Below are 56,110 nucleotides of genomic sequence, written 5' to 3'. Positions count from 1 at the left end.
GTTGATGGCGCGGCGGGCCAGCAGGTGCTCGGCGCCGATGAACTCAGTGGTCTCAGACAGGATGGAGGTGCCGCCCTCCTTGACAATCAGGTCGCTGAGCTGGCCGATCAGGGGGTTGGCCGCCAGGCCGCTGGTGGGGTCAGAGCCGCCGCACTCCGTGCCGATAATCAGCTCGGACATGGGGAACTCCTCCTTCTGCAGCAGGGAGGCCTCCTCCACCATCTCCTTGGCGTAGCGGACGGCCATGTCGATGGCCTTCAGGGTGCCGCCGGCCTCCTGGATGATGACCTGCTTCAGGGGCTTGTTGGTGCGCTCCTGGATGGCCTTCACCACCAGGTCCATCTGGCAGTTCTCGCAGCCCAGGGACACCACCACGGTGCCGTAGACATTGGGGTTGGCGGCATAGCCGGCCATAACGTCCATGGTGAACTGCTGGTCGGGAGCCACCTGGGAGCAGCCCAACTGGTTGTTGAAGGTGACGGAGCCCACCACCTGCTGGGAGATGATACGGGTGGTATCAGAGGCGCAGACACTGGCAGGCAGGATCAGGACCTTGTTGCGGACGCCCACGCGGCCGTCCGGACGCTTGTAACCGTAGAAATTCATACTCGTATCCTCCTTCTCAGCCCTTGCTGTCCAGGTTTTCCCGGTGCTCTTCCAGGTTGTGGCAGTGCACGTGCTCGCCGGCCTTGATGTCCCGGGCCGCCAGGCCGATGTGCTCGCCGTACTTGACGATGGGCTGGCCTTTGGCGATGTCGCAGGCAGCCAGCTTGTGATAGATGGTGATGTCCTCCGCCGCAGTCAGGCGCTTCTCCTCGCCCGCGCACATGTAGGTGACGGTCTCGCCCTTCTTCACGGGCTCGATGGCGACCACCACGTTGTCCACGGGCTCAACGATCATGCCGTTCAACATAATGTAATACTCCTTTCGTTCCTCAACGAATATGTGTAATGGGGATCAGTGCTTCTCAAACAGGGCTTTCTGTGCCTCGTCTTTCGGGAACTTGGGGCAGCCGAACTTCTTGGCCCACCAAGAGGTAATGATGGGGACCAGAATGGCGGTCAGGATGGCAGACGCCGCCACCTGAGAGGTGGCCACATCCGCCCACTGCGCCCAAGAGGGATCCGCCTCGGCGATAACGGCGGGCACTGCCACAGCGTTGCCTGCGGTGGTTGCCACAGCCCAGCCGGCATAGCCGGGACGGCGGCTGATGAAGCGGTCGCACAGCACAATGAAGGCGCCGCCGATGAGGCAGGTGACAAGGCCCAGCAGAATGCCCTGCGCGCCGCCCTTGGCGATGTTGGTCAGGTTCATGCCAGCGCCCAGGCAGAAGCCCACAAAGGGCAGCAGGATGGTGCCGGCGGGGGCCAGGAAGTCAGACAGGTCCTTGTCGATGTTGCCCAGGATCATACCCACCAGGATGGGGCCGATAGCAGCCACAAGGGCCATGAAGGGGATATCGGCCAGGCCGCCGATGCCCATAGCGATCATGGTCAGCATGGGGCCGTCGTTGATGGCCAGCAGAGGCATGGCCGCCTGGTCCACGGTGTCACCGTAGGAGTTCATCAGGGCCAGATAGATGGAGCCGTTGGAGTTCGTGACGGCGGAGATGATGGCCAGAGAGCTCAGGCCCAGCACACCGGTGGGGCCGAACACCTTGCCCACCACAATGCCGATGGCGGCGCCGATGACGAACTTGGAGATCAGCAGCACACCGCCCCGCTTGACAACGCCGCCCATGTCCCGGACCCGCAGCGTGGTGCCCAGGCAGAACAGCTGGATACCGATGGCGGTGTTGGCGCCGGCACTGGTGAAGACGGCGGTGGTGAAGGAGCCGATGTTGGTGACCTCCGGAAGGAAGGTATTGATAATCGCGCCGAGCAGCATCGGGACGACCATCATACCTGCGGGGATCTTTTTCAGGAATCGCATGATCATGGTCTTTCTTCCTCCTCAATTTGTTTGCTGGGGGGGCAGAGGGCCTCTCCCCTGGCCATTTGCGAGCATTCCCCGCATGAGCGGCCGATCATGCGGGCCGTCACACCAAAGGGATTTATCTTAAAAAAGCCCCGTTGTCAGGGACTCTGGCCACGGATCCTGTCCCAGCCGCCGGACGGCTCTGGGACCGCACACAGATCTCCGTGCAAGAGGGACACCAAGACAGACTCTTGTCAGCGCGGCGCCCTTTTCTGTTCCTTATGTCGAACTCAGTTCTTATTTTGGAATTTTCGGTCGCATTATATCATGCCGTTCCCAGTTTGTCAATTCTCAGACAAGCCAAAGTTTCGCGTTTCGGCCAGCTTTTCGATCTCCGCCTGGGCAGTCAGGAGACTGCGGCGGACCAGCTCGATCTTCTCTTCCCGGCAGCGGAAGAGCGGTACGGAGATGCTGAGAGCCGCGAACACCGTTCCCTTCCGCCGCAGCGGCGCGGCCCAGCAGGCCAGCTGGTCCGTGGATTCCTCCCGCTCCATAGCCAGTTCCCCGCGCCGGACCGCCTCCAACTGGGCCAGCAGGGTCTCTACATCCGTGATGGTCTGCTCTGTCAGCCGGGGCAGGCCCCCGGCATACAGCGCCCGCACCTCCTCGTTCGTCAGGCCGCTGAGCAGAGCCTTGCCGACGGCAGTGGCGTTGGCTGGCAGGCGGGTCCCCACCCAGGAAATCAGCCGGATGGGCTGGGGAGAATCCTCCCGCGCCACATACAGCACCCTGTCTTGGTCCAGAATGCCCATCTGGCATGTCTCCTGGCATTTGGAAGCCACCTCCTTCATCACCTGGGTAATGGGTGCCAGCCCCCGGTCCGCCGAGAAGGCCGCTCCCAGCACCAGCGCCCGGGGACCCATAGTATACCGGCCCGTCCCATCGTCCTGCCGGAGGTAGCGCCGCTCCTCCAGCGTATGTACGATGGGAAACAGGCTGCTCTTTGGGGCATCCAGGGCCTGTGACAATTCCGTTAGCGTCAAGCCCTCCTCTGAGCCGGACAGGCTCTCCAGAATATCCAAAACCCGGGCTGTGGCCCGATGCTGTCCCTGTGTCATATCGTGCTCCTTCCACGCCGGCACTCTCCGCCGCCGATTGATTCCTCCAGGCCGATCATATCAGATGCCGCTTCGTTTGACAAGCGGGCATGCGCCGCCGCCCTGTTTTCCAACCGGCGGGATTTTACCAGATCTCCTCTTGACATTCAGCGCCGTTTTGTTATACTAAAGCCTGTTTTTCGCGCCCCGCCCGTGCGTTTTCAAAATCTCACCCCGCGGGTTTGGAGCCGGCGGTCCCGGGGCCGTATGAAGGAGGACTTTTCTATGAACGCAGCATATCTGACGCCGGCCATCACACTCTTCAACGAGGATGGCACGCTGGACCTGGCCAGCCAGGAGCGTCTGTTCAACAATCTCATCGACCAGGGCGTAGACGGCATCCTGGTGGAGGGCAGCAGCAGCGAGTTTTTCGCCATGCCCATGAACCAGCGCCGGGAGATGGCCAAATTCGCCATCGAGAAGATCGACCACCGGGTGAAGCTGATCATCGGCACCAGCCACATGGTAGCGGACGAGATCATCAGCTTTTCCAACTTCTGCCTGGACGCAGGAGCCGACGCCGTTATGATCCTGCCGCCCTACTACTTCCACTTCGGCCCCTCCGCTCTGCTGCAATACTATGACCGCCTGGCCGAGCAGATTCACGGCGATATCTACATCTACAACTTCCCTGACAACACCGGCTACACGATCCCGCCTGAGACGGTGCTGGCTTTGTCCAAGATGCACCCCAACATCGTGGGCATGAAAGACACCGTTCCCGGCATGGACCACACCCGGGAGCTCATCAAGGTCGTCAAGTCCCAGATCCCCCAGTTCGAGATCTACTCCGGCTTTGACGACAACTTCGCCCACAATGTACTCTCCGGCGGCAACGGCTGCATCGGCGCCCTCAGCAACGTGGTGCCGGAGATCTGCGCCGCCTGGGTCCGCGCCTTCCGGGAGAACGACCTGGCCGGCATCGCCAGAGGCCAGCAGACCATCGACCGTCTGATGGACCTGTATGCCATCCGCAGCCCCTTCCTGCCCGTCATCAAGGAGGCCTGCCGCCTGCGGGGCATCGCCGCCACCAGTGCGGGCACCTTCCCCATGCCCAGCGCCACGGTGGAAGATGACGCCAGAATCCTGGAGCTGCTGAACCGGGAGGGCGTGCAGTAATCTGCTCCCCCCCTGAAGCCGCACCGCCCCAGCCGCCGTTTTCAAAACGGCGGCTGGGGCGGTCTCTTTTTTATCAGAGAACTCCTCATGGCAGCTCTATATGGACGGACGTGTGGAACACCGGCTCCACCAGGCCGGGGATCTCCACCGCATCGGTGAAATGGACATCTTCCGTGAATTCCTTCAGCAGGGAGACGATATAAGGATGGGGCCGCTCGTCCGGACGTCCGGCGGCCACGCAGACCACGGCGGCTTTCGGCTGGAGCAGCCGCAGCAGCTTCCGGGTGGTGGAGGACAGGGAGGCATGGTGGGGCACCTTCAGGATGTCGCAGGGGGTGGCGGTCTGCGTCTCCCACATGTGGGCGTAGGCGTCGCCCCCCAGAACGATCTCCTTCCCATGGTAGTACAGCCGCTGGCGCAGGCTGGAGACGTTCATGGACTTTCCCCAGTGAATCAGGTCATAGCCGTTCCGCTCCCCCCGGAAGGCGGCGTCGTACACCGCTCTCTGCCGGGGGTACAGGGCGGGCTCGCCGAACAGGATGTCCATGGTGAGGTCGTCCGTCAGCCGGAGACACTCCATCCGGTCCCCCGGCAGCTCCTTGATCCGGCCGATCCGGTCTCCGTACCGCCGCAGGGGGCCGGCGTACAGGTCCATACACCGCAGCACGTTCCGCGCTGCCTTGGGCAGGCCGTTGTCTCCGTCCGGGTCCAGAGGGCCGGAATCGGCGGGGGGCGCATAGGGGGTCAGCAGCTCGCCCACAGTGACGGTCTCCAGCACCCGGCCCAGACCACCGATGTGGTCCCGGTGGAAGTGGGTGACCAGCAGGATATCCAGATGCGCCACACCTTGACTTCGCAGGAAATCCCCGGCAAAGATCCGGCAGGAGCGGGGGTCCTCCACCGGCGGGTGGTCGTCCCGCTCCAGGCTGTCGTGGCCGCAGTCCACCAGCATGGAAAAACGCAGCCGTTCCCCCTCCATCTCCCGGACCAGGATGGAGTCGCCGTTGCCCACGTTGATGAAGTCCAATACCAGCATGTCCAGCCCCCCTGTTCGATTGTTGCTATTACAATATCACAAGGCGCCGCCCCAGGCAATCGAAACCGCAAACGATTGCCGCCAAATTTTTGTCTTAAATTTTGACGTTCTGATAAAAGGGACCCTGCGGCACAACGCCGCAGGGCCGCTTCTTCTCCAGTTCACAGGCTCCGCAAGGCGTCCACCAGGGCGGTCTTTCCCTCCGTCCGGGCGTCCTTCATCTTGATGATCCTGGCGGGGGTTCCGGCCACCACCGCGTTGGGAGGGACGTTCTCCGTCACAACAGCGCCCGCGGCCACCACAGCCCCGGCGCCGATCCGCACCCCCTCGATCACCACGGCGTTGGCGCCCACCAGGACGCCGTCCTCCACCACTACCGGGGTGGCGGAGGCGGGCTCCACCACCCCGGCCAGCACGGCTCCGGCGCCGATGTGGCAGTCGTCTCCCACCGTGGCCCGTCCGCCCAGGACAGCCCCCATGTCGATCATGGTGCGTTTGCCCACCACAGCACCGATATTGAGGATGGCCCCCATCATGATGACGGCACCCTCGCCGATCTCCACCTTCTCCCGAATGATGGCCCCGGGTTCGATCCGGGCCTTGAGATCTTTCAGGTCCAGCAGGGGCACGCCGGAGTTCCGGCGGTCGTTCTCCACCACGCAGTCGGTGATCTTCTCCCGGTTGTCCTCCAGGATGGGCGCCAGCTCGGCCCAGTCCCCAAAGACGATGCGGCTCTTTCCCTCACCGAACACTTCAGCGGATCCGAAGTCCACCGGAGCCGACAGGTTGACGTAAATCTTTACTGGGGTCTTCTTGGGGGAATCTGCGATATAGTTGATGATTTCCTGTGCATTCAAAGCCATCACGCTCCAAACAAGATTTTTTGCAGGTCATAGACCCCTTTGGGCCGCCCAGGCAGCAGCCGGGCGATGTGCAGGGCCCCGTTCACAAAGATCTGGCGGCTGGCAGCCCGGTGGGTCAGCTCCAGTTCCTCATCCGGCCCAAAGAAATGGACCGTGTGGGTCCCGGCCACGGTGCCGCCCCGGAGTGCGTGGATGCCTACCTCATCCTTCTCCCGGCGGCCGCAGTTCCCCTCCCGGCCATACACCGGCCGCAGGCGGTGCTGGGGATCGACAGCTTCCAGCAGCAGCTTTGCGGTGCCGCTGGGGGCGTCCGCCTTCTGGCTGTGGTGGGTCTCGGTGATCTCGATGTCAAAATCCGGCCCCAGCACCGGGGCGATGACCTGCAGGGCCCGGGCCAGCACCGCCACCCCCAGGGAGTAGTTGGCGCTCCACAGCACCGGGGCCGCAGAGCCCAGGGCAAAGAGACTCCCCTTCTCCGCCTCCGTATACCCGGTGGTTCCAGAGAGGAGTGGCGTCCCCGTCCGGCGGACATAGGAGGCGACCTCCGGCAGAGCCTCCGGGCGGGAAAAATCCATCACCACGTCCGCTACACGCCCCAGTCTGCCCAGCTGGCCCAGATCGTCCCGGCCGAAGACGGCCTCAATCTCATCCCCGGCGGCCGCAGCGGTCTCCCGGATCAGCGTCCCCATTTTGCCCCGGCCGATCAAAATGATCCTCACAGCAGTCCCGCCTCCTCCAGCGTCCGGCGGAGTGTGGCGGCGTTGGCCTCCCCCATCTCGCACAGGGGCAGCCGCATGGGACCCACGTCCAGCCCCATCATATTCATGGCGGCCTTCACCGGGATGGGGTTCACCTCCAGGAACAGGTCGTTCATCAACTGCAGGTACCGCAGGTGGTTCTCCAGGGCCCGGGCATGGTTCCCGTCCAGCCAGTCCGCCACGATCTGGCGGCACATGGCGGGCATCACGTTGGCGTAGACGGAGATGACGCCGCTGCCGCCGATGCTGAGGATGGGCACAGTGATGTCGTCGTTGCCGGAGTACAGGGCGAAATCCGGTCCCACGCAGCGAGCGATCTTCATGGCGTAGGACATATCGCCGCTGGCTTCTTTGATGCCGGCGATGTTGGGGTGCCGGGCCAGCCGTTCCACCACGGAAACCGGGATGGAGCAGCCTGTACGGCCCGGCACATTATAGAGGATGCAGGGAATGTCCACCGCGTCCGCCGTCTCGGCGAAGTGGCGGTACATCCCCTCCGCGTTAGCCTTGTTGTAGTAGGGGGAGATCAGCAGCAGGGCATCCGCCCCCATGGACTGGTACAGCCGGCTCTTCTCGATCTGGGTGACAGTGCAGTTGGAGCCGCTGCCCACCATCACCGGCACCCGGCCGTCCACCACCCGGATGGTGTGCTCCACCACAGCGGCATCCTCCTCATGGCTCATCGTGGAGTATTCGCCGGTGGTGCCCAGGGTCAGGATGCCGTCGGTACCGGCGGCGATCTGCCGCTCCAGCAGCTCTGTCAGCATATCGAAGTTGACGCTGCCGTCCTGGCGGAACGGGGTGACCATGGCGACAATGGAACCTTGCAGATGTTCAAATTTCATGTGAGTGTCCTCCGTCTTTCTTTTTGTCCGTTGGTTGAAGCAACAAAAAAGTCGGTAGAGACACGCCCCTACCGACAGCTCTTTCACACCTCTGCACCCATGCAAAAAGCGGAGTTCCCTGTAAGCGGATAGCGCCCCCGCGGAAAATTCCGCGGACAGTCCCGTGGGTATTCCCCACGGACCCACCCCCTGCCCATACCTGACCAGGGAGTTCGGCGGACTTGCCTCCCCCACGATCCTCGCCCGTCGGCTCCCATGGTCTCGTCGCATCCGCGCCTCTATCTCATTTTCTGGTATCATACCATTACATTCTCCCTTTTGGCAAGGGAAAAAACGGAAAAAAGCGCGTCTGGCAGTCCCGTTTCCTTGTCAAAAGGGACGAAAAATCCCGGTTCCTCTGGTCACCCGACCGTGTCTGTGGTATGATATGATTATTAATGTCATCTCAGAAGGGGAGGTCCTGTCCATGTCCGCCGTCGATTACCGCCGTGCCCTGCACCGCATCCCGGAGCTGGATAACCAGCTGCCGGAGACGGTTCAGCTGGTCCAGCGCATTTTGGCCCCGCTGCCCTGCCGGGTGTTCTCTCCCATCACCGGCAGCGTCTGCGCCTGGTTCGACGCAGGGAAGAGCGATGCCGTGGCATTTCGGGCGGAGCTGGACGCGCTTCCGGTGACGGAGGCCACGGACCTGCCCTACGCCTCTGTCCATCCCGGGCGGATGCATGCCTGCGGCCACGATGCCCACACCGCCATGGTCCTGACCCTGGCGGAGTATGCGGCGGAGCATCTGGCCGAGCTGCCCCGGAACGTGCTCTTCCTCTTCCAGCCGTCGGAGGAGACCACCGGCGGCGCCGGAAAGCTGTGTGAGAGCGGCGTGCTGGAGCGCTACCGGGTCCGCCGGATCTTCGGCCTGCACCTGTGGCCCGGCCTGGAGGCCGGGACCATCGCCTCCCGCCCCGGCCCGCTGATGGCACGGTCCAACGAGGTCACCGTCACCGTAGAAGGCCGCAGCGTCCACATGTCCCGGGCGGACGAGGGGCTGGACGCCCTGACGGCGGGCATCTCCTACCTCCAGCGGGCCTATGACATGATGGAACAGCTGCCCCCGGACCAGCCCCGGGTGCTGCGGTTCGGCAAGATGGTCTCCGGCACAGTCCGGAACGCCATCAGCGGCCGCACCGTGCTGGAGGGGAGCCTGCGCACCTACCGGGAGGACACCTTCCGTTTCTGCCGTCAGCAGCTGAAGGACATCGGCCGGTCCGTGGCAGCGGAGACCGGCTGCAGCCTGGACGTCCACCTCAGCGAGGGTTACCCCGCCGTGTGGAACCACGAAGAGCTCTATCAGAAGATCGCCGCCCAGCTGGGCGATAACGCGCCGACCCTCATGGAAAAGCCGGTGCTGGCGGCGGAGGACTTCTCCTTCTACCAGCAGTATGTGCCGGGGCTGTTCTTCTTCCTGGGCACCGGGGATACCCCCCAGCTTCACGCCCCGGACTTCACCTTTGATGACGAGGCCGTTCTGCCCAGGGGCGTGGAATTTTTGAAAAAGCTGCTGATGCTGCCGTGAGGACAGGCTCATACGCAAAAGGCCGCCGGAGGGGATCCCCTCCGGCGGCCCTGCTTTCTCTTTCCGCCCGCGGTCAGTTTGTTGTCTCCGCCTCGTAGCGGACATAGGCCATATAGGTGGTTCCGGTCCCCTCATCCCAGCAGCTCTGATAGACATAGATCTGCCCCGGCCGCTCCGGGTCGGCATAGTAGGGACAAAGCTCCCCGGTGTCCGGCAGCTCCGCCTCTCCAGCGTAGGAGAATCCCTCCGGGCACGCCTCTGGATGGCGGCCCACGCCGCCTGCCTGCACATACACCGTGCCATCCACCGTGACAGTGATCGCCGCTGTCTCCGGCTCAGAATCGTCTGTGCCGTCTGCTGCACCGTTCACCGTTCCGCCGGACTCACCGACCTCCGCCGTGTCCTCCGTGACGGCAGAGGCGCCGCCGCTTCCAGTGGCTCCGTCCCCCATGTTCATCTGTGACAGGAAGAATGTGGAGCCCACGATCATCAGCGCCAGGCAGGCCGCCACCGCGCCGGTCCAGGGGAATTCCCGCTGCTTGCGGTACGAGGCGGGCGGCGGCGCGGCCTCCCGGATGAACGCATCCCGGATATCTCCCACAGCATCCAGCAGCTGTTCCCTTGTCATAGGGTGAATCCCTCCCTCTCCAAGTGTTCCTGCAGGTCCTGCCGCAGGCGGAACAGCGCCGCGGAGACCGTCCCCCGCCGCCTGCCGCTCCAGGCGGCCAGCTCCTCCACGGAGCAGAGATACCAGTACCGACGGACAAACAGCACCCGTTTCTCCTGGGGCAGGGATTCCAAAAAGCGGTTCAGGCTCTCCGCCAGGGCGGCGGCCTCCACCTCCTGTTCCACGCCGCCGGAGGCGGGCAGGCAGTCCCCCAGCTCCGTCAGCGCCAGTTCCGCCTGTCCCTGCCACCGCTTCTGGGCCCGCAGGGCCCGCCAGCGGTCCAGGGACAGGTTCCGGGTGATCTTCCCCAGGAACGTATCCAGCCTGCCGGGGCGGCTGGGCGGCATGGCCTCCCAGGCCCGCAGCCAGGTGTCTCCCACGCACTCCTCCGCGTCCTCCCGCAGGGCCAGGATGCGGAAGGCGATCTGGTAGCAGTAGCCGCCGTACTTGGCGCTGCTCTCCGCAATGGCCGCCTCGTCCCGCTCCCAGTACAGCTCCACGATCCGGGCATCCTCCAATGCCGTCCCTCCTCTCCACTTCTCTACACGCAGTTTCCGCACAGAGCTTACATGTTGTTTTGATTTTACCATAATCTTTTCGGAATCGGAATGGTGTTCTGACGGGAAACCTTGATTTGTTCACACTTTTCCTGTATCATGGGTTTCAATTCGGCCCATCTGAAAAAGGAGGAATTGGGTTTTTATGCCATTTTCATTTGACTTCGGAGGCTTTGACCCCAGTGCTTTCGGCGGTTTCAGCGGCGGGGACGCCTCCCAGCCCCAGCGTCCCAAGCGGGAGCGGAAGCCCCGCAAGGCCATTGGCAACGCCTTCACGCGGACGCTCATCAATCTGGGCGTGACGCTGCTGTTCGGCCTGGGGTACTTTTACTTCGAGCTGCCCGCCCTGAACTTCCACGCGGAGGAGTTCTATGTCTTCGTGTTCCTGCTGTGCGCGGTGTACTGCGTGTGCGCCGTGCTCACCTCCGGCTTTCAGGGGGAGGGCGTGAAGGGGTACTTCGGCTTTGTGAAAAAGCAGTGCACCATCCCCTTCCTGGTCCTGGTGGCTCTGATCGCCGCCATCATCATCGGCGGCCTTACCTCTTGGGTGGTAATCCGGGCCGGAAGCTACAGCAAGCTGCTTTCCATCAAAGATGGTGATTTTGCTTCCGAGGTGGAGGAGATCTCCTACAATCAGATCCCCATGCTGGACGAAGACTCCGCCGCGCGCCTGGGCAGCCGCAAACTGGGCGAACTGGCGGATATGGTCTCCCAGTTTGAGATCCTGCCCTCCTACACCCAGATCAACTACCAGGGTCGCCCGGTGCGCGTGACTTCCCTGGCCTATGGAGATCTGGTCAAGTGGTTCACCAACCGCTCCGCGGGCCTGCCCGCTTATCTGATTATCGACATGGTGACCCAGGAGGCGGAAGTGGTCCGCCTGGACGAGGGGATGAAATATACCACCGCCGAGCATTTCGGGCGGTATCTGCCCCGCCACCTGCGGTTCCACTATCCCACATATATGTTTGCCGATCCGGTGTTTGAGATCAATGAAGAGGGCGAGCCCTACTGGGTCTGCCCCCGCATGGTGAAGACCATCGGCCTCTTCGGCGGCACGGACATCCAGGGGGCCGTTCTGGTGAACGCCGTTACCGGGGAGAGCCAGTATTATGAGGAGGTCCCCAACTGGGTGGACCACGTCTATGACGCGAATCTGATTATGGAGCAGTACGATTATTACGGAATGTACCACAACGGCTTTATCAACTCCATTTTCGGCCAGCGGGATGTGACGCACACCACAGAAGGCTACAATTATATTGCCATCGGGGATGACGTGTATATGTATACCGGTGTCACCTCTGTGACATCCGACCAGTCCAACATCGGATTCATCCTCTCCAACCAGCGGACCAAGGAGACGCACTTCTATTCTGTCGCCGGCGCCACAGAGGCGTCCGCGCAGGCCAGCGCCATGAGTCAGGTCCAGCAGATGCGTTACGTGGCCACCTTCCCGTTGCTGCTGAACATCGCCGACCAGCCCACCTACTTCATGTCCCTCAAGGGTGAAGACGGTCTGGTGAAGATGTACGCCATGGTGAACGTCCAGCAGTACAACATTGTAGAGACCGGCAGCACCGTAGCGGAGTGCGAGGCCAATTACCGCCGGGCACTGGCCGACAGCGGCCTCATCTCCGACGGGGATGCGGAGGCTGTTCCCTCTGACCAGGAGGAGATCAGCGGCGCCATCGCTGAGATCCGCACCGCTGTGCTGGACGGCAATTCCTACTACTTCCTGCGGCTGGAGGGACAGGACACCTTCTACGCCGTCAACGCCGCGGAGAACCCCCTGGCGGTGATCCTGAATGCCGGGGATCAGGTGACTATCGCCTACACCGCAGGGGAGGGCGGCGGCATTCTCTCCGGCACCTCCGTCGCCCGGGCCGGAGAGACCCCCGTGACCTTCACCCCGGAGGAGGCGCCAGCTGATGCCCCCGCCGAAACGGGCCAGCCGGCAGAAGATGCTGCCTCTTCCAATCAGCCCACCTGAAAATGCAGTCTCCCAGCAGGCCCCGCCGCAGATTGCGGCGGGGCCGCTTTCTTTTCGGTGCCTCCCTTTTTGTGGAAACTGCCGTTGACATCCCTTTTTTATCCGGATATACTGAATTTCATGAACAAAAAGGAGCGTGAAAATCCATGGACCTGACTCTGAACAATGCCGTTATGGGCGTGGAGCTGTCCGGCATCCGGCAGTTCACCTATCTGGTGCGGGATACCCCCGGCGCCTGCGCCCTGACCATCGGCGAGCCGGATCTGAACACCCCCGACGTCATCAAGGAGGCCGCCAAGGCCGCTCTGGACGCCAACGATACCCACTATCCCCCCGGCAACGGCTATCCCTACGCGCTGGAGGCCATCTCCAAATTCGAGGCCGAGGCCCATGGCCTCCACTACGCCCCCAGTGAGATCATCCTGACGGTGGGCGCCACGGAGGCGCTGTTCGCCTCCTTCTCCACCATCCTGAACCCAGGGGACGAGGTCATCATCCCCACCCCTGCCTTCGGCCTGTATGAGGCGCTGGTCCAGCTGCAGGGCGGTGTGCCCGTCTCCCTGCCCACAGAGCACAACCACTTCCAGATCGTGCCGGAGGAGCTGAAGGCCGCCATCACCGACAGGACCAAGGCCATCATCCTGACCTCCCCCAACAATCCCACCGGCTGCGTCTACACCAAGGAGACCCTGGACGCCGTCCACGCCATCCTCCGGGACAAGCCCATCTTTGTCCTGTGCGACGATGTGTACCGCACTCTGACCTACTGTGAGGACTACCACAGCTTTGCTGAGTACCAGGACATGCGGGACCGGATCATTGTGGTCCAGAGCTTCTCCAAGCCTTATGCCATGACCGGCTGGCGCCTGGGCTACTGCATGGCGGACGCCAAGCTGATGGACCGGATCCAGGTGTTCCACCAGTACTGTGTCACCTCCGTGCCCTCCTTTGTCCAGCGGGCCTGCGTCACGGCCCTGGAGACGGACACCAGCGATGTGGTGGAGATCTTCCGCAGGCGCCGGGACTACGTCTACCAGCGCCTGGTGGACATGGGCCTGGACGCGGAGAAGCCGGAGGGCGCCTTCTACATGTTTGTGGACATCCGGAAGTTCGGCATGGACTCCAACACCTTCTGCACCCGGATGCTGAAGGAGGGCCTGGTGGGCGTCATCCCCGGCATCCACTTCGGCACCGAGGGGTTCATGCGCCTGAGCTACTGCTACTCCGACGCGGACCTGAAAGAGGGATTGGACCGGATCGAGAAGTTCATCAAGAGCCTGTAAACGCGCAAGAAGAGCCGCGGGATCAAACTCCCGCGGCTCTTTTGATTGGTCAGAGCATCCAAGCCTCTCAGCCGGACTGAGCGCAAATCGCTCACTTCCGTTTCTTTTTCGCGTGGTGCATATTGTACAGGGACACGCAGATGGCGATGACACCGGCCATCAGTCCAACCCATACATTTTGCAGGCCGTGGCCCACAAGCCAGTTATACAGGAACGACAGAGGCGGAAAAGCCCCCAGGATCGTCATAATCACTCCGGCCGCACAGGCCAGTGCCACCACTTTGATTATATACAGAACATTCTTCATCTGAGCCTGCCCCCCAGTCTGTATCCGTCAGTTCCCTCCTGATTTCTGTATGGTATTATGCGCAGCGGATGTTGGCAAACGTTCCGCGGATTTTCCCTCCGGCCGCATTTCGCCTCCCCCATACACCCGGAGCACACACAGGATGGGAGATCACGATCCCCCGCCCCTTTCGCCGCCGCACATCACTTCTGCCGATTCGCCAGCTCTTTCCGGATGGCCTTGGTCAGGAGCTCCTGGCCCTCCGGCGTGCGGAGAGTATCCAGCACCGCGGTGCGCAGTGCCTCCTGGAATTTCTTGCTGGTGAGGAACGCGTCGAACATGGTGCCGCCCTCCCCGCCGGAGGACGCCGCCACCGCCGGCTTCACTGCCGCCCGCCTGGGGGCCGGAACCGGGGCGGGCTCGTCCAGAAACGCCCCGTCCATCCAGTCGGACATCTGGGTGGTGTCGTTGGTCTCTCCCCGGAGATAGAAGAGGGACACGCCGAAGTAGGACGCCAGCTTGTTCTGCTGGTCCTGGGTGGGGGTCTGGCGGCCCGTCTCAAACTTTTCAATCGCCGTGCGGGGGAAGCCCAGGGCGGCGGCAAGAGCCGGACGGCTCAGGCCCCTGGCGGTCCGCAGCTCCTCAATGCGCTGTGCCAAAGTTACCATAAAAATCTGCCTCCTTGCTGAATGTCTATTGTATCCGGTCCCCGCCGCTCTGTCAATGCGGCGGGACTTTTCTTTTGGCTGCGGCTGTGATATGATAGCGGTTCAGAGAAGGAGTTGATCCCATGGAGCAGGAGCACAAGCGCCGCCCCCGGTACAAGGGCACCCACCCCCGCACCTTTCAGGAGAAGTACAAAGAGCATGACCCGGAGAACTACCGCTCTGATGTAGAAAAGATCATCGAGAGCGGCAAGACCCCGGCAGGGATGCACATCCCCATTCTGGTAGACGAGATCCTGGAGGTCCTTCAGATCCAGCCGGGCCAGACCGGCTACGACGCCACGCTGGGCTACGGCGGCCACACCCGCCGGATGCTGGCACAGCTCCAGGGGCAAGGACACCTATATGCCACGGACGTGGACCCCATCGAGATGGAAAAGACCCGCGCCCGGCTGGCATCTGCGGGCTTCGGGCCGGAGCTCCTCACCATCCAGCATCGGAATTTCGCCGACGTGGACCAGGTGGCCCCCGGCGTGCTCTTCGACTTCGTGCTGGCGGATTTAGGCGTCTCCTCCATGCAGATCGACGACCCGGCCCGGGGCTTTACCTTCAAGCAGGACGGTCCCCTGGACCTGCGGCTGGACCCCTCCTCCGGCGTCACCGCGGCGGAGCGGCTGCGGCAGCTGGACCAGGAGGAGCTGGAGAACCTGCTGGCGGAAAATTCCGACGAGCCCTACGCGGACCGCATCGCAAAGGCCGTCATTCAGGTGTTCCGCCGGGGCGGCACTGTGGATACCACCCGCCAGCTGTACGCCCTCATTGAGGGGGCGCTGTCTTTCCTCCCCGCCGGGGAGCGGAAGGAGGCGGTGAAGAAGTCCTGTCAGCGGACCTTCCAGGCGCTGCGGATCGACGTGAACAGTGAGTTCGAGGTGCTGTACGCCTTTCTGGAAAAGCTCCCCCATGTGCTGAAGCCCGGCGGGCGGGCGGCCATCCTCACCTTTCACTCCGGGGAGGACCGGCTGGTGAAGCAGGCCTTCCGCCAGCAGTACCGGGAGGGGCTTTACAGCGACATCGCCCAGGAGGTCACCCGTCCCTCCCCTCAGGAGTGCCGCCGGAACCCCCGGGCCCACTCCACCAAGCTGCGCTGGGCTGTCCGGGCGGAGTGAATCCTGATTTTATGGAAAAGGAGTTGACATCCATGCTGCGGGATGAGACGATCCGTCGGGTGATCCAGTTCCGGGACGACCGGGAGTGGCGGCAGTTCCACACCCCCAAGGACCTGGCCATCTCCCTGTCCCTGGAGGCGGCGGAGCTGCTGGAGATATTCCAGTGGAGCGGCGCGGACCTGGAATGCCGGGACAAGCTGGGCCGCATCCGGGAGGAGCTGGCGGATGTGCTGAGCTACTGCGTCCTGATGGCCGATGTGTGCGGCCTGGATCTGGATGAGATCCTGAACGCCAAGGTGGATCAGAACGCCGCCAAGTACCCGGTGGAAAAGGCCCGGGGCAGCGCCGCCAAATACACAGAGCTGACCTGACTGTTCTCCGGATCCCGACCGCTCCGCGCCCTGCCGCACGGGGCGGTTTTTCCGCATCGACAGCTTTTCTCCGGAACGCACAAATTTCCTCGCCGAATTTTGGAAGACACTATGGTAAATGCAACTTTTCATCCCATATCTAGTGTGGTATGATAACAATGCTTACTAGATATATTACAATTGAGATTGATTCTACAAGAGAGGCGGAGAGTCCCATGAAAGTCATGAAGCGGAACGGCACGGAGGTCATCTTCGACATCACGAAGATCATCGCCGCCATCACCAAGGCCAACAACACTATCGAGGAGGACGCCCGGATGACCCCGGTCCAGATCCAGCGGATCGCGGAGTCCGTGGAACTCAGCTGTCAGAAGATGAACCGCTCCCCCTCTGTGGAGGAGATTCAGGACCTGGTGGAGTCCCAGATCATGGCTCACGGGGCCTATGAGGTGGCCAAGAACTACATCACCTACCGCTATGTCCGCTCTCTGGTCCGCAAGAGCAATACCACCGACGAGAAGATCCTCAGCCTCATCGAGTGCTGCAACGAGGAGGCCAAGCAGGAGAACTCCAACAAGAACCCGGTGGTGAACTCCACCCAGCGGGACTACATGGCCGGCGAGGTCTCCCGGGACCTGAGCGAGCGGCTGCTGCTGCCCGCCGACATCGTGGAGGCCCATCGGGAGGGCATCATCCACTTCCATGACTCGGACTACTACGCCCAGCACATGCACAACTGTGACCTGGTGAATCTGGAGGATATGCTTCAGAACGGCACCGTCATCACGGACACCCTGATCGAGCGGCCCCACAGCTTCTCCACCGCCTGCAACATTGCCACTCAGATCATCGCTCAGGTGGCTTCCAACCAGTACGGCGGGCAGTCTATCTCCCTGGCCCACCTGGCCCCCTTCGTGGATGTGAGCCGGAAGAAGATCCGCCGGCTGGTGGAGCAGGAGATGGAGGCCCTGGGCATCCGGCCCACCCGGGAGAAGATCGAGGAGCTGGTGGAGACCCGTCTGCGGGATGAGGTCCGCCGCGGCGTCCAGACCATCCAGTACCAAGTGCTGACCCTGCTGACCACCAATGGCCAGGCCCCCTTCGTGACGGTGTTCATGTACCTGGGTGAGGCCAAGAATGAGCAGGAGAAAAAGGATCTGGCCCTCATCATTGAGGAAACCCTGGAGCAGCGCTACCAGGGCGTGAAGAACGAAAAGGGCGTGTGGATCACTCCCGCCTTCCCCAAGCTGATCTATGTGCTGGAGGAGGATAACGTCCACGAGGATTCCCCCTATTATTACCTGACCAAGCTGGCGGCCAAGTGCACCGCCCGCCGGATGGTGCCCGACTACATCTCTGCCAAGAAAATGCTGGAGCTGAAGGGCGATGTGTATACCTGCATGGGCTGCCGCTCCTTCCTGACGCCGGACCGCTTCACAGATGCCGGCATCGGCAACATCGCAAACGCCGGCAATTATGAGCCTGGCAAGCACAAGTACTACGGCCGCTTCAATCAGGGCGTGGTGACCATCAATCTGCCCGATGTGGCCCTGTCCTCCGGCGGCGACCTGGACAAGTTCTGGAAGATCTTTGACGAACGCCTGGAGCTGTGCCACCGTGCCCTGATGTGCCGGCACAATCGGCTGAAGGGCACTCTCTCCGACGTGGCCCCGATTCTGTGGCAGTACGGCGCCTGCGCCCGGCTGAAGAAGGGCGAGACCATCGACAAGCTGCTCTACCACGGCTACTCCACCATCTCCCTGGGCTACGCCGGCCTCTACGAGTGCGTGAAGTACATGACCGGCAAGAGCCATACGGACCCCTCCGCCACCCCCTTCGCCCTGCAGGTGATGCAGTACATGAACGACGCCTGCAGGAAGTGGAAGGAGGAGAGCGATATCGATTTCTCCCTCTACGGTACGCCTCTGGAGTCCACCACCTATAAATTTGCCAAGAGCCTGCAGCGCCGCTTCGGCATCATCGAGGGCGTCACTGACAAGAGCTACATCACCAACAGCTACCACGTCCATGTGACAGAAGATATCAACGCTTTCGACAAGCTGAAGTTTGAGGCCCAGTTCCAGGCCCTGTCTCCCGGCGGCGCCATCAGCTACGTGGAGGTGCCGGACATGCAGAACAACCTGGAGGCGGTGCTCCAGGTGATGAAGTTCATCTATGAAAACATCATCTACGCCGAACTGAACACCAAGTCCGACTATTGCCAGGTGTGCGGCTGGGACGGCGAGATCCAGATCGCGGAGGAGAACGGCAAGCTGATCTGGAAGTGCCCCCAGTGCGGCAACACAGACCAGGACAAGATGAATGTGGCCCGCCGGACCTGCGGCTACATCGGAACCCAGTTCTGGAACCAGGGCCGGACTCAGGAGATCCGGGACCGGGTGCTGCACCTGTAAAATATTTCGTTCAAAAGGCAAAGCCTTTTGAACGAAGAGATTGCAGTTTGTGCGCGCACTCGCTTCGCTCGCACACTTACAAACTGAGCGGTGTTTTTCCCGAGGCGCATGTCCCCGGGAAAAACGATCAAACTCAAATGGGCGCCTGCGGGCGCCCATTTTGAGGAATAGCAGGAGGGCTGTCATGTACTACGGTGAGATCAAAAACTGCGACATTGCCAATGGCGAGGGAGTGCGGGTCACCCTGTTCGTCTCCGGCTGCACCAATCACTGCAAGAACTGCTTTCAGCCCCAAACCTGGGACTTCTGCTACGGCCAGCCCTTTACCACCGAGACGGAGGATTATTTGCTCTCCCTGCTCTCCCCTGTCTACATCAACGGCCTGACACTGCTGGGGGGCGAGCCCTTTGAACCGGAGAACCAGCGGGCCCTGGTGCCCTTTCTCCGGCGGGTCCGGCAGATGTATCCGGACAAGACCATCTGGGGCTTCTCCGGCTTCACCTATGAGGAGCTTACCTCGGACGGCACTCATCCCCGCTGCGAGGTGACAGACGAGATGCTCTCCCTGTTGGATGTGCTGGTGGACGGCCGCTTCGTAGAGGAGCTGAAGGACCTGACCCTCCGGTTCCGGGGCAGCTCCAACCAGCGGCTCATCGACCTGAACGCCAGCCGTCAGGCCGGTTGCCTCTGTTTCCTGCCGGACCGCCCCCGGGGCGGCCGCTGAACAGCAGCCTCCAACCCGTTTTTTCAGAGGCGCCCCGCCCTTCGGTGTGGGGCGCCTCCTTCTCTTTCGGTGCCTGCCGAATTTTAAAGGAAGACCCGTAGAAATTTTGGCAGATTGCTTCTTGACATTTGCTAGTTTGCTAACTAAAATATAATCCTGTTCAGTTGGAGGAGGTGTTTCCATGCAGCATGAGCGGTACGTCGGGTATGAGATCAAGGCACTGTCCAATCTCCTGCGCAGACGGCTTTGGGGGCCTGCCGACCATCCCCAGAGCATGCTGACGGAGATCGAGGGCGTTTTGATCGGTTATCTCTGCCACAGCCAGGGCCGGGAAATCTATCAAAAGGATCTGGAGCGCGCCCTCTGCATCCGCAGCTCCACCGCCTCCCGGCTGCTGAAGCGGCTGGAGGACGAGGGCCTCGTCCAGCGCTCTATGGGGGTCAGGGACGCCCGGATGAAGCGGATCACGCCCACACTCCGGGCGCAGGCGCTGAATCAGGAGGCAGAGCGGCGGATCGCCGCCACAGAGGCGACGCTGACCAGAGGCATCTCTCAGGAGGAGATTGACCAGTTCCTGGCCATCGCGGAAAAGCTGAAGCAAAATCTCATTTGACCAACCGGGCCCCGCCGGGAAGCGGCTCAATCGCTTCCCCCCGGCACAGCAAAGACACAAGGAGGTATTCTATGAAGAAAAAAAGGAGCCTGGCCAGCTGTATTCAGGAGTTCTGGCCAGCCACCATCCTGACGCCCATCTTCGTCATCGGCGAAGTGGCGTTTGACGTGTTGATCCCCCTGATGACCGGCAAGCTGCTGGACGAGGGGGTCAAGGCCGGCAGCATGCACCATATTGCCGCCTACGGCCTCACCGTGGTGGGAATGGCTGTTCTGGCGCTGATCTGCGGCGGACTGTCCGGCCGTTTCGGCGCCAAGGCCTCTACGGGCTTCGCGCGGAATCTGCGGCGGGAGATGTATCGGAATGTCCAGAAGTTCTCCTTTGCCAACATTGACAAGTTCTCCACCAGCGGCATCATCACCCGCCTGACCACAGACGTGACCAACGTCCAGATGGCTTTTATGATGGTCATCCGTATCGCGGTCCGGTCCCCCATCATGTTGATCTGCGCCTGGGTACTCACCCTGCGCATCAACCCCAAGCTGGCACTGATCTTCCTGGTGGTCATCCCGATCCTGGGCATCGGCCTGGCGCTCATCATGACCAGGGCCCACCCCATTTTTGAACGGGTCTTCAAGCGCTATGACCACCTGAACAACGTGGTGCAGGAGAACCTGCTGGGCATCCGGGTGGTGAAGTCCTTTGTTCGGGAGGACCATGAAGTAGAGAAGTTCGGCAAGGTCTCCCAGGAGATCTACATGGACTTCTCCAAGGCGGAGCGCATCCTGGCCTTCAATATGCCTCTGATGCAGATCTGTGTGTATGCCTGCATGATCTCCGTGTCCTGGATCGGCGCCAACCTGATCGTGGGCGGCAGCATGACCACCGGCCAGCTGACCAGTATGTTCAGCTACATCATGATGATGCTGATGAGCCTGATGATGCTCTCCATGGTACTGACTATGATCATCATGGCCCGGGCCTCCGCAGAGCGGATCACAGAGATCCTGAACGAGGAGAGCGATCTGAAGAACGGCTCCCAGCCCATCGAAGAGGTCAAGGACGGCTCCGTGGTGTTTGAGAACGTCAGCTTCTCCTACGCCAAGGACCCCAGCAAGGAGTGCCTGAAGAACGTGAACCTCACGGTGAAGTCCGGTGAGACCGTAGGTATCCTGGGCGGCACCGGCACCTCCAAGACCACCCTGGTCCAGCTGATCCCCCGTCTGTACGACGCCACTGAGGGCCGCGTCCTGGTGGGCGGCGCGGACGTCCGGGACTACGATATGGACGCCCTGCGGGACCAGGTGGCCATGGTGCTGCAGAAGAACGTGCTGTTCTCCGGCACCATCAAGGATAATCTCCGCTGGGGCAAAAAGGACGCCACTGACGAGGAGATGGTCCGGATGTGCCAGCTGGCCCAGGCGGACTCCTTTATCCAGGAGTTCCCCGACAAGTACGACACCTATATCGAGCAGGGCGGCTCCAACGTCTCCGGCGGGCAGAAGCAGCGGCTTTGCATCGCCCGGGCCCTGCTGAAGCACCCCAAGATCCTGATCCTGGACGACTCCACCTCCGCCGTGGACACCAAGACCGACGCCCTGATCCGCAAAGCGTTTCTGGAGGAGATCCCGGATACCACCAAGTTCATCATCGCCCAGCGGGTCTCCTCCATCGAGGACGCCGACAAGATCCTGGTGATGGACGGCGGACAGATCGTGGCCATGGGTACCCACGACGAATTGCTGAAAACCTGTGATATCTACCGCGAGACCTATGAGTCCCAAATGAAAGGAGGCAGTGACAATGAGCAGTAAGCAGATCCGCAGCGGCGCCAAGGCGCCCGGCCATCGCCGGCACATTGTCGGCCGCCTGATGGGCTATATCAAACGGGGGTACAAGGCCCGCTTCATCATTGTTCTGGTGTGCATTCTGGTCAGTGCCATCGCCAACGTGGCGGGCTCTCTGTTTCTGGGCAGTCTGATCGACGACTATATCACCCCCCTGCTGGGTGCGGCGGATCCAGACTTTTCCGGCCTGGTGCGGGCCCTGGTGATGATGGGTTGCCTGTTCCTGGTGGGTGCCCTGTGCGCTTACGCCTATAACCGGAACATGATCGTGGTGTCCCAGGGCGTACAGAAAACCATTCGGGACGACCTGTTCGGCCACATGCAGACCCTGCCTATCAAGTATTTTGACACCCACGCCCACGGCGACGTGATGAGCGTCTACACCAACGATGTGGACACCCTGCGGCAGATGTTCGCCCAGAGCATCCCCCAGGTCATCAACTCCTCTATGACCATCCTGGTCACCTTCCTGGGTATGCTGTTCACCAACGCCCTGCTCACGGTTGTGGTCCTGGTGTGCGTCTGCTTCGCCCTGGTGGTGACACGGTTCCTGGCCGGCCGCAGCGGCCGCTATTTCCTCCGCCAGCAGAGCACCCTGGGCGCCCTCAACGGTTATATCGAGGAGATGATCAACGGTCAGAAAGTGGTCAAGGTCTTCTGCCATGAGCAGGAGGCCCAGGACGGCTTTGACCGGGTCAACGACGAAATGTTCCACAGCGCGGACAAAGCCCACACCTACGCCAGCATCCTGATGCCTATCATGGTGAACATCGGCAATGTCCAGTACGTGATCGTGGCTATGGTGGGCGGCGCTCTGGCCCTCAGCGGGGTGGACACCACCATCACCCTGGGCGTTATTGCCAGCTTCCTGCAGCTGTCCAAGAGCTTTTCCAACCCCATCAACCAGATCTCCCAGCAGTTCAACTCCATCATCATGGCCCTGGCCGGCGCGGAGCGGATCTTCGCCCTGATGGACGAGGAGCCGGAGGAGGACCACGGCACTGTGACGCTGGTAAACGTGTCCTATGACAAAGAGGGCCACCAACTGGAGGAGTCCGAGAAGCGCACCAACCTCTGGGCCTGGAGGGTCCCCCACAGCACTGACATGGTGATGGTCCCTGTGCGGGAAGAGGCGGACGGCTCCTTCACGGAGCTGAAGGCCCCCGAGGCTGGAAAAGACGAGGCCTGGGCCTGGAAATACCAGGAGCACGGCAAGGCCTTCTACCGCCCCATCCTGGGCCCGGTCCGGAATGTCGAGAGCGAGGACTACTACCTCATCAAGCTCTCCGGCGACGTGCGGTTCGACCATGTGGACTTCGCCTATGAGGAGGGCAAGACCATCCTCCACGACATCAGCCTCTTTGCCAAGCCTGGCCAGAAGCTGGCCTTCGTGGGTGCCACCGGCGCCGGCAAGACCACCATCACCAACCTGATCAACCGGTTCTACGACATTGCCGACGGCAAGATCCGTTACGACGGCATCTCCATCAACAACATCCGCAAGCCGGACCTGCGGCGCAGCCTGGGCATCGTGCTGCAGGACACCAACCTCTTCACCGGCACCGTCCGGGAGAACATCCGCTACGGCAATCTGGATGCCACGGATGAAGAGGTGGAGGCGGCCGCCGCCCTGGCCAATGCCGACGACTTCATCCGCCGCCTGCCCCAGGGGTACGACACCATGCTCACCGGCAACGGCGCCAATCTGTCCCAAGGCCAGCGGCAGCTGCTGGCCATTGCCCGGGCAGCCGTGGCAGACCCGCCGGTGATGATCCTGGATGAGGCCACCAGCTCTATCGACACCCGGACGGAGGCCATCGTTCAGCAGGGCATGGACTCCCTGATGTATGGCCGGACGGTGTTCGTCATCGCCCACCGGCTCTCCACCGTCCGCAACTCCAACGCCATCATGGTGCTGGACCACGGCCGGATCGTGGAGCGGGGCGACCACGACGATCTGATCCGCCAGCACGGACTGTACTATCAGCTGTACACTGGTGCCTTCGAGCTGGAATAAGCGAACATCAAAGCCACCGGAGCATTTGCTCCGGTGGCTTTTTTTCTGTTCAGCGCCCCGCTCACGATTCCAGCATCTCCCCCACCAGCGCCTGGAAGGCCCGGCCCAGCTCCTTGGAATCCGCTCCTTCCAATGCCTCCGCCCGGGCCATGATCCGCCGCAGGGTGTCCAGGTCCTGCTGCAGGAACAGCTCGCAGAGATACCGCTTCATCCTGCCGTTGTTGTACCGCTCCAGCGCCACCGTCAGCAGGTCCGCCTTTTCCTCATACTCCGCCAGCCAGGCGGGCAGGCCCTCCGCCGCCACGGCCCGGCAGGTCCGCTCCTTCACGCGGCCCGTATCCAGGTCCCGGAAATCCCCCATCTTCCCCAGCTTCGGGCAGGGGAAGTCCCCGCACTGTCCGCAGTGGTCCAGTCCCTTTTCCCGGACGCAGCGGTGGACCTTGCAGGGCACGGTGTAGTATCCGTCGCAGGAGCAGCCGGGACACCGGCTGCTTCCCTCTGTCCGGCAGCGGGTACAGAGGGCGCAGGGCATCCCGCAGTATCCGTAGGCATAGTGGCTCATAGGTCCTCCTTCCCTTCCGGACCGGGAATCTCCGTCCCGTCCATCTCCCGGTCGATCAGCGCCAAGGCGATCCGGAACGCCCGGATGCGCCGTACCGTCAGCGTGTGGGGCGACGTGCCCGGTCGCAGCTTCTCCAGCGCCTTCTCACACTTGCGCAGGGTGGAGTCGATGGATCGCCGGGCCTCCGCCAGCTCTTCCCGTGTGTATCTCATCGCTTGCTCTCCGCAAAGTCCCATGCCTCCCGCAGCCAGCCCATCAGCTCTTCGTCGATCTGGTCCGCCTCTGTCACCAAGACATGGTGGGTCCAGCGGCCGGGATACGGCTCCGAGGCCGCCACCACCCGGGGCGAGTCCAGCCGGTACGGCAGTCCAACGGTCACCATCAGGCACATCTTCGGCCAGTCCTTCCGCCGCCGCACCGGCAGAGATGCCGCAGCGAACAGATGCCGGCCGTAAAAGCTGATCTGGCTTTTCTGCACCTTGACGGTTCCCTCCGGAAACGCCCCGTCCATCCGCCGGAACAGCGCTTCATACAGCGCCAGCTCCGCCGGATGGCCGTCGAAGAACATCCCCGCATCCGCTGTGCAGTGCTCTGGTACGCGCATAGTGCCTCTCCTCTTCCGGCCTCTTAATCTCCATCAGCGCCAGTTACAGGCCGTTGACCACCCGTTCCGGACGCTTGCCGTCCATCAGCTTTTCCAGATCCGCAAACACCATCCGCGCGGCCTCCCGGAACGCCGCATGGCTGATCCCGCCCTGGTGGGGGCAGAGGATCAGCCGGTCCGGGCACTCCGCCGCCAGCCGCACCAGCGGGTGCTCCGCCGTCACAGGCTCCGGGTCATAGGCGTCCAGCGCCGCCCCCGCCAGACGGCCGGAGCGGATAGCCTCGCACAGGGCCGCATCGTCGATCACCGCGCCCCGAGCGGTGTTCACCAGATAGCTCCCCGGCCGCATCCGGCCGAAGAACGCCCGGTCCAGCAGGTGGGTGCTCTCCGGCGTGGCGGGCAGATGGAGGCTGATGATGTCACAGGTCTCCGCCAGCTCGTACAGGGGCAGATACCGGGCGCCGTACGCCTCCTCCACAGCCGGATCCTGCCGGTGCCGGGCGTAGTAAAACACCTCGCTGCCGTTGGCCCGCAGCCGCTGCGCCGTAGCCTGGCCGATGGCGCCGAAGCCCACCAGCCCCACCCGGCAGGTGGACAGATCTTCCGGCACATGGGCTGCCAGCTCGTTCACCGCCTCATGCTGCTGCCCGGCCCGCACCATCCGGTCTCCCCACAGCGTCCGGTGCAGCAGCATGCTCATCAGCGTCACCGCCAGCTCCGCCACGGGGCCTGCGTTGCACCCGGCGCAGTTGCACACATAGATGCCCCCCTCCCGGGCCGCCGCCAGGTCAATCCGGTCGTAGCCCACCCCGTCGCTGTGGATCAGCTTGAGATGCGGCATCCGGGCGATCAGTTCCTCTGTCACCGGCGTCACCGGTGCGGCCACCAAAGCCTCCGCATCGCCGCCGGCTGCCAGCCAGCGCTCCTCCGGCCCCTCCCGGTCCGTGAACACCAGCTCCATCCGCCCCGCAGCGGGAATATCGGGCAGATACCGGTCATATCGGCTGCTGGGATGTAAGATCAAAACCTTCAACGCTCTTTCGCCTCCAAATCATTTGCCCGGCCCACTGCCTCCACATCTGCGGCGGTGATCCGCGTCAGGTCCTCCCGGTTGACGGACGCCTGTCCCGCCAGACGGCCCGCCTGCCGGACCAGGATCTGCTCAAACAGGTTTCGCACGCCCCGGGCGTTGCCGAAGGAGGCCGCATCCGCCATCCGCCTTTCCAGCAGGGAGCGCAGCGGCGCCTCCGCCTCCGGCTCCAGAATGTAGCACCCTTTTTCACACTGCATCCGGAAGATGGCCAGCAGTTCCTCCGCCGTGTAATCTGCAAAGTGGAGGAAGCGGTTGAACCTGGACTCCAGTCCCGGATTGGAGTGGATGAACTCGTCCATCAGCCCGTCGTAGCCCGCGACGATCACCACCAGGTCGTCCCGGTGGTCCTCCATGGCCTTCAGCAGCGTGTCGATGGCCTCCTGGCCGAAGTCGTTGGCCCCGCCGCCGTTGAGGGCGTATGCCTCGTCGATGAACAGCACACCCCCCAGAGCGGAGTCGATGACCTTCCGGGTCTTGATGGCTGTCTGTCCCACGTAGCCCGCCACCAGCCCGCTGCGGTCTACCTCCACCAGCTGCCCCTTGGACAAGATGCCCAGGCTGTGGTAAACCCGTGCCATCAGCCGGGCGATGGTGGTCTTTCCCGTGCCGGGATTGCCGGAAAACACCATGTGGAGACTCATGTCCGCTGTGGGCAGGCCGTGCTGCCGGCGCAGACGCTCCACCGCCGCCAGATTGATGAGGTCTTTCACCTCCCGCTTCACCGCACTGAGGCCCACATAGCTGTCCAGCTCCTTCTGCAGATCCTCGATGTTCTCTTTGGGGGGAGCTTTGGCGGTGTCTTCCTGTTTCTGTTCTGCCGCCTCTGGCGCCTTTTTCTCCCCGCCGTCTGCCGGCGGGATCCTTTTTTCTTTCTCCGGCAGCGGAGCCACAGGCACATGCTTCTCCGGTGTCGGAGTGCCCCAGAAGTCCGCGCCCATGCGGCTGAGGTTGTGCTCCGTCATAGAGCGGATCACCTCCAGCTGCCGCAGGATGATCTCGTCCTTTTTGCTCTGATCCCGCTTGTCCATCCGCTCACACCCCCCACAGTCTTGTATGTGCCAGCGCCCGGAACAGGCAGGCGGCGATCAGCCCCGTCAATGCCCCGGTAAAGAGGGACACCCCCAGCAGCACCGGCAGGTAGTACAGCGGCGCCGTGTTGCCCAGCGTCAGCACAGCTGCGGCCACCTGGCCGCAGTTGTGGGCCGCTGCTCCGCCCACAGACACTCCGTAGACGGAGAGGCGCTTCAGCCGGGAGAGGGCGATCATCACCCCCATGGCCGTCACGCCCCCCAGCAGGGAAAAAATCAGCGCGTTCATGTTTCCTGCAAAGACCGCCCCCAGCAGGCACCGGGCCAGCAGGATCAGCAGCGCCTGCCCCGGTCCCAGGGCGTACAGGGCGAACAGCGTCACGATGTTGGCCAGTCCCAGCTTGATCCCCGGAATGGGGATGGCCAGGGACAAGGGGAAGAAGTTCTCCAGATAGCTGAGCGCCAGCGCCATGGCCGTCAGCACCGCGCACAGCGTCAACTGTCTCGTCGTCAGTTTCATGGCGCCTCCTTATCCGATCACCAGATCCACGCCGTCATCCGCCGCCGCGCCGCCCTCCAGCTGCACGACGATCCGGGCGGGCAGGCACACGATGCTCTGTCCCCCGCGGGTGATCTCCCCCATGTGGACGCAGTCCTGGGTGGGGCAGTCGGACACCGTCACCTGGGCAGACTCTGGCCCAAAGGCCACCCGGAGGGTGTAGCCGTTGGACGTATAGGTCCGCTCCTCCGGTCCCGACAGGTCCGCCAGCACCACCCGATCCACCGGCTCGCCGTTCGCAGACACTACCGCCGTCAGCGGGCCTATTTCCTCTCCCCCAGTCCAGAACAGAGCCGCGCAGGCCACCGCCAGCGCCAGCACAGCGGCCGCCGCCAACGCATCCCAGCCGTTTGGCCGCAGCTTAGGAGACGATTTCATACGCATACCCCGCCGAATCGTCCGGACGGAACCGGTCCGCGATGCCCGCAGTCGCCAGCAGCCGGCCGTCCTCTGTCACCAAGATCAGGTCAAAGTCATAGACGCCGCTGCGCCAGAGCTCCAGCGCCCGGTCCTCCCCCATGACGAACAGGGCCGTGGAGAGGGCGTCGCACATCGTGCCGTTGCCCGCGGCCCCATCCGCCACCACGGTGACGGAGGTAAGTCCGCTCTCCGCCGGGCGGCCGGTGGCAGGATCAATGATATGGTGATAGAGCTGTCCATTTTCCTCAAAATACCGCTGATAGCCGCCGGAGGTGACGGCAAAGGCGTCCGACGCCTCCAGGATCCCCGCCAAAGCCCCCGCGGACCGGGCCGGGTCCTGAATGCCGATCTGCCAGGGCTCCCCCTCCAAGTTCCCGCCGCAGACCCAGGTGTTCCCACCCAGGTCCACGATGCCGTGGGTGATGCCGTGCTCCTGGTAAATCGCAGCCATCCAGTCGCTGGCATACCCCTTGGCAATGGCTCCCAGGTCAATCCGGGTGCCCTGGTCCAGCGAGACAGCAGTCCCCTCCTCCAGGTGGACATGCTCCGCCCCCACGCAGGGCAGCAGCAACGCCAGTTCAGCGTCCTCCGGCACCCGGTAGGTGTCCTCCGTAAAGCCCCAGGCAGAGGACACCGGCGCCAGGGTGATGTCAAAGGCCCCGTCTGTGGCAGCGCTGAAATCCAGGGCCCGGGCAATCAGGTCGCGGAGTTCCTCCCCCACATCCACCGGCGTCCCCCCCGCCGCGCTGTTCAACCGGGACACTGCGCTGTCCTCCCGGGTGCGGGAGAGCGCCTCATCCAGGCGGTAGATCTCGTCTTCCGCCGCCGCAAGCGCCGCCTCCGTCTCCCCGCCGCAGGCCCGCAGGCCCATCACCGTGTCCATGGCGAAGACCTGTATGCTCTGCATCTCCTGCGCCGCAGTGCCGCCGCAGGCGGTCAGGCTCCCCGCCAGCAGCAGTGACGCCAGCAGTGCGCCCAAACGTTTCATAAGCAAATTCCTCTTGTCATCAGTATTTTTCGCAAAAAATCTCATAATAGAGGAGTATACCACGCCCCCGGGCAAATCTCAACCGGCAATCCTGACTCCTGTTGGAAAAAAGGGAAAAGTCTGGCTCCTTCCCCTTGCAAAGGCACGAAATATCTGCTATACTATCATGGTATGCCAGCGGAAGCGCATGTTTTCCCGCGGCTATTTTCGGAACAAACACCCTGGAGGTTGTCCTATATGTCCAAAAATCCTGTCAGTAAATCCAAGCCGGTAAAGCGGAACGAGCCCATGCACAACGCGCTCAAGTTTTTTCTGGCCGGCTGCGTGGCGGAGATCTATCTGTTGGTCATCCGCCGCTTCTATGTGAACGGCACCGCCAATGAGCTTCTCGCATGCGACGCCGCACTGCCCTATCTGATGGCCGCGGGTGCGGCAGTGGCTGTGATCGGTCTGGTCCTGGGCATCGTCTGGCGCCAGCAAACCAAGCGCCGCTGGATCGGCTGGTCGGTGTTTGCCGCCGGCGTTTTCCTGGGCGGTTCCGCCTGGATGATCCGCACCTTCTACGACTCCGCTCTCACCTTCCTGTGCGTGGTGGTTCCGGTGGTCATGCTGCTGGGCATTCTGTGGAATCTGTACGATCGGGAGTGCTCCTGGTCCCTGACCATCCTGGGTGCCTCCCTGATCGCCCTGTGGGTCTGCCGGCGGGTGCTGGACAGCATCTTCCTGGGTACCTATGTCCGGATCGCTGCGGTAGTCTATATCGTGGTACTGATCGTAGCGGCTTTCCTCACCAACAAGGCGGACAAGAATGGCGGCAAGCTGGGCAATCTTCAGGTGTTGACTGCCGGCGCGGATCCCATGCCCATCTATGCGGCCTGCGGCCTGTCCGTCGTGGCGCTGGCCATCGCTCTGTTCAGCAGCACCATCGCCTATTACGCCATGTGGGCCCTGGCCATAGTGGTCTTTGCCCTGGCGGTGTATTACACGGTCAAGCAGCTCTGATAGATCCGCAGCCCCCCTTCGGGCATTCCGAAGGGGGGGCTGTTTTGTTCTCTCGCGTCCCGACAAAGGGAACCCCTTTCCGCCGCCTTGCAGCGCAGTATGTCCCGCAAGGCAAAAGCCGCTTTTCGTGGGAAGAAACCGCTCTGCCGCCCTAAACGGCTCAATACGCACGGCGGAAGAGGCGTATGGTATTTCTTATAAGAGCCAGCCGCCAAGGCAGACGGTTGTTCTTCCGGCGGGAGGGTCCGGACTTTGCGGCATGAAAACTGCGCATCGGTGAGCGGAAAATTCGTTATCAGCGATCCGAATCCCAAAGCAGCAGGCCACTCTTCCACCAACCGCCGCTGGGCACTGCCGGAATTATAAAAAGCTTCTTCTCTGGCTTGACGTCCCTTCCAGGTCAAGCTGGAACAGTCCGCCGCCCCGGCACATGTCTGTGAGCAGATTCCAGCCATTGGGGACTGGACAGGATGCTGAAGAGTGCGGCCCCATGATCTGCGCTGCAATAAACAAAAGAGGATTCCCCGTACGAGGAATCCTTCCGATAATCAAAGCAAAATCCGTCTGTGGTCAAGCCATAACCGCCGGTTAAGCCGGAGGCTTGCGTAGGCCCTATAAGAGCCTATTACCGGCAAGCGTCTCAAGATACATGGAAATTTATTCCGCTTGCATCACTTGCCATACAGCCCGTAAACGGGCAATCACCGTTCTAATAGCAGATTTCTATTAGTGGAAGGTTCATGTTAGCGGCTCACTTCACTCGATGTTTGATATTAAAGCTCTTTTTACGGGCCGCCCCACCGGCAGAGCTGATGGGGCGATCCAATGAGAAATCGCCGCAGTAAAAACTGCAGCGATTTCTAGTTTTGTATTGTGTGGACAAAAAAGATGCAGTTGCAAAGCATTTACCCCAAAATTCCATATCTTCATTATTGACCAAATCTTATAAATTTATTCAAAGCATTAGGAACAGTACACAGTTCATCACCTCCACTTTCAAAGGCGCAAGGATGTAACTCAATTCTGAACTTGAACTTCTGTTCTACAATGGTTAGGGGCACAATATGCCTTCCATCGTTTCTGGCAGTTACTTTATGAGCATGCAATGGTACAGTCATTTTCTATCTCTGTAACCCCCATAACAATGCAGTCGCCAAATCATTTTTCGCATCGTTCAAAACGGAATAACTTTATCGAAGGGATATGCCTCTGAAACAGGATTCAAGAGAGATTGACTCTTCCATCAAATCCTATATACAGGGCAACCTCATCGCATATTGAAAAACCGGATACCATATCAAATGGCGAAAGTGTATTAAAGGTGAGCCATGTATTCATGCTACATAGGGGTTCGGATTCCGAAAATTTCAGTTTTGAAAGCTGATTTCAAACTTTTTGTGCCTTTATATTTCATTTCCATCGTAAATATGAAAATGGCCGAAAACCTTGCTATGATAAATCTTTCAGTCATAAAACGCCCCACCTAATCCGTCAGTTTCATGGGAACTGTTCGGATTAGGTGGGGGTGTTCATAATCGCAGCCATTGGGTTACAAAATCAATATGCTCCTCCAATCCGCGGTAAAGTGCGGACTGCCATGAATTTAAGAACAACTGTTCCCTGCTAACCGCCTCGTCATGAAAGGATGCCGCAAGGAAATCTTCACCACATCTATCGAGAAAGACATGCCATATACCCGATCGGCCTGTAATTTCTTCGGCGGCATGCACTGCGTAGGATGTGTATAGATTATATAAAACCATATGATTCTCAACCCGCCTGAACAGCAAGTCGTTCCACGCTACAGGTTTCCGCACAAAATAGGTAGGAACTAACTCTTTGCCCGCAACTTCAAATCTCACGGACAGCCAGATATCCTGTTCAACATCGTCAAAATACGGATGTAACGGTTCCTCCTCTGAGTTCTGAGGAGAAAATGTCCTTTTCTTTCCCAAATTACAGTCCCGACAGGCCGGGATCATATTTTTAGGTGTGATTGCCAGTGCAGGATATTTGGATTTCGGCAAATAGTGATCCAACGTGCTCACAGTGCCAATCCCACAGAATGGACATTTTCCATTCGTGGGGAGCGACATATATTTATCGTAATATGGCCGGCCAGTCCCCTTTACAAACTTGGATTCATAAATGTCCAACATCTCAGCCTTGCTAACCACCCCGCCTACATTGTCCGCCGTTGGAATAGTATGGGTCTTTGATGTTAATACACAGTCTTCAAAGCGCGATGCCTCATCAGAGAGAACAGGAACTATCGATCTGAGCCGGTTTTTTAACGCGGCATCCCGATAGCTTTCAATACACGTCGAAAATACATCTTGAACCGAATCGCCGGGAGCGTTCAGTTTTCTCATTCGGTACCTCCATACTCTCTATTTGCAAGCAGGATGCGCAAAATCGATCTCGCTTCCATACCGACCCGAAAATCGAATTTATTTAATATTTCCTCGTATGTTAAGCCCGCTTCAACCATCTGAAGTAACATACCATGAAAGCCAGAATGGGTCACTTCAAGCCCAAAGACATCGTTTATGAGGACTCCAACATTCTCACCGAATGTTTCTCGCTCTGGTCGTACCGCACGCAGTATTGTGTTGTTTCTGTAAAGCTGCCAGATGCAGTTTTTAGGTACTTCCTGCAAAATAACAGGCGAGTGCGTAGAAATAATAGCCAGTCCGTTTTTTTGAATCAGCAACGCAGATAACGCCCGAACAAATGCAGAGAGCAACGGTGGGTGCAGATGATTTTCCGGCTCATCCATGAGCACAAGAGTGCGTTCCATCGTAATCGCTACCAGACAGGTCAAGGTCAGCAAAATCACCTTATGGCCAGAGCTTAGACGGCTAAATAGCTCTTGCGCAGAGACAACCAGTTCACCTTCCTCTGTTCCTTGTGGAGACAGCAGCGCGGAGGCACCATTGTTCGCAAAAATGGGGTCTGAGTTCAGTAGCGTCATAGTAGCAATCCATAATGTGCGCTTTTCTTTATATTTATTACATGACCGCAGCGCCGCAATAAACTGCTCCTCCAGCCGCTGCATCCGTATCTCCTGCCCGCTGCCTAAACCAATGTATGTGTATTTTCCACTATATTCATCCTCTTCTATGTCATCCGGCATTGGGTAGGTATCAAACGGGCTAAAAGCTACACATACAAAATTTGAAAATTTTGTGCGATGCTCAAAGCTGAATTTTCCATATTGCCCATCCTGGTTGCCTGTTGAAAGGCAACGTATCATTGACGTAAGCATATGGGTCTTTCCGACGCCGTTTCTCCCAATCAATACATGGATGTTAGTCGGTGGGTTGGAATCCGGGACTACATGAAACTCCAGTTGGTAATCGGTTCCGACCTGACCTGGGAGCTTGTAGGATATATCAAAAGGGGTCAATTTCGCGCCCCCGTTAGCGATTCGATGAAATTGTTCCCTGATGATTCTGGAGCCAAGATCGCGCATAAGAGATTCACGCGTGACATTTTCCTGTTTCACTGCCTCAAAAATTGTCAGATTATACGCAATATCTCTTAACGCAGTTAAAATATCCTCTCGTAGTTCTCCGTGTTCCAGTTTTTTGACATTTTCATAATAATCTTCACTTTGCCCCAGTGTAAAAAACGAATCGGTTAACGTTTCAAAAGTTTTCGGCAAATCAGGGGTCCTCTGCTCCATTCCTATCTGACCGATCTTAATGCTCCCCAACTCCACTGTATTCCCTTTTTCATCAGAATAGGAAAGATAAAACATCGTCTCATATTTAAACCAGTCATTCCAACCGTCTTTGTGGAGGTATATCACATTTTTTGTAAAAACACGTTCGATTTGTCCTCGTTGAACTACTTCAAATCTCATATTCAACACCACTCCACTAAACTATCTGTCAAACTCTGGCACATACTGAGATTTCCAAATTTAGTTGTTTAAAATCGTTTTGTAATGATTTCTTTCACATTGGTAGATGGAGCAGCTGCTCCCTCCATAATTAACAAATAAGTAATGTATCAGCTTTTAGTATTTGAGACGTTCCTTTTATGTGATACTCTAATATCTTGTTCACTTGATAGTAGCGCGAAAATTATCTCAGCGTCTTCCAGTATAATGCGAATGGAAATACGCCGTTCTAATTCAGAGATATTACCCATATTTCACGCCTCAGTAATCCTGCGGATATGCATACCGGGCAATCGAATACTCACTGCTTAAGAAAAGTGCATTGTGGAAAAGAAGCAAATCGTACCCATACTCATAAGCAGGTGGAAGGAGTAAACTGGTTTGATACGAAACATACCATTCTCCATCCACTCATGCACTTTAATCAATTTCTGTTTTACATATGTTTCCTAACGATTGCCAACCGAACCTTCGGATCTATCCATAGCTGGAAGCCTGCAGCAATTTCAGGGTAAGCACTCACGCCTCCACCTTTACCTTGCTTTACCTGTATCCCAACAGCGTGAGTCTTTCGAATCCACAGAGATGGTGTAATGGTCAGTGATGTCGTATGTCCCTGATGAATCAGTTCCTCACAGGCCCTATCATCAAAACCTTCATTCATGTCATTTTCCCATTGGCGGAGAAACTCTAATGTGTTGCGGCTGCGCATCCAGCTTTGGATTACATATCCCGGCGACTCATCGGAATACTGCCTTGCCAATTCTGTCAGGGAGACCATGCCATCATAGGCCAGCATCCTCATATACAGGCTGATGGTCTCATGATAGTCCCTGATTTTTTGTGTGGTCCGCAGCTTTTCCTCATTCAATGTATCATAGAATCTCTCTTTTGCGGCGTCGGCCGCTTCTATATCGACCAATCCTTTTGTCAGAAGGGCATCAATGGCAGACTCATATTGAAATGCCAAGCGTATGTATCGCTCATGTAGTTCATTCTCGTTCATGGCCCATTCTCCTTTTTATTTAGTATAACAAGAGAAATGGGTTCTGTATAGTCTCATTTTGTATCAAAAACTGGAGACTGATACCTGACTGCCTTTCGTGGATACCCGGCTTTATCATAGTCTACATTGCAACGTCGAGCTTTCTCAAACTGAGTATCCATGTATATCTTAATACCAACCAGGGGGATATATTTTTTGTTCGCCAGAAGTTTATCCACGGCCGCCCTCGTCCATTTTACTTTTCCAGTTGGAGAAACCACCCCTTTTTTGAAAAGCAGATCAACAATCTTGCCTAAGCTGGCTCCGGCAAGGTAATCATCAAAAATGCTACGGACAACATCCGCCTTTTCTTCATGAATAACGATTTCCTTGCCAATCAAAACATAGCCATATGGAAGTTTCATAGTTGCCTCACTTTTTAAAACATAAATAAAAGCAGGTTTAAGGAAGATACCTTTTCCTTAAACCTGCTTGTTGACACATGTGATATGTAATTATAACTAATTTGTATCTCGCCATTTTGTGCTATATCGCCAAGTAAAAACAAAACCTGCGTATAACTATCGTTAAACGCAGGCTTTGTCTACAATGGAATGTGTAGACAAAAAAGATGCAGTCTGCACCAACTCCAAACTAGGGCCTAGCGTAGCGGGGCCGGTGTGGAAGTGAGGCGTAGTCACCTTTTCCCCCAAAAATAATATGATATGAAAAGCTAGCGCAAGGGGCGATCTAATATAGTGAGTCAATACTTTTTATACCCCATTTAAATCTCAATCGAAAGGTCATTCAACAATGCAACAAAGGATTCTACAAAAGCACCATCAAGGATCTTGCTTGGAGTATGAGATTGATAATTTATATGATTCACATCTGGAAGGTCGTCATATTTTCCTATCTCTTCATGCTTTAATGTTGTTGTCAGTATTACTTGCTTATCAATTGATTTTGAGATTTCAAGCACCGTATTTTCTTTTCCAGTCGATAAGTCTTCTGCTCGGAAGGAGTCAATTACTATTGGGAAACTGTGCCGCAACACAAATTGTAAGGCAAACAATTTCACCACATGAAAAATAGTCGCCTCGCTTCCAGAATACACCTCATTTCGCTGAGTAAATAAGCTTGAATATATTATATTACCATCCGGATCAATCTGATGGTAAAGTTCATTCATTTTGCCTATAATTGCTGATAACAAAGCTACTCTTTGCTCTTGCGTTTCAATCGATGCATTTTCACTGGCTAACAGTTGACTCTTTAATGTAGCGACTTCCATGTCTATCTCTTTAATTCTGGCTTCTGCATCTGAAGCCGAAAAAATATCTTTCTTGTAAGCGACAATAGATTCAAGAGAGACGCTTTCATCATCCATTAAAGATTGCAAACGTTCTTGCTCTATAATTATTTCTGCAGAAAGCCGTTCAATTTCTTCGCTATAAGCAGAAATTTTTTCTGAAATAGAATGAATGATTTCATTTCGCATTTCAACTGTAGACACATCAAACGAGTAGGATGTTTGAACTGACTCTCCAGTACTAAACGAGATATTTGTAGAGTTGCAATCCATGCATCGTAATTCTCCACACGATATTGTGCGATTTAAAGAGCGAAGTTCGTTAATCGTATGCTCCCATTTACTCTTACGAGTAGATACACTATTACGAGCCTTCCGTAATTCCGCAATTTTATTTTGGACTCTTTCAAGACTCTCTATTTTTTTACCAAATGCGAGGCGGTCACTCTCCGCGCTAAGATATGAAACAGGTGTTTTTTTCGATTTAAGTATTTTATGTTGTTGTAGCAATAGCTTTTTCTCGTCAGAAAGAGTTATTATATGACTCTTTATCTCATCAATCCTCTCTTGTGGAAGTTGCTCTCCAATTAAACCAGCATATGCGTAAAGCATATCGATAAAATCTTGTTTATTATAGAAGCCGTGATTGGCGATATTGGACGTGTCCTTCTTATCTTGTCCAATAAAGAAAAGCTGGACATATAGTACTGGATCTACAATCCTTAAAAGTTGATTTTTTGCTATTGACGGAAGTGGAAATATATTCCTGTTCCAATATCTTTTAAGTTCAGAAACATTATCAAAAATAAGTACAGTAGATTCACGCTTTAATACAAATCCATCGCCAGATCGGCAAAGTTTGAATATAATCCCAGCTTCTTCAAATTCGATATAGTAATAATACTTCTGAAATTCAAATGATGTAGGGAATGTTGGTTCATTTCCTAAAGCATACATCATTGATTGGATTACAATCGTCTTTCCCTTATTATTATCGTCGCTCGAAATGATGTTCACACCATTTGTGAAATTTCCTTCAATAAATGCTTCAGCAGCATTTCCTACAGCTACTTTCCGTATCTTCATTGTTGAACACCATCCTTGACTACAGAGATAAAGTACTTAAGTGATAGGGCGTCAAAGTCAGGACACCGAACAATACAATTAGGTATTGCCTGAATTTTTGTAAATAGAGACTGCACAGAGTCATCTGGATGTTCGACAATCAGTTGATATGTATTCTCAAATAGATACCAAAAACCATCTGCCGCATTTTTATTGAATAATGCCCTACATAAGGCACCTTGGCAATCTTCGAGCATTTCCCTCTGCCTTTCTGGTGGCCAAGTATTATAGATACTTACAAAAGATGGTGGTATTCCTTGACCCAGCGGATCTCTATTGATAATACGCTGTAAAGTCATTAAACGAATTTCATTATTAGTTAAGTGCCTGCAATAGTTTAACGCTTCATCAGTCGTTTCAATCACAATCCCCTCGACTGAAGAAATATTTTTTTTGCTTGCCTGTTTATCTCTTATCTCATTAAAAATAGCGTTAAGTATTTTTTCTTCTGGAATAATATTCGGATGTTGCCTTATAATTGCTTTTACATATTCACTTGGTTTTTTACCATCATCAATGACAAAAAACACTTTTCTCAGGAAACCATTAATGTTCTCATCGGTCAAGTCGGTGCTATCAATATATTCTTTTGCGGAACCTTCTTCATGTAAGCCTAACTTAATCTGTTCTATCGCTGCATCCTTTACATTTTCAATCCCAAAAGTTGTAAGAGAAGAATCTTTGCGAAGAGATCCGGTCACACTGCCAATAAATAGAATATATGCCTCAAAGGTTAATGGGCTCATATAATTCTTGAACAATGTGACAAGTTCTTTCCCGATAGCTTTGGGACTAACATGATGTGCGCCTTTTGATTGCACATCCCACAATCTGGATGCCATGTTGTCCATCCCAGTTAAGTCATTAAAGAAATCTACAACAAAGTAGTATATGTCATCACTATCGGGTCTGAAATTCATTAAATAAAGCAATGCCTTGGTTTCTGCCTCTGAACCAGATTTCCTTAATCTTTCAGATGATTTTACAGTGTATGACATATTCTCATCTCGCATTCATTTTCAGCTCATGCCAATCTAATGTTCTTTTATTTTTATATTATATCACAATTTTTCCACTTCTCAACAAAAAAGCAGGCACAGAGAGACACAGGCAGCACCCAAGCTGTCCACATTTTTCTGTGCCTGCTTCTTAGTAAGGAGATGGGTGATTTCAAAACTACAGACGAATCGGATGAAAATTTTTCTTTGGAGAGCATGCTTACTCGCTGAATCACCCTATATAACATGGATTCCAAATACTCCATAAGGTCGATATTTTTTGTAGAAATGAGTTCCATGATTTCCGTGACTTTGTTTTCTCGGCCTATATCGTGCCGGGCATCCAGTTCTGTACGCTTTTTATTTATCACAACAGGGCGTATTTCATTGATGATATCCTTGATTTGCAGGTTCACAACTTCACTCCCTGACACCAAAGCAGTCAGTCCAATTCCTTGACCAGTTCTTGAAGTTTGCTTTTTATAAAATAGACTGATTATAATAATTCCTTTGTCAATACCAGGCTCAAGTATTGTTAGCAGGGCAGGCGGCCTCTCTTCGTGTTAATCTTTTTCTACATGCTACACTAGTAGCATATTACAAGAAAGGGGCAAACATCATGACCTACACAGATCAAGAGAAAACCGATATCATCGCACAGTACAGGCAGGGCAAGCCAATCCAGGAATTATGCGCAGAATACAGTGTCTGCGTACGGACGATCTATCGCTGGGCAAAACTATACTGCCCAGCGGTTCCCGATGAAAGACGCACCTGCACCGTCAAAGAGTATGATGCACTTCTACACAAAGTCTCTAAATTGGAAAACATGGTCGCCGTTTTGCAAACCGTCGGCTGCACCGTCCATGCTCCGTTGAAGGAGCGACTGACGGAGCTAGAATTACTGTACGGCCAATATGATGTCCATACACTTTGTGAAGCTCTGAATGTTCCCCGCGGGACTTTCTATAACCACATTCTCCGAAATAAACGGAGCAACGCTTGGTTCGAAAAGCGGCGGGAGGAATATCGTATTCTGATTCAGAAGATATTTGATGAGTACCGCCAGGTGCTGGGTGCTGAAAAGATCCGCACAATACTTGTCCAACATGGCCATCAAGTCAGCACAGAATATGTGGCAAAACTGATGAGAGAGATGGGCCTAGCTAGTATCCGCAGCACTGCAAAACAGGACTACATGAAACTTCATGAACCGGAAAAGAAACGGAACATCCTCCAGCAGCAGTTTCAGGCGGACAAGCCCAACCAAATCTGGGTCAGCGATGTTACTTGTTTTAAGCTGGGGGAGTTCTATCTTTACACCTGTGTGATTTTGGATTTGTTTTCCCGCAAAATTGTCGCATACAAAGTATCCAGAAAGAACAGCACCCAGTTGATCACATCTACTTTCAAAATGGCATGGGCACAAAGAAACCCAGAAACAAAACTCATCTTTCACAGTGACCGAGGTGCTCAATACACCTCGCATCGATTCAAACAGCTACTACATGAGCACGCTGTGGTACAATCTTTCTCCAATTCAGGGCGGCCTCATGACAACGCTGTTGCTGAATCGTTCTTCGCTACACTCAAAAAGGAGGAGCTTTACAGGAAGGACTACACTTCCGAAACAGATTTCAAACGATGCCTTGCATCTTATATCGAGTTTTACAACACACAGCGGCCACATCGCACATTGAAAAACCGAACACCTTGTCAGGTAGAAGAGTTGTTCATGAACGGCAAATGAGGAGAGCAACTTACTGACATAACAGGGGTTCGAATCTCGTCGATTACACGTTTTGTGTTTTGATTTTACCCTGTTTGTATTTTTCAGGTGACACAAGACATGAAATACAGAAAGGCCTGAACCCCTTGCAATGCAAGGAGTTCAGGCATAAAATGACCCCACCCGTTCTGAACAACGACAAGCGTTTGTTCAAATTGGGTGGGGTCATTCATTTGGTGGACCCAATCGGGATCGAACCGACGACCTTACGGATGCGAACCGTACGCTCTCCCAGCTGAGCTATGGGCCCATATTGGCCATTTTCCATCGAAAAAAGTTATGAAAAACGGATTTTCAGGATATTCGATTTTGAGGGAAAATCATGGAAAACCAGACTAGTGAATGGGAAGAGAACCAGCGCTGCGGGATGTAGTTTTATATGGCTGCAAACGCAGCGCCCTCCCCGTTGAACTATGAGTCCATCATTCCTGTCATGCAACGGCAGATAATATTATACCATAATTTTCTCTGTTGTAAAGACTATTTTTTTCAGAAAGCGGAAAATTTTTTGTTGCCAATTTGCAGAGGATATAGTAAAATAAATAAGCTATAACGTTACAGTCCTCCGCATGCAGCTGCGGAGCCGGTCTCGCGCAATGGATGCCCGCGAATCATGTCAGGCGGGGAACCGAGCAGCATTAAGCGGGATGTTCCATGTGCCGCGAGGGCGCCGGTTCCGCAGCTGCATGCGGAGGACTTTTTTCGCTTGGAGGTGATTTCTTGTATCAGGCCCTGTACCGCAAATGGCGGCCCAAAACGTTTTCGGATGTCATCGGCCAGTCCCACATCACCCAGACTCTGCGTAAGCAGGTGGCGGAGGGCCGCACCTCCCATGCGTACCTCTTCACAGGCACCCGGGGCACCGGCAAGACCACCTGTGCCAAAATCTTGGCCAAGGCCGTCAACTGCGAGCACCCGATGGACGGCGATCCCTGCTGCCAGTGCCCCTCCTGCGTGGGCATCGAAAACGGCAGTTTTCTGGATGTACTGGAGCTGGACGCTGCCTCCAACAACGGTGTCGACCAGGTGCGGGCCTTGCGGGACGAAGCCATCTACGCCCCGGCCAATGTGAAGAAGCGGGTGTACATCGTGGACGAGGTCCACATGCTCTCCACCCCGGCCTTCAATGCTCTGCTGAAGATTCTGGAGGAGCCGCCGGAGCACCTGATGTTCATTCTGGCCACTACGGAGCTCCACAAGGTGCCCGCCACCATCCTCTCTAGGTGCCAGCGGTTTTCCTTCAAGCGCATCACGCCTCAGGACATCGCGGCGCGGCTGCTGTATGTGGCCGGACAGGAGCAGATCGACCTGACGGCGGATGGCGCGGAGCTGTTGAGCCGTCTGGCGGACGGCGCTCTGCGGGACGGCCTGAGCCTTTTGGACCAGTGTGCCGCCGTAGGCGGGACCGTGGACAGCCGGGCCGTGCTGGAGGCGCTGGGCCTGGCGGGAAACCTGCAGACGGCCCAGCTGATGGAGTTTATTCTGAGCCGGGACGCCAAGGGCGCCCTGCTGCAGCTGGACCAGCTGTACCAGGGTGGCAAGGATGTAGGCGCGGTGCTGGGTGAGCTCAGCACGCTGGTCCGGGACCTGCTGCTGCGGCGTACGGCGCCGGAGGGGGGGGCAGCCCTGCTCTCCGGCGGCTATGACAGCGCCACGCTGGACAGGCTGGGCAGGGAGATTCCCGCTACCCGGCTGATCTACCTGGCCACTACGCTGCAAAGGGCCACGGCGGACCTCTATTACAGCTCCAACCGCCGCACGGATGCGGAGCTCTGCCTCCTGCGGCTGTGCGACGAGTCCCTCTCTGGGGACCTGACGGCCCTGGAGGCCCGGGTCCAGCGGCTGGAAGACAGTGCCCAACGGGGGCAGCTTCTGCGGGCGGCCGCCGCAGAAAGCGGCGGCACGGTGAAGCTGTCCTCCGGCCCCGTACCGCCCCCGGCACCTGCGCCGGAGGATGCCCCGCCTCGGGAAGAACCGCCGGCACGGGAGGAGCGCCCTCCGCTTCCCGAGGAGCCGCCTCTGCCGGAGGAGCCCGGAGCGCGGGTGTTCGACGTACCGGAGGCGCAGCCCGCCGCCCCCTCCCCTGCTGCGGCATCCGCTGTGGGGGGCAGTTGGTGGCGGGCGCTGGCAGAGGGTTGCAAGGGCCGCCTGCCGCCTATGTACCGGGTGTTTCTGGATATGTGCACAGGTGTTCTGGAGGGCGGCCTGCTGACGGTTTATGCCCCGGATGACATTACCTTGGGACGTCTGGACAATGACCGGGTGCGAAATGCCCTGATGGAGGAAGCCGCCAGCGGCGGCGTGACGGTGCGCCTGGTCTTTCAGGTGGGAGAGCCCCCCAAGGCCACGCCCCGGGAAAATCTGCAGAACCTGCTGAAATTCGGCAGTCAGTTCGATAATATCGAGATCAAGTAATACAAAGGAGAGACCAGTTATGGGATACAGCGCACGCCGTGGATTTACCAACGGCAGCATGAAGATGACCGGCGCTCAGCGCCAGGCGGAGATGCAGGCCCGCATCCAGCAGATGCAGGAGCAGGTGAATGCGGCCCAGGAGGCCGTAGAGGCCCAGGAGTTCACCGCCAGCGTGGGAGGCGGCGTGGTAGAGGCCAAGGTCAACGGCAAAAAGGAAGTGCTGGCCGTTACCATCAAACCGGAGGCCGTGGACCCGGAGGATGTGGAGATGCTCCAGGACCTGGTGGTATCCGCTGTAAATGAGGCCCTGCGCCAGGCCGGGGAGGCCATGGACAAGAGCATCGAGCAGGCCACCGGTGGGTTGGACCTGGGAGCATTCGGACTGTGAGGGAATTCGGAGGGGAGCAGGCTCCCCTCCGAGCCACCACGGCGGTCACTGGAGACGCCGCCCAAGGCGGCTGAGTCCATGTATTTTCGGCAGGCGCATATCCTGCCGAAAATGGTTTCAGATTCTTGAGCTGCCGGAGGCAGATCAACTGGGGAAAACCGAAGGTTTTCCCCTGCCCCTTTTCCCGTCCCGAGAGTGTGGGGCAGGACAGAACAGATGGAGCGGAGCCGATGGCTCCGCTCTTTTGGAAACAGGAGAACATACCATGAGAAGACGGATGTTGGCAGCGGCGCTGGCCTGTACGCTTCTGGCAGGGTGCGGGCCGGTGCGGACGGAGCCTGTGGAACAGGAGACCCCCCGGGCCGGTGCGCCGGTGATCGCCTACGTACCTCTGGATGACCGGCCAGACAACGCCGAGCGGGTGGTATACCTGGCGGAATCCTTGGGCTACGAGTTGGCCATGCCGGAGCGGGACCTGTACCGCACCCGGCTGGACGGCCAGCCCCCGAATGAGAACGGGACCCAGTACGGGGACCGGGGAGCACTGTACGAGTGGGTGGCTAAGCAGGAGGCCGCCGGGTGTGACCGGTACATCCTGTCCCTGGATCAGCTGCTCTCCGGCGGGCTGGTCAGCTCCCGGGCTATGACTGGGGAGAACCCGGTGACGCTTTCCTCCGGAGAGACACTGGTGGAAGCGGAGCTGCTGACGGCGGTGATCGACCTGCTGGCAGCGGATGAGAACAACCGGATCTGGTTGCTGGACACAGTCATGCGGCTGGCGGCCACCACCGGCTACGGCGGGTTCGGCCTCAACGAGTACAATGCCCTGCGGACTTACGGCATGGCACCCCGTCCCCACCTGGAGGGCACGGATCTGACCATCGGGAACATTGTGGCGGACTACCCCCTGGGGGCGGACGGAACCCCCGTCCCGGTGGAGGCGGAGGAGCCGCTGCCGGAGGGAGCCGTGGAGAACTATCTGGCCTCCCGGGAGCGGAAGCTGCGGCTTAGCGACGCCATGTTCCAAGCTCTGGAGGAGACGGCGGACGGGCAGTTCCGGGTATTGATCGGCATCGACGACTCCTCGGAGGAGGACAGCATCCAGAAAAACGAGATCGCCTATCTCCGGGCGCAGCTGCGCCAAGGGGACGCCCTGCTCTCCGGTGTGGACGACCTGGCCTTTAAGGCGGTGACGAAGCTCTGCCTGGAGGAGTGGGGCTGGGAGGGTGCCGCGGTATCCGTCCAGTATTTCGGCGGTACTGAGGACCGGCCTGCCTGCGCCTATGACTACCAGCCTCTGGAGGCCATCGTGGCAGAGCACTTCGACTTTTTCGACCTGACGATGGCGGAACCCGGCGGCGAGGAACTGGCAATGCTGGTGCTGACCCAGCCGGCAGACCCGGCAGCCCAGGAGACGTATATCAACGCACTGGTCCAGTGTCTGAACGACAACCGGGCTGCCGGGCTGCCTACCATCCTCATCGACGCGGGAAACGGCACCTACGGGACCGCCTTCCATAAGGCGCTGACAGATCAGGCAGAGCTTGGCTGGCTTTTGAGCTATGCGGGTTTTCTGGATATGGCCATCGTCACCGGCACGGCCCTGAGCCATGGTGTGGCCCGGTATGCCTTCCTCCAGCACGGTGAGCAAACAGATGCCACAGAACAGGCATTTCTCCGGACCTTGGCGGACAGCATTCTGAAGGACTTCTGCTACAAGAACATCGTGCGCAACGACATTCTGAGCTTTGTCCGGAACGACCTGTCGGGCAATGCCGACAACTTCTGGATGCCGGACATCGACCGGGTGTCCATCCTGGAGCGGCTGGAGGCCGGCATGGCAGCGGCCGTGGCCCCGGTGATCGAAAACCTGGAGCGGAGCAACTTCATCTCTTCCCTTTCCGCCACCCGGGAGTATGCCGAGCGGGGCTGGGGCGGCGTGGAGCTGACGGGATACGGCTTCCCCTGGGACCGGGCCTTCGAGATCAGCATGGAGATCCGGCTGGGGGCATTCACAGAGCCTCATAAGGCGCTATTGGGAATTTATTATAAGTAAGGTGCATGGATTCCCGGCGGAGCGCGGCAGGAAGCACGCGCAAAGCCGTGGAGCTTCCGGTCGAAACGGACATTGAGAACCTCATGGGCCCCGGTGCAGATTCCGCACCGGGGCCCTCTTTCGCTCGAAGGAAGCCACACGGTCTTCCGTCTCCTCTTTGCGTTTTGAATTTCTCTGCTCCAGCCGCTCACAGGGGCATCCTCCCTCCGAGAGGCCCTCTGGCAGTATGCAGGCCGCACATGGTCGGGGTTCTCGTTCACCAGCCCCGGCCTGCCGCCAGTGCGCGCAGATGCCTTAGGCAGCACAGGTTCTGCGCTCATCAATAACAACGATCCGGGCCGCCTCCAGCCGGAGATGCACAAGCTAAATGACAGTTGCTACCACATTACCACCGTTATACAACATTTCCAGAAAAAGAGAAGCCCCAAGGCCGTTGGACCTCAGGGCTTCTTTTGGAGCTAATGATGTGACTCGAACACACGACCTGCTGATTACGAATCAGCTGCTCTACCGACTGAGCTACATTAGCTTATCAATTCATGACATGGTGTTTTTGGAAAGGCACATCCAGAACAGGATATATTTTATCATATTTTTTGACCGACGTCAACAGATTCTTTTGATTTCCTGCCACACTCTCTGCATGGCAATTCCTGTATATTACATTTTGTATTTTGAAGGAATTCCTTCAAAATATTTTCAGGCGATTAGCCTATTTCCTACGCTTTTCCCCCGAATTCCGCCCATTACAACAGGAAATTCTGTTGTGATTTTCCCAAGAAACTTCGACAAATTCTGTCATTATTTTCTGTTGACTCCCTTCTTTTTGCAGTCTTCCGTTCTTTTCAGCATTTACATAATTTATTTGATAATTTCTTTTTACAAAGAGTTATTCACATTTTCCACATGATTTTCCACACGCGAATTTTCTATTTATTTTCAATATTTTTTTGTAAATTGTATAAATTTACCATCTTCTCTTTTTGCGCTTTTCCACCGCCCAAAAAAGCGTCTAAACTTTACATAATGTTTTGCCTTCAAAAACTTCTCCGTCTCTCCTGCCTGTTTTTCCAAAAGTGAACGGCAAATGAAGACCACCCGAGCTGCGCCTTCACAAAAAGCAAGGTATCTGGCTTTACAGATGCAGCCTGCATAAGCTCGTTATGCATTTTCCAATAAATCAGGCGGCCGCTGACGCGGCCGCCTGATTCAGTCTGCAATGTCCCGTGTAGCATAGGCGTTCAGCTCCATGCCAGCCGTATGCCCTGCCAGATATTCATAATACCCCTGGGCGCCGATCATGGCACCGTTGTCGCCGCAGAGTTTCAGCGGCGGCAGGTATAACCGGATGTCTGCCGCCTCGCAGGCCCGACGAAGATCCTCCCGGATGACGGAGTTGGCCGCTACGCCGCCGGCGGCGCAAAGCACAGTGCGGCCAGTCTGCTTTGCCGCCTCCATGGCCCGGGGCACCAGTGTATCGCTGACAGCCTGGGCGAAGTCCCGAGCCAGCGCTGCCCGGTCCAGAGACTCCCCCACCTGCTGAGCATGGTGGGCCAGGTTCACCACCGCCGTCTTGAGGCCGGAGAAGCTCATGTCCAGCTCTGCCCCGTCCACATGGGCGTGAGGCAGGGTGTACACCCCGCCCGGGGACTGCCGGGCCAGGGCGTCCATGGGGGCGCCGCCGGGATAGGGCAGGCCCAGCACCCGGGCCGCCTTGTCGAAGCACTCCCCTGCTGCGTCATCCCGGGTGGCGCCCAGAATCTCCATATCCGTGTAGTCCCGGACGTCCACGATCATTGTGTTGCCTCCGGAGATGGCCAGGGCCAGGAAGGGCGGCTCCAGTTCCGGAAAGGCCAGGTAATTGGCGGCGATGTGGCCCCGGATGTGGTGCACCGGGATCAGGGGCACCCCCAGGGCAAAGGCCACCGACTTGGCGAAGCTGAGGCCCACCAGCACCGCGCCGATGAGCCCCGGGGCATAGGTCACTGCCACCGCGTCGATGTCGGACTTCTCACAGCCCGCCTGCCGCAGAGCCTGGTCCGTCAGGGCGGCAATGGCCTCCACATGCTTGCGGGAGGCGATCTCCGGCACCACGCCGCCGTACAGGGCGTGGAGGTCCGCCTGGGAGGCGATGGCATCGGACAGGACCGTGCGCCCGTCCTCCACCACGGCCACCGCTGTCTCGTCGCAGGAGGACTCAAAGGCCAAAATTTTCATGATCTGTCCCTCTCTTTTCCGTCACTGCTGCCAGGATACTCTCTCGCCCGGCGTCCCATTTGGATCAAAGGGGATGCGGACATATCTGCGGAATTTATCCGGCGCAAAGGTACTGGCATAGATAAAGCGGTGCTCCTCCATCAGGGCGGACTCGTCCACTTTCCCCTCCGCCCAGTACAGGGTCTTGTAGGGTACGCCGAACATCTCCGTGTCATACCCGGCGGTCCGGGCGCCGTTGCGGGCATAGAAGCCCAGCCGCCGCTCTGCCATGGCCGGGTCCGGGGCGTAGCAAGGGATCTCACTCTCTCCGAAGATCACATTGCCCCGCTCCGCCTCCCGGAGCTTCTCCAGGATCACGGAGCCCAGGCCGCCGTTCCGGCGGTCTGCGGCCACGCACAGATAGTCCAGCAGGGCCCAGCCGGGGTGGCCCAGCCATAAAAATGCCTCGCCGGCGATGTCGTCCCCGTCAAAGAGGCACCAGGGGCGGTACCGCCCCTCGGCCCACATCTCCTCCATATTCTTCAGGGGCTTCAGCTCCGCTGCGGGAAATGCTGTCCGCAGGTCCCGGTCATAGACCGTCCGCAGCTGCTCCAGTGTCGGGATCCTCAGTTCCATCGGTAAACTCCTTTGTCATGATGATGGCATCCTCCTTCGGATGCTCGTAATAGTTTTTCCGCCTGCCCACGCTGCGGAAGCCCCGGCTGCCGTACAGGGCGATGGCCCCGTAGTTGGAGGCCCGGACCTCCAGCGTCAGAAACGCCAGCTTGTGGGCCTGGGCAAAGTCCAGGAACACTTGCAGCAGCTTCTGGGCGATGCCGTTGCGGCGGCACTCCGGCCGCACGGCCACATTGGTGATGTACCCCTCGTCCAGCACCACCAGCAGGCCGGCGTAGCCCGCCACGTGGTCCTCGTCATCCAGGGCCACCAGGAAGGCGGCGCAGTCGTTCTGCAGCTCCTCCACCAGCATGTTCCGGGACCAGGGGGTGGTGAAGCAGATCCGTTCCAGCTCCGCCACCTCGTCCAGATGGTCCCCGGTCATGGGGACGATGCGCACGTGCATCTGTTCTCTCATGGTTCTCTCTCCTCTCGTTTTCCGGCATCCCCGCCGATGGTACGGGCATACAGCCCCACGCCCAGAAGGACCGCCGCGCCTCCGGCAACCGTCAGCCAGCCCGGCCGCTCGCCAAAGAGCAGGAGTCCCCAGACAGAGGCGAACACCGGCTCCATCAGCTTGACCGTGGCGATGAAGGCCGGCGGCAGATATTTCAGCCCCCAGCTGAACACATTGTGTCCCAGCAGGGTGCAGCATACCGCCATGCCCAGGGCCGTCAGCCCGTTCACCGGACCGTAGCCGGCCAGCGGCGTTCCGCTCAGCAGGGCCGCAGCCAGCAGCGTGGCCGCGGCGGACGTATACACCAGAAAGGTGTACACTGACGTGGAGAGCCGCTGCCGGCAGACCGTTCCGATCATGGTATAGACCGCCATGGCGGCGGCGCCGGCCAGGGCAATCAAATCTCCCAGCAGCGCATTCGTCCCGGCGGCGCTGTCTGCCAGCGCCACCACCGCGCTGCCTGCAAAGGCAAGCAGGACCGCGGGCCAGGTCCGGCGGGGCAGCCGCTGCCCCAGAAACAACGCCGAGGCCGCTGCCACAAAGAATACCTCCGTATCCACCAGCACCACCGCCGAGGCGATGGAGGTGGCCCGCAGGGCCCCAAAATACGCCGCGAAGTGGATGCCCAGAAACAAGCCGCTGGCAAGGCACAGCAGCACGTCCCGCCGGGTCAGGGATTTCAGCTCCCGCCTTCGTCCCGCCAGTACCGGGACCGCCATCAGCGCCGCCGAAAAGGCCATCCGGTACAGCGCCAGGATCAGGGACGGCGCCGTGGACCACCGGACAAACACCGCCGACAGGGACACCCCAGCCACGCCCAGCAGGACGATCAGCCGCTTCATGCGCCGCCCTCCCTTCGGATGCACTCCGCCGTCTCCCGGGGCGTCAAAGCCGTCACATCCAGGTGCCGGATGTCCAGGGCATCATACAGCGGCAGGTAGGCCAGGCTCCGGTCCAACACATCCGGTATTCGCTTTCCGGCGAGGATATCTCCCTCCAGCCGGGACCGCAGGGTCTCCGGTGTGCAGACCAGGGAGACGGCCCGCAGGACATACGGCTCCGTCAGGCGGCGGAGCAGGTCTTCCCAGATTTCCCGCCGGTGCAGGACCCAGCAGAAAATCACATGGTCATAGGCGGAGCAGCGGAGGAAGCTGTTCAGGAGAAAAGAGATGTTCTCCAACACCATCTCCCGGGTCTCCTCCGTCACCTGAAAGGGGTGGGCATCCCAGCACCAGTCCCCGTCCAGGAACACGCTCCGGTCCAGCAGCTGCTGCAGCTGGCGGCAGGCGGCGGTCTTTCCCACGCCCATAGGACCGCCGATCATATACAGGCGCTTCATGCGCCCATCTCCGGCGCACTGTCCGCCCAGGCCTGGAGGCGGTTGAAGAACCGCCCCACGTGAAAGCCGTCCGTGACGCCGTGGTGGACCTGCATGGCCAGAGGCAGCAGGGTGCGGCCGTTCTCCTTCCGGTAGCGGCCCAGGGTGAAGATGGGCAGCAGGTAGTCGTTGGCCTCCGGCAGCTCCAGGTGCAGACTTCGGAAGGAGGCCCAGGGCACGGCGGAGATGTTGAAGAGTCCCTGTCCCGCCTCCGGCGGGCGGGCTTCAAAGGTGTGGATGTCCCCATAGCGGGTCCGGTCCGCCTCCCAGTCCTGGCAGAAGGCCCGCAGATCCGGCTGGTAGGCGGTCCAGAGGACGGAGAAGGTCTCATCGTCCTTGTGAAAAATCGTATAAGTGGGGTCCACCCGGTCGTAGACGCCGATGGCCCCCGTCTCGTCCATAGCCATGCGGAGGGCCGGGTCCGCGTTGACCATCCGGGAGATGCCGTGGATCACCGACGGATAGAACCGGAGTCCCGACCCCCGCAGGCGGGGCAGTAGGGCGGAGATGTCCACGTCCACCGTCATGCTGTACCAACAGGGCACGTCCCGGTGGTAATGCTCAAAATACGGACGGCGGGGCCACGCGGCGTAGTCGATCTTCTGAAATCCCATCAGCCCTTGGCCTCCAGCCAGTTTCTGCCCCAGTGGGCGTCCGCCGTTAGGGGGACGGAGAGGGACACCACGTTCTCCATCTCCTCCTTCAGCAGCGCCGCGGCGGTCTCCGCCTGGGCCTCCGGGCACTCCACGATCAGCTCGTCGTGGACTTGCAGCACCAGACGGGCCTCCGGCAGTTCCTGCCGCAGGCGTTTCCGCACCGCCACCATAGCCAGCTTCATGATGTCCGCCGCGGTGCCCTGGATGGGCATGTTCAGGGCCACTCGCTCCCCGAAGGAGCGGAGGTTGAAGTTGGAGGACTTCAGCTCCGGCAGGTCCCGCCGCCGGTGGAACAGCGTCTCCACATAGCCCTGCTCCCTGGCCCGCTCCACAATGGCGTCCATATACGTCCGGACGCCTGGGAAGGTGGCGAAGTAGGCCTCCATATACGCCTTGGCCTCCGCCACGCTCACGCCGATGTCCTGGCTCAGAGAGAAGGCGGAGATGCCGTAGACGATGCCGAAGTTCACTGCCTTGGCCTGGCGGCGCATCTCATGAGTTACCTGGTCCGGCGCCACGTGGAACACCTTGGCCGCCGTCTCCGCGTGGAAGTCCCCGCCGGAGCGGAAGGCGGCGATCATGGCCTCGTCCCCAGCCATGTGGGCCAGCAGCCGCAGCTCGATCTGGGAGTAGTCGGCGTCCACTAGGACGCAGCCCTCCGCCGGGATGAACATCCGCCGGATCTCGCTGCCCAGGTCCGTGCGGGTGGGGATGTTCTGGAGATTAGGCTCTGTGGAGGAGAGGCGGCCCGTGGCCGTCACCGTCATCTGGAAGCTGGTCCGCACCCGGCCGTCCGGGTCCATGGCCTTCAAAAGGCCGTCGGCATAGGTGGATTTCAGCTTGGCGTACTGGCGATACTCCAGCACCGCCCCCACGATGGGGGCCTCGTACCGGAGCTTTTCCAGCACATCGGCGTTGGTGGACCAGCCGGTCTTGGTCTTTTTGCCATGGGGCAGGCCCAGCTTGCCGAAGAGGATCTCCCCCAGCTGCTTGGGGGAGTTGATGTTGAATTCCTCCCCCGCCATGGCGTAGATCTGCTGTTCCAGCTCGGCGCTCCGCCGGGCCAGCAGATCCCCGAAAGCACCGAGGGCCTTGGCGTCTACCCTGCATCCGGCGGTCTCCATCTCCGCCAGCACGGCGCAGAGGGGCATCTCGATCTCATGCAGCAGGTCCATCTGGCCCCGCTCCGCCAGTCTTTCCGCCAGGGCGCCGTACAGGGAGTCCACGGCGGCGGCGTAGCTGTCGAAGCTGGCCTCCGCCGCGGCGGCGTCCCCCAGCAGGGAGAAGGCGTCCGGTTCCAGGTAGAGGGCCTTTGGCAGCTCCTCGTTGAAATAGGCGACGAACAGGCGGGCAAGGTCATAGCTCCCCGCCGTGGCGTCCAGCAGGTAGGCAGCCAGGGCGGTGTCGAAGACGAAGCCCTCCGCCCGCAGGCCGTTTTCCAGCAGCGTCCGCGTCAGGTCCTTGACATTGTGGGAGACCTTGCGGACGTCCGCCGCGAACAGGGCGTTCAAAAGGGCGTTCCAGTCCCCCTGATACTTGTCGAAGAACAGCTCCGCCGTGACGCCGGTGTCCGCCCCGGTCCGGCAGACCACAGAGAGGCCCGTCAGGTCCGGCAGGGCCAGCACCGATACATGGTCCGCCGCTCGCCAGAGGGCCAGCAGCCGCTCCGTCTGAGCAGGCTCTGTGACCTGCTCCACGGTCATGGTGAAGTCCGCCCTTTCCGCCGCTGGCTGCTCCGCCGGGGACAGGCCGAACTTCTCGATCAGCTTGGTGAACTCCAGCTTCAAAAACAGCGGGTAGGCGTCCGGGCCGGGCTTCCGGCACAGGTTCTCCTCGGGATGGAAGTCCAGAGGCGCGTCGGTAACGATGGTGGCCAGCCAGTAAGACTCCCGGGCGCTCTCCTCCCCCTCCGCCAGCTTGCGGATGGCGGCAGGCTTGGCCTCGATGTCCGGCATTTTGGCGTACAGGTTGTCGATGCTCTCGTACTGCTGGATCAGGGCCATGGCGGTCTTCTCCCCGATGCCGGGGACGCCGGGGATGTTGTCGGAGCTGTCCCCCATCAGGGCCTTCAGGTCGATCATGTGGATGGGGGCGAAGCCGTACTGCTCTTGGAAGGCGGTCTCCGTCATATCCTTGGTGGTGGTCTGCCCCATGCGGGTGGACACCAGCTTCACCATGGTGTGGTCGGTAATGAGCTGCAGGCTGTCCTTGTCGCCGGTGACCACCACGCAGTCCCAGCCGTCCGCCTCGCACTTGCGGGAGATGGTGCCGATCAGGTCGTCGGCCTCCCAGCCCTCCTGCTCATAACGGGGAATGTTCAGGGCGTCCAGCACCTCTTTCAGCACCGGCACCTGGACCCGGAGCTCCTCCGGCATGGGCTTGCGGGTGGCCTTGTAGGCCTCCGACGCCTGATGGCGGAAGGTTGGAGCGTGGACGTCGAAGGTGACGCACAACGCGTCCGGTGCCTCCTCCCCCTCCAGTCGAAGGAGCGTGGTGAGAAATCCGAAGATGGCGTGGGTGTAAAGCCCGTCCCGTGTGGTGAGAGGACGGATGCCGTAATAGGCCCGATTCAGGATGCTGTTGCCGTCGATGACCATGAGCTTCATGGGGAGTTCCTCCTGCCCGCAGGCTGATTTTTCCATAGAGATATAGTATATCCCAAATCCGGCGTTTACGCAAGGCGGGTTTGCCTTGCAATGGGCCGCCGTCTGTGATAGATTGATGGAGAGGCGGTCCTGTTTTCGGATCATGGAAAGGAGGGCTACATCATGATGAAGTGCCGTCTGTTTTCCGCCCTGCTCCTGCTCTTTACTCTCATGGCGACGGGCTGTTCCGGCCAGCCGGCAGCGGTAACCGCCGGCGACCTCGCCGACCAGGTCTACATCTACGAAAAAGAGGGGTTTGGGAGCGATTTCTATATCGCCCTCAACAGTGACGGAAGTATGCGCTGTTCCGAAGGAGCCCTGAGCAGCTATTTTGGGCTCGGCACCTGGAAACTGGACGGAGACACCGTGATCCTCACCACAGATGATGAAAAATTCGTCAACCGCTTTGCCGTCAAGGACGGTACGCTGGTGTACCAATCAGCGGATTCCACAGGCTTTATGTACCTGACAGTGTCCGACGGCGAAAAATTTCTGCCCTCCGGGGCTCCCGTCGGCAGCCTCGACATCGACGAGGGGTAACACGACGCCCCCACACCATTCCCGCCGGGCGGCAGATTGCCGCCCCTACATTTTTACGGGCTCTTCGTTTTTGCAAGTCCAAGGCCCAGATAAAAGAATAAGAGATCCTTCCCGGAGAGGGGCATCTCTTATCCCCTATCTTTTATTTCTTATCTTCACTCTGCCGCCCCGCGGCGCAAGGAGGCACCATGAACCGTCATCCCGCCCACATCCTGTTGTTGAAGGCCGCCCGTGCTTTGGAGCTGCTCATCGCCGCCGTGACCCTGCTGGTGATCGTCTGCGGGGCGGTATTTTTGTTCCGGGAGACTGGCCGGACCCTGCTCCTCTCCCCAGAGGCCTTCGCCCTGGGGGATTTCCTCTCCGCCACACTGCTGCTGGTGATGGGAATTGAGTTCGTGAAGATGCTGGCCCTGCACACCGCCGACGCGGTGGTGGACGTGCTGCTGTTCACCATCGTCCGGCAGATGATCGTCAGCCACACCGACGCGGCGGAGACGCTACTGGGCGTGGCAGCGGTGGCGGGCATCTTCGCTGTGAAGAAATATCTTCAGGCCAGGGAGAACGCCGCGTGAAGCCGCACGGACCGGACGGCAAGCCGTCCGGTCCGTTTTTTCCGCTATGCCCTGCGGCCCAGCCGCTCCCGCCTGCGGCGGAGGACGTCTGCCAGCCGCGCGCCTGCCCAGCCAGCCGCGGCGCCCACCAGAATGCCCCCCAGCACGTCGGTGGGCCAGTGGACGTACAGGTACAGCCGAGAAAAGGCGATCACGGACGCCAGGACCGCCGCCGGCTTCCACAGGGGGCTGCCGGAGGCCCGCAGGGCAAACACCGCCGCAAAGGACGCCGCCGTGTGCCCCGAGGGAAAGGATGCGTCCGCCGGGGGTGCTGTCAGCAGTTCCACCGCGGTATTCACCAAGAAGGGCCGGATCCGGCCGACCAGGGGTTTCAGAACGATATTGCAGCAGATCAGATCCAGAATCAGCGCAAAGGACAGGGACATCCCTGTCCAGCGGTGCTTCCGCAGAAGCAGCAGCACCGCCGCCAGCAGGATCCAAATCTCTCCGTGGTCGCAGATCCGGCTGATCCACGGCATCACCGCGTCCAGAAAATCGCAGCGCAGATGGGCCTGGAGCCAGTCCAGCACCGCCAGTTCCGCCGCCTGCATCATACTTCCACACTCCTCTCCCGGCGCTTGCGCCGTGTGTGCAGGGAGCATCATACCACATTTTCCCCACAGTGCGCAACGGTTTTGGCATTTTCTTCTATGATCTGCACAAATCTGCGGGATTTTTGGCATTTTTCTGGGAAGGGGCGTTGACATCTCCCCGAGAACGTGATAGGATACCTTCAAAATTGGATCGCTCAGATAGAGGCGCGGCGTTCATCAGTACCGCTCCGGCAAGGCCAGGCAGCCGCCGGACGGGGAAGGGTCCGCCGCCGAAGTGCCGGGACGATGCCTGTCCTTCTGGTGCTGGGCCGTCAGGGAATACCTGCCGGACTGTCACAAACCTTTGTGAAGCGCTATCAATGGCTGTTCGGGATCGTCCCTGCCGGGGGCTTCTTTCCGTATTTTCCATGGACCGCTTGACAAAGCGGTCCATTTTTTCTCCTCTCCGCCGGCGGCAGGCGCGGAGGAGGTCTGTGACCGCCGCGGAATCTTTTTTGAGATGAGAAAGGTGAAGAAACATGAAGAGATTGTTGACCTTGCTGATGGCTCTGGCCATGACAGCGTCCCTGGCCGCCTGCGGCGGCACCGGCAGCTCCGGCGACACTGCCGACTCCGGCAATTCCGGCACCACCGCTGAAGGCGGGGAGACCGCCGGCTCCTCCGGCGTGGAGGACGGCGTGCTGACCATCGCCATGGAGTGCGCCTACGCCCCTTACAACTGGAGTCAGAGCGACGACTCCAACGGCGCTGTGCCCATCTCCAACGTGCCCGGCACCTATGCCAACGGCTACGACGTGATGATCGCCAAGCAGATCTGCGAGGCCAACGGCTGGAAGCTGGAAGTGGTTCAGTCCGACTGGGACTCTCTGGTTCCCGGCGTGCAGACCGGTACCTTTGACGCCGTCATTGCCGGCCAGTCCATGACTGCCGAGCGCAGCGAGCAGGTGGATTTCGCCGGCCCCTACTACTACGCCTCCATCGTCTGTGTGACCAAGACGGACAGCCCCTATGCCAACGCCGCCGGCATCAGCGACCTTTCCGGCGGCACCTGCACCGCGCAGATCGCCACCATCTGGTATGACTCCTGCCTGCCTCAGATCGAGGGCGCCCAGGTCCAGACTGCCGCGGAGACCGCCCCCGCCATGCTGATGGCCCTGGAGACCGACGCCGTGGACTTCATCTGCACCGATATGCCCACCGCTATGGGTGCCGTGGCCGCCTATCCCGACATGAAGATTCTGGACTTCACAGACTCCGACGACAACTTTGAGGTTGACGAGGGCGAGATCAACATCGGCATC

54 protein-coding genes, 2 tRNA genes, 1 other RNA gene and 2 riboswitches (1 of these 59 only partly in view) are annotated in these 56,110 nt (G+C 58.8%); of the genes, 20 read left to right on the top strand and 37 right to left on the bottom strand.

Translation table 11 applies throughout. The features are described 5' to 3' along the window. The 4 genes from OCV80_RS06330 to OCV80_RS06315 all read right to left on the bottom strand — a co-directional run. A protein-coding gene (locus OCV80_RS06330; protein WP_021749725.1) for a UxaA family hydrolase crosses the window boundary here: on the bottom strand, window positions 1-606 show its 5' portion. The gene continues 558 nt to the left of window position 1, outside the view; 606 of the gene's 1,164 nt are visible here — the first part of the coding sequence; it begins with the start codon at window positions 604-606; its stop codon lies beyond the left edge, outside the window. A 16-nt stretch (window positions 607-622) separates the two neighbouring features. Then, window positions 623-913, bottom strand: coding sequence for a UxaA family hydrolase (locus tag OCV80_RS06325; RefSeq protein WP_021749724.1), 291 nt, complete (start codon window positions 911-913; stop codon window positions 623-625). Window positions 914-958: 45 nt separating this feature from the next. Then, complete coding sequence (locus tag OCV80_RS06320; RefSeq protein WP_021749723.1) at window positions 959-1,939, bottom strand: 2-keto-3-deoxygluconate permease; 981 nt, start codon at window positions 1,937-1,939, stop codon at window positions 959-961. 323 nt (window positions 1,940-2,262) lie between these two features. After that, on the bottom strand, window positions 2,263-3,036 hold the full coding sequence (locus tag OCV80_RS06315) for an IclR family transcriptional regulator (protein ID WP_021749722.1): 774 nt from the start codon (window positions 3,034-3,036) through the stop codon (window positions 2,263-2,265). 264 nt (window positions 3,037-3,300) lie between these two features. On the opposite strand from OCV80_RS06315, the gene OCV80_RS06310 reads away from it, so the two are divergent. Next, a complete protein-coding gene (locus OCV80_RS06310) occupies window positions 3,301-4,194 on the top strand; it encodes a dihydrodipicolinate synthase family protein (RefSeq protein ID WP_267288288.1) in 894 nt (297 codons plus the stop codon). A gap of 85 nt (window positions 4,195-4,279) precedes the next feature. On the opposite strand, the gene OCV80_RS06305 is transcribed toward OCV80_RS06310, so the two are convergent. From OCV80_RS06305 to dapA, 4 genes are all read right to left on the bottom strand, one after another. Next, the gene (locus OCV80_RS06305; protein ID WP_021748597.1) at window positions 4,280-5,230 is read right to left on the bottom strand and encodes a ComEC/Rec2 family competence protein; all 951 of its coding nucleotides are present in this window, start codon (window positions 5,228-5,230) and stop codon (window positions 4,280-4,282) included. A gap of 161 nt (window positions 5,231-5,391) precedes the next feature. Next, entirely contained in the window at window positions 5,392-6,093 is a 702-nt protein-coding gene (dapD, locus tag OCV80_RS06300; RefSeq protein ID WP_021748598.1) for a 2,3,4,5-tetrahydropyridine-2,6-dicarboxylate N-acetyltransferase, read from the bottom strand. Then, window positions 6,093-6,812 (bottom strand): 4-hydroxy-tetrahydrodipicolinate reductase, encoded by a 720-nt coding sequence (dapB, locus tag OCV80_RS06295; protein WP_021748599.1) that lies wholly within the window; start codon window positions 6,810-6,812, stop codon window positions 6,093-6,095. Before dapB ends, dapD begins: the two co-directional genes overlap by 1 nt. Then, on the bottom strand, window positions 6,809-7,696 hold the full coding sequence (dapA, locus tag OCV80_RS06290) for a 4-hydroxy-tetrahydrodipicolinate synthase (RefSeq protein WP_036629911.1): 888 nt from the start codon (window positions 7,694-7,696) through the stop codon (window positions 6,809-6,811). Before dapA ends, dapB begins: the two co-directional genes overlap by 4 nt. Before the next feature lie 121 nt (window positions 7,697-7,817). After that, a riboswitch (Lysine riboswitch) is annotated at window positions 7,818-7,985 on the bottom strand. A gap of 177 nt (window positions 7,986-8,162) precedes the next feature. On the opposite strand from dapA, the gene OCV80_RS06285 reads away from it, so the two are divergent. After that, window positions 8,163-9,263: a M20 metallopeptidase family protein gene (locus OCV80_RS06285; RefSeq protein WP_036628267.1), complete on the top strand. Its 1,101-nt coding sequence runs from the start codon at window positions 8,163-8,165 to the stop codon at window positions 9,261-9,263. A 73-nt stretch (window positions 9,264-9,336) separates the two neighbouring features. On the opposite strand, the gene OCV80_RS06280 is transcribed toward OCV80_RS06285, so the two are convergent. Together OCV80_RS06280 and OCV80_RS06275 are read right to left on the bottom strand one after the other, a co-directional pair. Continuing rightward, a complete protein-coding gene (locus OCV80_RS06280; RefSeq protein WP_025545012.1) occupies window positions 9,337-9,891 on the bottom strand; it encodes a hypothetical protein in 555 nt (184 codons plus the stop codon). Beyond that, the gene (locus OCV80_RS06275; protein WP_025545013.1) at window positions 9,888-10,448 is read right to left on the bottom strand and encodes an RNA polymerase sigma factor; all 561 of its coding nucleotides are present in this window, start codon (window positions 10,446-10,448) and stop codon (window positions 9,888-9,890) included. The genes OCV80_RS06280 and OCV80_RS06275 overlap by 4 nt, the downstream gene beginning before the upstream one ends. Window positions 10,449-10,632: 184 nt before the next feature. Here OCV80_RS06275 and OCV80_RS06270 point away from each other — a divergent pair, with 184 nt between their 5' ends. Together OCV80_RS06270 and OCV80_RS06265 are read left to right on the top strand one after the other, a co-directional pair. Next, entirely contained in the window at window positions 10,633-12,480 is a 1,848-nt protein-coding gene (locus OCV80_RS06270) for a hypothetical protein (RefSeq protein ID WP_021748605.1), read from the top strand. Between the two features lie 146 nt (window positions 12,481-12,626). Further along, window positions 12,627-13,763 carry a pyridoxal phosphate-dependent aminotransferase gene (locus OCV80_RS06265; RefSeq protein WP_267288287.1) on the top strand — a complete coding sequence of 379 codons (1,137 nt, stop codon included), beginning with the start codon at window positions 12,627-12,629 and terminating at the stop codon, window positions 13,761-13,763. A gap of 91 nt (window positions 13,764-13,854) precedes the next feature. Here the strand turns inward: OCV80_RS06265 and OCV80_RS06260 are convergent, their stop codons facing one another. Then, window positions 13,855-14,070 (bottom strand): hypothetical protein, encoded by a 216-nt coding sequence (locus OCV80_RS06260; RefSeq protein ID WP_021748608.1) that lies wholly within the window; start codon window positions 14,068-14,070, stop codon window positions 13,855-13,857. Window positions 14,071-14,252: 182 nt separating this feature from the next. After that, window positions 14,253-14,717 carry a helix-turn-helix domain-containing protein gene (locus OCV80_RS06255; protein ID WP_021748609.1) on the bottom strand — a complete coding sequence of 155 codons (465 nt, stop codon included), beginning with the start codon at window positions 14,715-14,717 and terminating at the stop codon, window positions 14,253-14,255. A gap of 122 nt (window positions 14,718-14,839) precedes the next feature. Here OCV80_RS06255 and rsmH point away from each other — a divergent pair, with 122 nt between their 5' ends. The 7 genes from rsmH (at window position 14,840) to OCV80_RS06220 (ending at window position 23,866) form a co-directional block, all read left to right on the top strand. Continuing rightward, window positions 14,840-15,880, top strand: coding sequence for a 16S rRNA (cytosine(1402)-N(4))-methyltransferase RsmH (gene rsmH / locus OCV80_RS06250; RefSeq protein ID WP_136891552.1), 1,041 nt, complete (start codon window positions 14,840-14,842; stop codon window positions 15,878-15,880). A 32-nt stretch (window positions 15,881-15,912) separates the two neighbouring features. Then, a complete protein-coding gene (locus tag OCV80_RS06245; protein ID WP_036628054.1) occupies window positions 15,913-16,251 on the top strand; it encodes a nucleotide pyrophosphohydrolase in 339 nt (112 codons plus the stop codon). A 215-nt stretch (window positions 16,252-16,466) separates the two neighbouring features. Further along, window positions 16,467-18,665, top strand: a complete 2,199-nt coding sequence (gene nrdD / locus OCV80_RS06240; protein WP_036628056.1) for an anaerobic ribonucleoside-triphosphate reductase — start codon at window positions 16,467-16,469, stop codon at window positions 18,663-18,665. A 184-nt stretch (window positions 18,666-18,849) separates the two neighbouring features. Then, window positions 18,850-19,389, top strand: a complete 540-nt coding sequence (gene nrdG, locus OCV80_RS06235) for an anaerobic ribonucleoside-triphosphate reductase activating protein (protein WP_021748614.1) — start codon at window positions 18,850-18,852, stop codon at window positions 19,387-19,389. A gap of 181 nt (window positions 19,390-19,570) precedes the next feature. Next, the gene (locus OCV80_RS06230; RefSeq protein ID WP_021748615.1) at window positions 19,571-20,002 is read left to right on the top strand and encodes a MarR family winged helix-turn-helix transcriptional regulator; all 432 of its coding nucleotides are present in this window, start codon (window positions 19,571-19,573) and stop codon (window positions 20,000-20,002) included. Window positions 20,003-20,073: 71 nt separating this feature from the next. Then, window positions 20,074-21,816 (top strand): ABC transporter ATP-binding protein, encoded by a 1,743-nt coding sequence (locus tag OCV80_RS06225; RefSeq protein ID WP_119310705.1) that lies wholly within the window; start codon window positions 20,074-20,076, stop codon window positions 21,814-21,816. Continuing rightward, the gene (locus OCV80_RS06220) at window positions 21,806-23,866 is read left to right on the top strand and encodes an ABC transporter ATP-binding protein (RefSeq protein WP_021748617.1); all 2,061 of its coding nucleotides are present in this window, start codon (window positions 21,806-21,808) and stop codon (window positions 23,864-23,866) included. The genes OCV80_RS06225 and OCV80_RS06220 overlap by 11 nt, the downstream gene beginning before the upstream one ends. A 61-nt stretch (window positions 23,867-23,927) precedes the next feature. Here OCV80_RS06220 and OCV80_RS06215 read toward each other — a convergent pair whose 3' ends face one another. Genes OCV80_RS06215 through OCV80_RS06180 form a run of 8 tightly spaced genes read right to left on the bottom strand, consistent with a single transcriptional unit; the run spans window position 23,928 to window position 29,120 of the window. After that, the gene (locus tag OCV80_RS06215) at window positions 23,928-24,428 is read right to left on the bottom strand and encodes a DUF3795 domain-containing protein (RefSeq protein ID WP_119310704.1); all 501 of its coding nucleotides are present in this window, start codon (window positions 24,426-24,428) and stop codon (window positions 23,928-23,930) included. Then, complete coding sequence (locus OCV80_RS06210) at window positions 24,425-24,640, bottom strand: hypothetical protein (protein ID WP_021748619.1); 216 nt, start codon at window positions 24,638-24,640, stop codon at window positions 24,425-24,427. The genes OCV80_RS06215 and OCV80_RS06210 overlap by 4 nt, the downstream gene beginning before the upstream one ends. Next, a complete protein-coding gene (locus tag OCV80_RS06205) occupies window positions 24,637-25,032 on the bottom strand; it encodes a DUF5655 domain-containing protein (protein WP_119310703.1) in 396 nt (131 codons plus the stop codon). The genes OCV80_RS06210 and OCV80_RS06205 overlap by 4 nt, the downstream gene beginning before the upstream one ends. 43 nt (window positions 25,033-25,075) lie before the next feature. Then, a complete protein-coding gene (locus tag OCV80_RS06200) occupies window positions 25,076-26,056 on the bottom strand; it encodes a 2-hydroxyacid dehydrogenase (RefSeq protein WP_145985061.1) in 981 nt (326 codons plus the stop codon). A gap of 5 nt (window positions 26,057-26,061) precedes the next feature. Further along, window positions 26,062-27,153, bottom strand: a complete 1,092-nt coding sequence (locus tag OCV80_RS06195) for an AAA family ATPase (protein ID WP_119310701.1) — start codon at window positions 27,151-27,153, stop codon at window positions 26,062-26,064. 4 nt (window positions 27,154-27,157) lie between these two features. Next, on the bottom strand, window positions 27,158-27,673 hold the full coding sequence (locus OCV80_RS06190; RefSeq protein WP_119310700.1) for a Gx transporter family protein: 516 nt from the start codon (window positions 27,671-27,673) through the stop codon (window positions 27,158-27,160). Window positions 27,674-27,682: 9 nt separating this feature from the next. Then, window positions 27,683-28,090, bottom strand: coding sequence for a NusG domain II-containing protein (locus tag OCV80_RS06185; protein WP_021748624.1), 408 nt, complete (start codon window positions 28,088-28,090; stop codon window positions 27,683-27,685). After that, window positions 28,074-29,120 (bottom strand): FAD:protein FMN transferase, encoded by a 1,047-nt coding sequence (locus tag OCV80_RS06180; RefSeq protein WP_160117403.1) that lies wholly within the window; start codon window positions 29,118-29,120, stop codon window positions 28,074-28,076. The genes OCV80_RS06185 and OCV80_RS06180 overlap by 17 nt, the downstream gene beginning before the upstream one ends. 237 nt (window positions 29,121-29,357) lie before the next feature. Between OCV80_RS06180 and OCV80_RS06175 the strand changes: the two genes are divergently transcribed. Beyond that, window positions 29,358-30,122 carry a hypothetical protein gene (locus OCV80_RS06175; RefSeq protein WP_021748627.1) on the top strand — a complete coding sequence of 255 codons (765 nt, stop codon included), beginning with the start codon at window positions 29,358-29,360 and terminating at the stop codon, window positions 30,120-30,122. A gap of 1,529 nt (window positions 30,123-31,651) precedes the next feature. Here the strand turns inward: OCV80_RS06175 and OCV80_RS06170 are convergent. From OCV80_RS06170 to OCV80_RS06140, 7 genes are all read right to left on the bottom strand, one after another. Next, window positions 31,652-32,494: an HNH endonuclease gene (locus OCV80_RS06170; RefSeq protein ID WP_119310698.1), complete on the bottom strand. Its 843-nt coding sequence runs from the start codon at window positions 32,492-32,494 to the stop codon at window positions 31,652-31,654. Beyond that, window positions 32,491-33,990, bottom strand: a complete 1,500-nt coding sequence (locus OCV80_RS06165; RefSeq protein WP_136891548.1) for an AAA family ATPase — start codon at window positions 33,988-33,990, stop codon at window positions 32,491-32,493. Before OCV80_RS06165 ends, OCV80_RS06170 begins: the two co-directional genes overlap by 4 nt. 475 nt (window positions 33,991-34,465) lie before the next feature. Continuing rightward, entirely contained in the window at window positions 34,466-35,035 is a 570-nt protein-coding gene (locus OCV80_RS06160; RefSeq protein WP_119310696.1) for a KilA-N domain-containing protein, read from the bottom strand. Between the two features lie 53 nt (window positions 35,036-35,088). Next, window positions 35,089-35,439 carry a recombinase family protein gene (locus OCV80_RS06155; protein WP_119310695.1) on the bottom strand — a complete coding sequence of 117 codons (351 nt, stop codon included), beginning with the start codon at window positions 35,437-35,439 and terminating at the stop codon, window positions 35,089-35,091. Window positions 35,440-35,798: 359 nt separating this feature from the next. Continuing rightward, on the bottom strand, window positions 35,799-37,412 hold the full coding sequence (locus OCV80_RS06150; protein WP_119310694.1) for a hypothetical protein: 1,614 nt from the start codon (window positions 37,410-37,412) through the stop codon (window positions 35,799-35,801). Then, window positions 37,409-38,464: a hypothetical protein gene (locus OCV80_RS06145; RefSeq protein WP_249390700.1), complete on the bottom strand. Its 1,056-nt coding sequence runs from the start codon at window positions 38,462-38,464 to the stop codon at window positions 37,409-37,411. Before OCV80_RS06145 ends, OCV80_RS06150 begins: the two co-directional genes overlap by 4 nt. Before the next feature lie 38 nt (window positions 38,465-38,502). Further along, window positions 38,503-38,865 carry a hypothetical protein gene (locus tag OCV80_RS06140; protein WP_119310693.1) on the bottom strand — a complete coding sequence of 121 codons (363 nt, stop codon included), beginning with the start codon at window positions 38,863-38,865 and terminating at the stop codon, window positions 38,503-38,505. Between the two features lie 203 nt (window positions 38,866-39,068). On the opposite strand from OCV80_RS06140, the gene OCV80_RS06135 reads away from it, so the two are divergent. Beyond that, a complete protein-coding gene (locus OCV80_RS06135) occupies window positions 39,069-40,199 on the top strand; it encodes an IS3 family transposase (protein ID WP_119310692.1) in 1,131 nt (376 codons plus the stop codon). 213 nt (window positions 40,200-40,412) lie between these two features. Here the strand turns inward: OCV80_RS06135 and OCV80_RS06130 are convergent. Then, a tRNA-Ala gene (locus tag OCV80_RS06130) sits at window positions 40,413-40,488 on the bottom strand. A gap of 330 nt (window positions 40,489-40,818) precedes the next feature. Between OCV80_RS06130 and ffs the strand changes: the two genes are divergently transcribed. The 4 genes from ffs (at window position 40,819) to OCV80_RS06110 (ending at window position 45,097) form a co-directional block, all read left to right on the top strand. After that, window positions 40,819-40,918, top strand: an RNA gene (gene ffs / locus OCV80_RS06125) — signal recognition particle sRNA small type. A gap of 40 nt (window positions 40,919-40,958) precedes the next feature. Then, window positions 40,959-42,653: a DNA polymerase III subunit gamma/tau gene (gene dnaX, locus OCV80_RS06120; protein ID WP_119310691.1), complete on the top strand. Its 1,695-nt coding sequence runs from the start codon at window positions 40,959-40,961 to the stop codon at window positions 42,651-42,653. 19 nt (window positions 42,654-42,672) lie between these two features. Then, window positions 42,673-43,041: a YbaB/EbfC family nucleoid-associated protein gene (locus tag OCV80_RS06115; protein WP_025544956.1), complete on the top strand. Its 369-nt coding sequence runs from the start codon at window positions 42,673-42,675 to the stop codon at window positions 43,039-43,041. 265 nt (window positions 43,042-43,306) lie between these two features. Then, window positions 43,307-45,097, top strand: coding sequence for a DUF4127 family protein (locus OCV80_RS06110; protein WP_158629806.1), 1,791 nt, complete (start codon window positions 43,307-43,309; stop codon window positions 45,095-45,097). 453 nt (window positions 45,098-45,550) lie between these two features. On the opposite strand, the gene OCV80_RS06105 is transcribed toward OCV80_RS06110, so the two are convergent. From OCV80_RS06105 to polA, 8 genes are all read right to left on the bottom strand, one after another. Beyond that, a tRNA-Thr gene (locus OCV80_RS06105) sits at window positions 45,551-45,626 on the bottom strand. Window positions 45,627-46,306: 680 nt separating this feature from the next. Continuing rightward, on the bottom strand, window positions 46,307-47,314 hold the full coding sequence (gene tsaD / locus OCV80_RS06100; protein WP_025544958.1) for a tRNA (adenosine(37)-N6)-threonylcarbamoyltransferase complex transferase subunit TsaD: 1,008 nt from the start codon (window positions 47,312-47,314) through the stop codon (window positions 46,307-46,309). 21 nt (window positions 47,315-47,335) lie between these two features. Further along, window positions 47,336-47,929: a GNAT family N-acetyltransferase gene (locus tag OCV80_RS06095; protein ID WP_136891545.1), complete on the bottom strand. Its 594-nt coding sequence runs from the start codon at window positions 47,927-47,929 to the stop codon at window positions 47,336-47,338. Next, window positions 47,883-48,386 (bottom strand): ribosomal protein S18-alanine N-acetyltransferase, encoded by a 504-nt coding sequence (gene rimI / locus OCV80_RS06090; RefSeq protein ID WP_021749326.1) that lies wholly within the window; start codon window positions 48,384-48,386, stop codon window positions 47,883-47,885. The genes OCV80_RS06095 and rimI overlap by 47 nt, the downstream gene beginning before the upstream one ends. Then, window positions 48,383-49,267, bottom strand: a complete 885-nt coding sequence (locus OCV80_RS06085; RefSeq protein ID WP_025544961.1) for a DMT family transporter — start codon at window positions 49,265-49,267, stop codon at window positions 48,383-48,385. The genes rimI and OCV80_RS06085 overlap by 4 nt, the downstream gene beginning before the upstream one ends. Next, window positions 49,264-49,764, bottom strand: coding sequence for an AAA family ATPase (locus tag OCV80_RS06080; protein WP_136891544.1), 501 nt, complete (start codon window positions 49,762-49,764; stop codon window positions 49,264-49,266). The genes OCV80_RS06085 and OCV80_RS06080 overlap by 4 nt, the downstream gene beginning before the upstream one ends. Next, window positions 49,761-50,417 carry a chloramphenicol acetyltransferase gene (locus OCV80_RS06075; protein ID WP_025544963.1) on the bottom strand — a complete coding sequence of 219 codons (657 nt, stop codon included), beginning with the start codon at window positions 50,415-50,417 and terminating at the stop codon, window positions 49,761-49,763. Before OCV80_RS06075 ends, OCV80_RS06080 begins: the two co-directional genes overlap by 4 nt. Continuing rightward, complete coding sequence (polA, locus tag OCV80_RS06070; protein WP_136891543.1) at window positions 50,417-53,065, bottom strand: DNA polymerase I; 2,649 nt, start codon at window positions 53,063-53,065, stop codon at window positions 50,417-50,419. Before polA ends, OCV80_RS06075 begins: the two co-directional genes overlap by 1 nt. 162 nt (window positions 53,066-53,227) lie before the next feature. On the opposite strand from polA, the gene OCV80_RS06065 reads away from it, so the two are divergent. Together OCV80_RS06065 and OCV80_RS06060 are read left to right on the top strand one after the other, a co-directional pair. Continuing rightward, entirely contained in the window at window positions 53,228-53,644 is a 417-nt protein-coding gene (locus OCV80_RS06065) for a hypothetical protein (protein WP_267288286.1), read from the top strand. A gap of 188 nt (window positions 53,645-53,832) precedes the next feature. Next, window positions 53,833-54,216: a transporter gene (locus OCV80_RS06060; protein WP_267288285.1), complete on the top strand. Its 384-nt coding sequence runs from the start codon at window positions 53,833-53,835 to the stop codon at window positions 54,214-54,216. A 44-nt stretch (window positions 54,217-54,260) separates the two neighbouring features. Here OCV80_RS06060 and OCV80_RS06055 read toward each other — a convergent pair whose 3' ends face one another. Further along, window positions 54,261-54,809 (bottom strand): phosphatase PAP2 family protein, encoded by a 549-nt coding sequence (locus OCV80_RS06055; RefSeq protein ID WP_317258893.1) that lies wholly within the window; start codon window positions 54,807-54,809, stop codon window positions 54,261-54,263. 191 nt (window positions 54,810-55,000) lie between these two features. Further along, window positions 55,001-55,173: riboswitch (Lysine riboswitch) on the top strand. Between the two features lie 154 nt (window positions 55,174-55,327). Here OCV80_RS06055 and OCV80_RS06050 point away from each other — a divergent pair. Continuing rightward, the coding region (locus OCV80_RS06050) for a transporter substrate-binding domain-containing protein (protein WP_267288284.1) at window positions 55,328-56,110 on the top strand (783 nt) is incomplete at its 3' end.

The organism is Oscillibacter acetigenes, from assembly GCF_025567605.1.
In the GTDB taxonomy this organism is placed as follows: domain Bacteria; phylum Bacillota; class Clostridia; order Oscillospirales; family Oscillospiraceae; genus Oscillibacter; species Oscillibacter welbionis.
The sequence above is the reverse complement of the archived record's forward strand: the minus strand, read 5'-3'. Positions and strand labels throughout refer to the sequence as shown.

Coding starts and splice junctions, on each gene's coding strand:
- OCV80_RS06325 (WP_021749724.1), bottom strand. CDS start 913: ATGTTGAACGGCATGATCGTTGAGCCCGTGGACAACGTGGTGGTCGCC.
- OCV80_RS06320 (WP_021749723.1), bottom strand. CDS start 1,939: ATGATCATGCGATTCCTGAAAAAGATCCCCGCAGGTATGATGGTCGTC.
- OCV80_RS06315 (WP_021749722.1), bottom strand. CDS start 3,036: ATGACACAGGGACAGCATCGGGCCACAGCCCGGGTTTTGGATATTCTG.
- OCV80_RS06310 (WP_267288288.1), top strand. CDS start 3,301: ATGAACGCAGCATATCTGACGCCGGCCATCACACTCTTCAACGAGGAT.
- OCV80_RS06305 (WP_021748597.1), bottom strand. CDS start 5,230: ATGCTGGTATTGGACTTCATCAACGTGGGCAACGGCGACTCCATCCTG.
- dapD (WP_021748598.1), bottom strand. CDS start 6,093: ATGGCTTTGAATGCACAGGAAATCATCAACTATATCGCAGATTCCCCC.
- dapA (WP_036629911.1), bottom strand. CDS start 7,696: ATGAAATTTGAACATCTGCAAGGTTCCATTGTCGCCATGGTCACCCCG.
- OCV80_RS06285 (WP_036628267.1), top strand. CDS start 8,163: ATGTCCGCCGTCGATTACCGCCGTGCCCTGCACCGCATCCCGGAGCTG.
- OCV80_RS06280 (WP_025545012.1), bottom strand. CDS start 9,891: ATGACAAGGGAACAGCTGCTGGATGCTGTGGGAGATATCCGGGATGCG.
- OCV80_RS06270 (WP_021748605.1), top strand. CDS start 10,633: ATGCCATTTTCATTTGACTTCGGAGGCTTTGACCCCAGTGCTTTCGGC.
- OCV80_RS06265 (WP_267288287.1), top strand. CDS start 12,627: ATGGACCTGACTCTGAACAATGCCGTTATGGGCGTGGAGCTGTCCGGC.
- OCV80_RS06260 (WP_021748608.1), bottom strand. CDS start 14,070: ATGAAGAATGTTCTGTATATAATCAAAGTGGTGGCACTGGCCTGTGCG.
- OCV80_RS06255 (WP_021748609.1), bottom strand. CDS start 14,717: ATGGTAACTTTGGCACAGCGCATTGAGGAGCTGCGGACCGCCAGGGGC.
- rsmH (WP_136891552.1), top strand. CDS start 14,840: ATGGAGCAGGAGCACAAGCGCCGCCCCCGGTACAAGGGCACCCACCCC.
- OCV80_RS06245 (WP_036628054.1), top strand. CDS start 15,913: ATGCTGCGGGATGAGACGATCCGTCGGGTGATCCAGTTCCGGGACGAC.
- nrdD (WP_036628056.1), top strand. CDS start 16,467: ATGAAAGTCATGAAGCGGAACGGCACGGAGGTCATCTTCGACATCACG.
- nrdG (WP_021748614.1), top strand. CDS start 18,850: ATGTACTACGGTGAGATCAAAAACTGCGACATTGCCAATGGCGAGGGA.
- OCV80_RS06230 (WP_021748615.1), top strand. CDS start 19,571: ATGCAGCATGAGCGGTACGTCGGGTATGAGATCAAGGCACTGTCCAAT.
- OCV80_RS06225 (WP_119310705.1), top strand. CDS start 20,074: ATGAAGAAAAAAAGGAGCCTGGCCAGCTGTATTCAGGAGTTCTGGCCA.
- OCV80_RS06220 (WP_021748617.1), top strand. CDS start 21,806: ATGAGCAGTAAGCAGATCCGCAGCGGCGCCAAGGCGCCCGGCCATCGC.
- OCV80_RS06215 (WP_119310704.1), bottom strand. CDS start 24,428: ATGAGCCACTATGCCTACGGATACTGCGGGATGCCCTGCGCCCTCTGT.
- OCV80_RS06210 (WP_021748619.1), bottom strand. CDS start 24,640: ATGAGATACACACGGGAAGAGCTGGCGGAGGCCCGGCGATCCATCGAC.
- OCV80_RS06205 (WP_119310703.1), bottom strand. CDS start 25,032: ATGCGCGTACCAGAGCACTGCACAGCGGATGCGGGGATGTTCTTCGAC.
- OCV80_RS06195 (WP_119310701.1), bottom strand. CDS start 27,153: ATGGACAAGCGGGATCAGAGCAAAAAGGACGAGATCATCCTGCGGCAG.
- OCV80_RS06190 (WP_119310700.1), bottom strand. CDS start 27,673: ATGAAACTGACGACGAGACAGTTGACGCTGTGCGCGGTGCTGACGGCC.
- OCV80_RS06185 (WP_021748624.1), bottom strand. CDS start 28,090: ATGAAATCGTCTCCTAAGCTGCGGCCAAACGGCTGGGATGCGTTGGCG.
- OCV80_RS06180 (WP_160117403.1), bottom strand. CDS start 29,120: ATGAAACGTTTGGGCGCACTGCTGGCGTCACTGCTGCTGGCGGGGAGC.
- OCV80_RS06175 (WP_021748627.1), top strand. CDS start 29,358: ATGTCCAAAAATCCTGTCAGTAAATCCAAGCCGGTAAAGCGGAACGAG.
- OCV80_RS06170 (WP_119310698.1), bottom strand. CDS start 32,494: ATGAGAAAACTGAACGCTCCCGGCGATTCGGTTCAAGATGTATTTTCG.
- OCV80_RS06165 (WP_136891548.1), bottom strand. CDS start 33,990: ATGAGATTTGAAGTAGTTCAACGAGGACAAATCGAACGTGTTTTTACA.
- OCV80_RS06160 (WP_119310696.1), bottom strand. CDS start 35,035: ATGAACGAGAATGAACTACATGAGCGATACATACGCTTGGCATTTCAA.
- OCV80_RS06155 (WP_119310695.1), bottom strand. CDS start 35,439: ATGAAACTTCCATATGGCTATGTTTTGATTGGCAAGGAAATCGTTATT.
- OCV80_RS06150 (WP_119310694.1), bottom strand. CDS start 37,412: ATGAAGATACGGAAAGTAGCTGTAGGAAATGCTGCTGAAGCATTTATT.
- OCV80_RS06145 (WP_249390700.1), bottom strand. CDS start 38,464: ATGCGAGATGAGAATATGTCATACACTGTAAAATCATCTGAAAGATTA.
- OCV80_RS06135 (WP_119310692.1), top strand. CDS start 39,069: ATGACCTACACAGATCAAGAGAAAACCGATATCATCGCACAGTACAGG.
- OCV80_RS06115 (WP_025544956.1), top strand. CDS start 42,673: ATGGGATACAGCGCACGCCGTGGATTTACCAACGGCAGCATGAAGATG.
- OCV80_RS06110 (WP_158629806.1), top strand. CDS start 43,307: ATGAGAAGACGGATGTTGGCAGCGGCGCTGGCCTGTACGCTTCTGGCA.
- tsaD (WP_025544958.1), bottom strand. CDS start 47,314: ATGAAAATTTTGGCCTTTGAGTCCTCCTGCGACGAGACAGCGGTGGCC.
- OCV80_RS06095 (WP_136891545.1), bottom strand. CDS start 47,929: ATGGAACTGAGGATCCCGACACTGGAGCAGCTGCGGACGGTCTATGAC.
- rimI (WP_021749326.1), bottom strand. CDS start 48,386: ATGAGAGAACAGATGCACGTGCGCATCGTCCCCATGACCGGGGACCAT.
- OCV80_RS06085 (WP_025544961.1), bottom strand. CDS start 49,267: ATGAAGCGGCTGATCGTCCTGCTGGGCGTGGCTGGGGTGTCCCTGTCG.
- OCV80_RS06080 (WP_136891544.1), bottom strand. CDS start 49,764: ATGAAGCGCCTGTATATGATCGGCGGTCCTATGGGCGTGGGAAAGACC.
- OCV80_RS06075 (WP_025544963.1), bottom strand. CDS start 50,417: ATGGGATTTCAGAAGATCGACTACGCCGCGTGGCCCCGCCGTCCGTAT.
- polA (WP_136891543.1), bottom strand. CDS start 53,065: ATGAAGCTCATGGTCATCGACGGCAACAGCATCCTGAATCGGGCCTAT.
- OCV80_RS06065 (WP_267288286.1), top strand. CDS start 53,228: ATGATGAAGTGCCGTCTGTTTTCCGCCCTGCTCCTGCTCTTTACTCTC.
- OCV80_RS06060 (WP_267288285.1), top strand. CDS start 53,833: ATGAACCGTCATCCCGCCCACATCCTGTTGTTGAAGGCCGCCCGTGCT.
- OCV80_RS06055 (WP_317258893.1), bottom strand. CDS start 54,809: ATGATGCAGGCGGCGGAACTGGCGGTGCTGGACTGGCTCCAGGCCCAT.